At 38.0% G+C, this 50,049-nt stretch carries 36 protein-coding genes; 11 read left to right on the forward strand and 25 right to left on the reverse strand.

The genetic code is table 11. From position 1 onward, the window contains the following. Window positions 1-683 precede the first annotated feature (683 nt). Both IEV85_RS23120 and IEV85_RS23125 read right to left on the reverse strand, forming a co-directional pair. Window positions 684-896 (reverse strand): hypothetical protein, encoded by a 213-nt coding sequence (locus tag IEV85_RS23120; protein ID WP_229712705.1) that lies wholly within the window; start codon window positions 894-896, stop codon window positions 684-686. A gap of 25 nt (window positions 897-921) precedes the next feature. Next, the gene (locus IEV85_RS23125) at window positions 922-2,178 is read right to left on the reverse strand and encodes a hypothetical protein (RefSeq protein ID WP_188467649.1); all 1,257 of its coding nucleotides are present in this window, start codon (window positions 2,176-2,178) and stop codon (window positions 922-924) included. 503 nt (window positions 2,179-2,681) lie between these two features. Between IEV85_RS23125 and IEV85_RS23130 the strand changes: the two genes are divergently transcribed. The 3 genes from IEV85_RS23130 (at window position 2,682) to IEV85_RS25170 (ending at window position 12,209) form a co-directional block, all read left to right on the forward strand. Continuing rightward, window positions 2,682-4,298, forward strand: coding sequence for a carbohydrate-binding protein (locus IEV85_RS23130; protein WP_188467650.1), 1,617 nt, complete (start codon window positions 2,682-2,684; stop codon window positions 4,296-4,298). A 616-nt stretch (window positions 4,299-4,914) separates the two neighbouring features. Further along, window positions 4,915-9,141, forward strand: a complete 4,227-nt coding sequence (locus IEV85_RS25165) for a glycosyl hydrolase family 18 protein (protein ID WP_188467651.1) — start codon at window positions 4,915-4,917, stop codon at window positions 9,139-9,141. A gap of 149 nt (window positions 9,142-9,290) precedes the next feature. Continuing rightward, on the forward strand, window positions 9,291-12,209 hold the full coding sequence (locus IEV85_RS25170) for an Ig-like domain-containing protein (RefSeq protein WP_188467652.1): 2,919 nt from the start codon (window positions 9,291-9,293) through the stop codon (window positions 12,207-12,209). A gap of 841 nt (window positions 12,210-13,050) precedes the next feature. On the opposite strand, the gene IEV85_RS23145 is transcribed toward IEV85_RS25170, so the two are convergent. Both IEV85_RS23145 and IEV85_RS23150 read right to left on the reverse strand, forming a co-directional pair. Then, on the reverse strand, window positions 13,051-13,761 hold the full coding sequence (locus IEV85_RS23145) for a LytR/AlgR family response regulator transcription factor (RefSeq protein ID WP_188467653.1): 711 nt from the start codon (window positions 13,759-13,761) through the stop codon (window positions 13,051-13,053). Continuing rightward, window positions 13,751-14,860: a sensor histidine kinase gene (locus tag IEV85_RS23150; protein WP_188467654.1), complete on the reverse strand. Its 1,110-nt coding sequence runs from the start codon at window positions 14,858-14,860 to the stop codon at window positions 13,751-13,753. The genes IEV85_RS23145 and IEV85_RS23150 overlap by 11 nt, the downstream gene beginning before the upstream one ends. Before the next feature lie 216 nt (window positions 14,861-15,076). On the opposite strand from IEV85_RS23150, the gene IEV85_RS23155 reads away from it, so the two are divergent. From IEV85_RS23155 to IEV85_RS23185, 7 genes are all read left to right on the forward strand, one after another. Beyond that, complete coding sequence (locus IEV85_RS23155; RefSeq protein WP_188467655.1) at window positions 15,077-18,121, forward strand: SusC/RagA family TonB-linked outer membrane protein; 3,045 nt, start codon at window positions 15,077-15,079, stop codon at window positions 18,119-18,121. 19 nt (window positions 18,122-18,140) lie between these two features. Then, the gene (locus tag IEV85_RS23160; RefSeq protein ID WP_188467656.1) at window positions 18,141-19,715 is read left to right on the forward strand and encodes a SusD/RagB family nutrient-binding outer membrane lipoprotein; all 1,575 of its coding nucleotides are present in this window, start codon (window positions 18,141-18,143) and stop codon (window positions 19,713-19,715) included. A gap of 100 nt (window positions 19,716-19,815) precedes the next feature. Beyond that, entirely contained in the window at window positions 19,816-20,784 is a 969-nt protein-coding gene (locus IEV85_RS23165) for an ROK family protein (RefSeq protein ID WP_188467657.1), read from the forward strand. Between the two features lie 61 nt (window positions 20,785-20,845). Then, on the forward strand, window positions 20,846-22,792 hold the full coding sequence (gene nagB / locus IEV85_RS23170; RefSeq protein WP_188467658.1) for a glucosamine-6-phosphate deaminase: 1,947 nt from the start codon (window positions 20,846-20,848) through the stop codon (window positions 22,790-22,792). Window positions 22,793-22,802: 10 nt separating this feature from the next. Then, window positions 22,803-24,857, forward strand: a complete 2,055-nt coding sequence (locus IEV85_RS23175) for a beta-N-acetylhexosaminidase (RefSeq protein ID WP_188467659.1) — start codon at window positions 22,803-22,805, stop codon at window positions 24,855-24,857. 86 nt (window positions 24,858-24,943) lie between these two features. After that, window positions 24,944-26,029 (forward strand): acyltransferase family protein, encoded by a 1,086-nt coding sequence (locus IEV85_RS23180; RefSeq protein WP_188467660.1) that lies wholly within the window; start codon window positions 24,944-24,946, stop codon window positions 26,027-26,029. A gap of 11 nt (window positions 26,030-26,040) precedes the next feature. Continuing rightward, on the forward strand, window positions 26,041-27,822 hold the full coding sequence (locus IEV85_RS23185; protein ID WP_188467661.1) for a sodium:solute symporter family protein: 1,782 nt from the start codon (window positions 26,041-26,043) through the stop codon (window positions 27,820-27,822). Window positions 27,823-28,154: 332 nt separating this feature from the next. Here the strand turns inward: IEV85_RS23185 and IEV85_RS23190 are convergent, their stop codons facing one another. The 15 genes from IEV85_RS23190 to IEV85_RS23255 form a co-directional block, all read right to left on the reverse strand. Then, a complete protein-coding gene (locus IEV85_RS23190; protein WP_188467662.1) occupies window positions 28,155-28,901 on the reverse strand; it encodes a DUF4919 domain-containing protein in 747 nt (248 codons plus the stop codon). Between the two features lie 218 nt (window positions 28,902-29,119). After that, window positions 29,120-29,719, reverse strand: coding sequence for a hypothetical protein (locus IEV85_RS23195; RefSeq protein WP_188467663.1), 600 nt, complete (start codon window positions 29,717-29,719; stop codon window positions 29,120-29,122). Between the two features lie 328 nt (window positions 29,720-30,047). Continuing rightward, a complete protein-coding gene (locus IEV85_RS23200; protein ID WP_188467664.1) occupies window positions 30,048-30,473 on the reverse strand; it encodes a hypothetical protein in 426 nt (141 codons plus the stop codon). A 213-nt stretch (window positions 30,474-30,686) separates the two neighbouring features. Then, window positions 30,687-31,415 carry a hypothetical protein gene (locus IEV85_RS23205; protein WP_188467665.1) on the reverse strand — a complete coding sequence of 243 codons (729 nt, stop codon included), beginning with the start codon at window positions 31,413-31,415 and terminating at the stop codon, window positions 30,687-30,689. Between the two features lie 103 nt (window positions 31,416-31,518). Continuing rightward, window positions 31,519-32,814, reverse strand: a complete 1,296-nt coding sequence (locus IEV85_RS23210) for an APC family permease (protein WP_188467666.1) — start codon at window positions 32,812-32,814, stop codon at window positions 31,519-31,521. 157 nt (window positions 32,815-32,971) lie between these two features. Then, window positions 32,972-33,394 carry a hypothetical protein gene (locus IEV85_RS23215; protein ID WP_188467667.1) on the reverse strand — a complete coding sequence of 141 codons (423 nt, stop codon included), beginning with the start codon at window positions 33,392-33,394 and terminating at the stop codon, window positions 32,972-32,974. A gap of 197 nt (window positions 33,395-33,591) precedes the next feature. Beyond that, window positions 33,592-33,750 carry a carbohydrate-binding protein gene (locus IEV85_RS25270; protein ID WP_425562912.1) on the reverse strand — a complete coding sequence of 53 codons (159 nt, stop codon included), beginning with the start codon at window positions 33,748-33,750 and terminating at the stop codon, window positions 33,592-33,594. After that, the gene (locus IEV85_RS23220; RefSeq protein WP_229712706.1) at window positions 33,747-34,997 is read right to left on the reverse strand and encodes a glycoside hydrolase family 43 protein; all 1,251 of its coding nucleotides are present in this window, start codon (window positions 34,995-34,997) and stop codon (window positions 33,747-33,749) included. The genes IEV85_RS25270 and IEV85_RS23220 overlap by 4 nt, the downstream gene beginning before the upstream one ends. A 193-nt stretch (window positions 34,998-35,190) precedes the next feature. Next, window positions 35,191-35,580: a DUF4288 domain-containing protein gene (locus IEV85_RS23225; RefSeq protein ID WP_188467668.1), complete on the reverse strand. Its 390-nt coding sequence runs from the start codon at window positions 35,578-35,580 to the stop codon at window positions 35,191-35,193. A 243-nt stretch (window positions 35,581-35,823) separates the two neighbouring features. Beyond that, window positions 35,824-36,876, reverse strand: coding sequence for a serine hydrolase domain-containing protein (locus tag IEV85_RS23230; RefSeq protein ID WP_188467669.1), 1,053 nt, complete (start codon window positions 36,874-36,876; stop codon window positions 35,824-35,826). 154 nt (window positions 36,877-37,030) lie between these two features. Continuing rightward, window positions 37,031-37,513, reverse strand: coding sequence for a hypothetical protein (locus tag IEV85_RS23235; protein WP_188467670.1), 483 nt, complete (start codon window positions 37,511-37,513; stop codon window positions 37,031-37,033). A 113-nt stretch (window positions 37,514-37,626) separates the two neighbouring features. Then, entirely contained in the window at window positions 37,627-38,286 is a 660-nt protein-coding gene (locus IEV85_RS23240; RefSeq protein ID WP_188467671.1) for a hypothetical protein, read from the reverse strand. A gap of 235 nt (window positions 38,287-38,521) precedes the next feature. Next, window positions 38,522-39,766 carry a hypothetical protein gene (locus tag IEV85_RS23245; protein ID WP_188467672.1) on the reverse strand — a complete coding sequence of 415 codons (1,245 nt, stop codon included), beginning with the start codon at window positions 39,764-39,766 and terminating at the stop codon, window positions 38,522-38,524. Between the two features lie 289 nt (window positions 39,767-40,055). Next, complete coding sequence (locus tag IEV85_RS23250; protein WP_188467673.1) at window positions 40,056-41,174, reverse strand: acyltransferase family protein; 1,119 nt, start codon at window positions 41,172-41,174, stop codon at window positions 40,056-40,058. 10 nt (window positions 41,175-41,184) lie between these two features. After that, window positions 41,185-41,772, reverse strand: a complete 588-nt coding sequence (locus IEV85_RS23255; RefSeq protein ID WP_188467674.1) for an ankyrin repeat domain-containing protein — start codon at window positions 41,770-41,772, stop codon at window positions 41,185-41,187. A gap of 212 nt (window positions 41,773-41,984) precedes the next feature. On the opposite strand from IEV85_RS23255, the gene IEV85_RS23260 reads away from it, so the two are divergent. After that, window positions 41,985-44,063 (forward strand): helix-turn-helix domain-containing protein, encoded by a 2,079-nt coding sequence (locus IEV85_RS23260; protein WP_188467675.1) that lies wholly within the window; start codon window positions 41,985-41,987, stop codon window positions 44,061-44,063. 158 nt (window positions 44,064-44,221) lie between these two features. Here IEV85_RS23260 and IEV85_RS23265 read toward each other — a convergent pair whose 3' ends face one another. From IEV85_RS23265 to IEV85_RS23290, 6 genes are all read right to left on the reverse strand, one after another. After that, window positions 44,222-44,578 (reverse strand): DUF4260 family protein, encoded by a 357-nt coding sequence (locus tag IEV85_RS23265; RefSeq protein WP_188467681.1) that lies wholly within the window; start codon window positions 44,576-44,578, stop codon window positions 44,222-44,224. 348 nt (window positions 44,579-44,926) lie between these two features. Next, the gene (locus tag IEV85_RS23270) at window positions 44,927-45,316 is read right to left on the reverse strand and encodes a hypothetical protein (RefSeq protein ID WP_188467676.1); all 390 of its coding nucleotides are present in this window, start codon (window positions 45,314-45,316) and stop codon (window positions 44,927-44,929) included. Between the two features lie 101 nt (window positions 45,317-45,417). Beyond that, on the reverse strand, window positions 45,418-46,299 hold the full coding sequence (locus IEV85_RS23275; protein ID WP_188467677.1) for an AraC family transcriptional regulator: 882 nt from the start codon (window positions 46,297-46,299) through the stop codon (window positions 45,418-45,420). 56 nt (window positions 46,300-46,355) lie between these two features. Continuing rightward, window positions 46,356-46,952 carry a hypothetical protein gene (locus IEV85_RS23280; RefSeq protein ID WP_188467678.1) on the reverse strand — a complete coding sequence of 199 codons (597 nt, stop codon included), beginning with the start codon at window positions 46,950-46,952 and terminating at the stop codon, window positions 46,356-46,358. A gap of 136 nt (window positions 46,953-47,088) precedes the next feature. Next, window positions 47,089-49,227, reverse strand: a complete 2,139-nt coding sequence (locus tag IEV85_RS23285; protein WP_188467679.1) for a M48 family metalloprotease — start codon at window positions 49,225-49,227, stop codon at window positions 47,089-47,091. 232 nt (window positions 49,228-49,459) lie between these two features. Beyond that, on the reverse strand, window positions 49,460-49,885 hold the full coding sequence (locus IEV85_RS23290) for a hypothetical protein (RefSeq protein WP_188467680.1): 426 nt from the start codon (window positions 49,883-49,885) through the stop codon (window positions 49,460-49,462). Window positions 49,886-50,049: the final 164 nt, after the last annotated feature.

The raw sequence follows: 50,049 nt of genomic DNA on the forward strand, positions 1-50,049 counted from the left end.
CATGATGCCCTGGGGAAAATGGCACCGATAGAATTTTCAGAATTTACCTCTGTTGGCGGTACCGCCAACAGAGGTAAAACTGTAACTTCTGACAAATAAACAGTTCTAATTAGGGGAAGCCTACACTTATAGCCAATGTGTGTGCCCAGTATGGGCATCTGGTATCGAAGATATCATATTATTCCAGAGGGTGCAATGCCAGTGCCGAAAAATCGGCATCCCTTACAGGCAAGTTGGTGAAGCCTGTTAGTAAGCCGCAAAGCCCGTCACCAACAATTTCTACTAGGTAGATGCCTCAGGAATCGGTGGAAGGAATATGTTCTTATCCCGCTAGGGCGGGACAGGCTCTGGGGAGGTCTTGGAATAGATTCGGTTTCTATGAGCCAAGAAGTAACGCTAAAGACGTCATTTTCAATCAGCAGAAGTCATAGTAGTCCCGCTCCAGCGGGATGAAGGACGGAACGTCAGGTGATTCGAAAATCCGATAGGGAGGCTTTGCTAGCCCTATCCCAAAAGTAGAATTGAGGTATAGCTGGTGTAAAGAGTGGCTATATTATGCTTGACGAACCGCTGTATACGAGATCCGTATCCGCTAGTCAGTGGATGAGAGGTGCACCCCCGAAAAAAAATCGGGGCAGGCTGTGAGCTTAGGGCTCACGGCCGTCTACTCGATAGTGCGTTCGTTATTTCCTCACCTTTTTGGGGCATTCATTTGAAGTTATAGCTCTAAGGTCTTCCTTAACAGAGGAAATCATTTCTGCCACTATAAGATTACTTAAATCCTCAATTGTAGCTGTATTAATATTCAGATTATTGTGTGGCCCAGTCTTACCTGTATCTAGTAAAATGGAGTTTGAATCGTCCTCAAATGAGGTACTTGGATAAGTGTATTTCATTAGTTGATTCATAGTTCAAAGTTAATTAAAAATATTTCTGAAAAAAAGTTTGATTTAATTCTGGGTCAAAATAATGTTTTCTCTTTATCCAAATAAAACCATCTCCTTTTGTTATGACAGCTATATCGACTGGTCCACCAACACTTTCCTCCGCCATTGTGAATCTACGTTTTAAATAAGTTAGATAAACTAAGCTTTCTGCCATTTCAGAAAGGTCCTCTTTTGAAAGCTGAGAAACCGCTCCCATTAATGGTTGAACGTATTTCTGATTAACTATATTACTAAACTGTTGTTGATATTTTTGGATATAATTGTTGACATTCATTTTATTTAATGATGCACTCACTTCTTTTGGCATGCCATTAATGGATTTTATTTCCGAAAGGAAGTTATTTAAAAAACTACCAAAAACCTTTGAAGAAAGGTGATTTAATTCAGGACTAATACCTTGGAGAATAGTATCAATAACATCTGTTTGGGCAAAAGGACGAATACAAGCGTTATTATTATTGTCAATTATGCCAACTTTGCTTTTGTCTACCTCGAACCTAAGACAGTTTTCGATGACAATAGAAACATTGACAGGTATTAAACTAGGGAAAAGTTCGGTTTCGCCATATCCTGTAAAGATTAAGCCTGTATACTGTATAAATTGATCATGTTTAATATATTCAATATATGCATTTAACAAAGAGTTAGAAATATTCTTTTCTTTGAAATCAAAGGCTGTACTATCCTTTAAAATCTTCACGATTTGCGGGAGAAAGGATTTTAATTTTTCTTTGGCTTTTGAAACATCCAATTCGCTCAAACTCGATATTTTTGAGTGTTTAGGAATTTCTTTTTTTATGTATTCGGATAGAAAAGAAACTAATTTTTCCTCTAATTTATCCTTTGATCCCTTGTTGTTTCTTATTGTATCGTTCAGAGTTACCTGAACAAATGAGAGAAAGTCCGAAAATAGATAATCATCATTTGTGTCATTAGCAAAATAATTGTTTGTTTTCAACCAGTCAAAAAATTCATTCTTGTAATCTTCAAGCTTTGGAAAACTTTTTTTATCTATGTGTTTTCTGAACTCTTTTATCAGTATTTCCCAGGGAATACCCATGAATTGAGCACTATTATAAATAGCTATCCCAACTGGGAAATATTTAGATAATGTAAATATTTTATTTGCAGAATTGTAGACTTTTCTATTCTGTACTCCACTTACAGTAACGGCACTATCTGCTGCAATTGCTACACCTTGTTTATTTAAAATTCCCGCAACGGCTGTCATATTGTTTCTATTTTGATTGAAATAAATTTTGGTATATATATATAATTTTTTAAACTACTGATTTATGTCTGTCCCTTCAATATATATAATAATTTCTTTATGATGATTAAAGACTTTAAATAATTTCAACACTTGCTCTGAAAATGAAGCACAACAATTCGCTAAATACACCTTGGGGTGTATTTAGCCACATTATACTCTTAGCAATCTAATAGATTTTTTATTTTATTAAAAGTATGAGGGGCCATATGAGTGTAAATTTCTTGAATGAGTTTAAGTTTGAATTTAAGAGTACATTGCATGGTAAATGCATGGCTCACTCCCCTCGATTCAATCGAAGGGGAGAAGTCGTTTCAACTGCTAATCCGTCACGGTGAAATGCAGAAGCTATGTTTTCAGTTATTGCCTTAGCAGGATATGCAATCTTTAGTAACATGCGCCAGTGAATTGGAATGCTAAATCATTTTAGCTATCTTTGGTTTCAACCAAATTTTAAAATTGATATGAAAATTTTCAATTCCCCCCAACTGCTTAATGCTAAGCTAGCATTAATTGCACTCCTTTTTTTTAGCTTTTCTTCAATGGCACAAACGGTGATGTTCGATGATTTTAATTATTCGGGCATCAATGATAATCAGTTTTCTACATTTAATAAGTGGAACATTGTGTCTGGAGTAAGTGGTCCTCCGGAAGGTGGGTTGTACAGTAGAAATAATGTGGGATTTACCAATGATCCTGCTAATCCATCCAACAGGCTGATGACATTAAGCACTACTGTTAACGGTACAACAAAGGCAACTACACACGCCAGAGTGGAAGCTGCAGGTTATGAGTATTTCGAAGGCACCTATGCAGCACGTGTTTATTTTTCTGATATTCCCTTCACCTATAAAGATGCTAATATTCAGACTTTCTATACTATAGTGAGCTCTTCTCTCGCACAGGATGGTTCAAAATATAGCGAGCTGGATATTGCAGAATATATGGCGGCTGATAAATGGGGTATTTCACCTGATAATCCGGTATTGTATACAACCTCCTACCATAAATACATTGCCGTTCCCTGGACGCCCTGGAAAACGTATAATGCTATCACCGGATCACAAGCAGGCTGGCACACATTTGTGGCAAGTTGCACTGATGGCGTAAACATCAGGTATTTTATGGATGGCAACCTAATTGCTACACATTCGGTAACCGACAATGAAACGCAGGCCGGACTGCCGGTATATCCAAGAAGCAATATGCACGTAGCCTTTGCCAACTGGATTTGGAATAACGTAACCGGCTCCAGCACAGCCAACAGAACCACCACCATGCAGGTGGACTGGACAGCGTACTTCAAAGATCAGGATTTAACACCTGCTCAGGTAGAGTCACAGGTGGCTGCATTTAGAGCAGAAGGCTTGCAAAGACGAAATCTTGTGGGGCAAACTCATTATGGAGCAGTTAATCCTCCGCCACCACCTTCGTTTAGTAAATTGATACAGGCAGAAAGCTATAATTCCATGCAAGGCGTGCAATTGGAAGGTACCACTGATGTAGGCGGTGGACAGAATGTAGGTTGGATAGATAATACCGATTGGATGTCTTATTACGATATTGAAATACCTGCTACAGGCCAATACCTGGTAGAATACAGAGTAGCAAGCCCTCAAAGTTCAGGTATTGTGGCGCTTGATCTTAATGGTGGTGCTATTTCATTGGGTGCTGTTGCAGTACCTAATACAGGAGGATGGCAAAACTGGACAACCATTTCCCACACAGTCAATATGAATGCCGGCACTTATAATGTCGGAATCTATGCATCTTCAGGTGGTTTCAATCTCAACTGGTTTAAAATATCCAGCGTCAGTAATACTGCAAATGCTCAGGTAGTAACAAATGAACTGGCAAAAGAGGTAACAATTTATCCTAATCCTGCTTTTTCTAAAATCAATTTCTCATCACAGGACTATTTTGGAGCAACGGTGCAGATTTTAAATGCTGAAGGCATTTCACAAATTAAATCTACCGTTTCAGCAGATGGTATAGATATTTCCACGCTAAAACCTGGTTTGTATACTTTAGTGATTACTAAGGACGGTGAGCAAATCCTGGAAAGGTTTATCAAGAAGTAAGTATATAGCCTGAGTTCGACTATCAAAGGTGGCGTCCTCGCTAACGCGGGCAGGCTATGCCGCAAAATTAAGATTAACTTTTTTAAAAAGTCTTAATTTATGCTTCCTGTGCCGTCCAATCGGTATATCTCATTCTATAATACTCTATGAGGTTAAGGGTACCTATTCTAACGAGACTTCAAAGCGTGTTTTAAAATCGAACTCAGGTTATAAAGCGTAAGATTATAAAGTACAGGCTCTCGGGTCTGTGCTTTTATTCTTATGAAGTTATTAGGCATATTATCCAACACCTGAGAAAAGTATACCATTCTCAATATCAAACCAGACACCTATAAATATAATTATTCCGTGTCATCAATAAGTACCATAAGCACTTTTTTAGTTTTAAGACGTCCTGAATTTATTGCTCCATACAGCTACAAAACAATGCCATTTAGCTAAATAAAGTGTTATGCTTAGGTTTTTCTTCTCATTAATAGGAAATTGATAAAATACCCGGACGTCTTTTTTCAGAACAGTAATAAAAGGAAAAATATATGAATATACTTTTAACTGATTAGGTCTTATCCTTTTCCCTTTTCAATGTTTAATTATTACCATTTTAACCAAAATAAAAATGAAACATTTTTCGATCAAAAATTATTTAAGCAGGCTAAGCAAAGTTTCGAGCTTTAGCAGAACTGCATATTTACTCTTTTTCTTGCTGTGTTGCTTCCCCTTTTTAAGCAATGCACAGGTAACCCCACAGGTACCTGCCACTACTGCCGACCATAATAAACAGGTAATTGGATACCTCACCCAATGGGGCCCCTGGAAGGATGTGGCAGGTCTCATTCCGAAAGGAAGCCAAAATCAATTGAATATAGACTATTCTCAGTACACGATCCTCAATTTTTCTTTCTTTGGTGTTGCTGTGGACGGGTCTGTCCACAGTGGGGATTACCGTAATCCCAACATTGCTCAGGAGGGTGTTGATCAGCAACCGGCTCCCCTCATCAATGATGATATCTATAGCAGCTGGGACAAATTCCTGCTGTATGGAGAACTGGAGGTGCTGTACCATGTGGCTGATGGAAGTTCTGCTTATAACCAGGGCTACCGTAATTCCGGTGGGGGATGGACCAACATTGAAACAGGTGAGTCCGGAGCCTTTCCGCTGTCAGTTCATAAAGAGGGTGGACCAGAGGGAATGCTGGCTTTATGTAAAGAATATGGTGTAAAAGCCATGGCTTCAATAGGCGGATGGAGCATGGGAAAACATTTCCCGGAGATGGCCGCAAATCCTACCAAAAGAGCAAGATTTATTGAAGACTGTAAAAAGCTTATTGCCCTTGGCTTTGATGGCATTGACCTGGACTGGGAATATCCCGGCCACGAGGGAATGAATTTTACAGGTTCACCGGCCGATTTTACGAACTTCGCTATATTGTTAGAAGACATTAGGGCGGCCATAGGTCCTGATAAACTTATTACTTCTTGCTTTGCAGCAAATCCAGCGAAGTTACAAGGTTTTAACTGGTCCAGAATAGATCAGTCGATGGATTATTATAATATCATGACTTATGATTACAATGGAGGATGGTCGAACAAAGCAGGCCATAACTCTCCGCTATACGATTATTCGGGTGCTGAATATGAGGGGTTTACAGTTGACGCAGCAGCTCAGGCGATGAAAGCAACAGGTATTCCTTTACATAAAATCAACCTTGGAGTAGCTTTTTATGGTAGAGGAGTAGTTACCGATGGCCCTGCTGCGCTTAATGCACCTACCGTAAAGGTACAGACTAACATAGAGCCGGATGGTTCTGTCCTGACAGCTGCCGATTTTAGCAACTGGCCTAAAAATGTATGGGATGGCACACCCAATTACAATGCAGTGGTAGCCAATACCGGTGATTGGGTGGACCACTGGGACGATGAAGCAAAGGTGCCTTACAAAACAAAAGGTAACTATTTCTTAAGTTATGACAACGAAAGGTCTATTGAGGAAAAGGCAAAGTATATTAATCAGGAGCAATTGGGAGGTGTAATTGTCTGGCATGTAACTGGCGACTGGTTGGATCTTACCTCCAATACCACCACATATGGTGGAAAGTTGGTTTACAGCCCCAATACAAAAGCACCTTTAGTGAATACGGTAAACAAAGTATTTGCAGAAGGAAGTACAGGAAACCGAAACCCAACAGTGGCTTTATCATCTCCGGAAGCGAATACAACTTATCCTTCCGGTAGTGCTGTTACTATTGAGGCAAATGCCAGCGATAGCGATGGAAGTGTGACCAAAGTTGAATTTCTGGTAAATGGAACAGTAGCAGGTACTGATACTAGTGCTCCTTATAGCTTTACAGTAACAGACTTAGCAGATGGTAGCTATAGCATTAGCGCCAGAGCTACTGATAATGAAGCGGCCACCGCTACTTCAACGAGCGTAAATGTAATAATTGGTGAGTCTGATAATGAAGCACCAGTGGTAAGTATTACCACTCCGGTCAATAATGCTAAGATAACAGAAGGAAGTGCCATCAATATTACAGCTTCGGCCAGCGATAGTGACGGATCCATCATTAGCGTACAGTTTTTAGTCGATGGATCATTGGTAGGCGAAGCGACAAGTGCACCCTATACTTTTATTTGGAATAATACCGCAGTGGGCAACTACACTCTTACGGCAGTAGCCACAGATGACGAAGGAGCTTCTACCACTTCAGCAGCGGTATTGGTAGAAGTAGAAGAAAATACCGGCAGCGACTGTGACGTACCAGCCTGGGATCCGGCAAAAGCCTATAATGGAGGAGCGCTTGTATCTTATGAGGGCAACACCTATGAAGCAAAATGGTGGACGCAGGGAGATAACCCCGCACAGCCAGTTGATGTGGGAGTATGGAAGCTGATTGGTCCTTGTGGCGATGGAGAAGAGCCTGAAAATCAGTCGCCAACAGTGAGCCTGAGCTCGCCAGCAAACAACGCTGCCTTTGAAGCAGGTGTTTCACTGAGCATAACAGCCACAGCCACTGATTCGGATGGTACGGTATCTAAAGTAGAGTTCTTTAACGGAACCAGCAAGTTGGGAGAAGATACAACAGCACCTTATTCCTACAGTTGGAGTAATGTAGCGGAAGGTACTTACACTCTGACAGCCAAAGCTACAGATAACGATGGATCCGTTAGCACCTCGGCAGCAGTAAACATTGTGGTGGAGAGTGGAGATGTGGTAGTAGATCCGGAGCCATGTACTGGAAGCGGCAAGCGTATAGTGGGGTATATGCCGAGCTGGTCTGGTACAGCCCAAGCTATTCAATATAGCAAACTTACGCATATCATGTACTCCTTTATTCGTCCTACCACTACGGGGGGATTAACAGCAGTGGAAAACCCGCAGAAGTTAAGCGATATTGTTAGCCTTGCCCACCAGAACGGAGTAAAAGTAGCCATAGCTGTAGGGGGATGGAGCGATCTGAACAATACGGATTTTGAAACGATGGCAGCCAATGCTACTTACCGTCAGAATTTCATTAACAACTTAGTATCACTAATAAACAATTACAATCTTGATGGAGTGGATATGGACTGGGAGTATCCGGCAGGCGGGCAAAACCCAGCGAACTTTGCGACACTAATGCACGAGTTAGCTGTTACACTACATGCCAGTGGTAAAGAGCTTTCAGCAGCCGTAGCAGCTTATGGGTATAATGCAGATGCAGTATTGAACAGTGTGTTCAACGATGTGGACTTTTTAAATCTGATGGCCTATGATGGAGGCGATGGTGCAAGCCATTCCCCTTATAGCTATGCAGAAACCACGCTGAACTACTGGCTAAACAGAGGATTGCCAGCCAGCAAAGCCATACTGGGAGTGCCATTCTATGGGCGTCCAACCTGGAAGAGCTACCAGACCTTATTGGCAGAAGGGGCTGATCCATATGCAGATATTTTTAATGGAGTGTACTACAATGGTATCAACACCATAAAAGCGAAGTCAGAACTGGGAGCGCAACAAGGAGGCGGCATCATGATCTGGGAAATTACGCAGGATGCTGTAGGACAGTATTCTTTACTAAGCGCGATCAATGAAGTAATTCAGCCATGTGATGGCGGGGGTACGGGTACAGCACCAACCGTAAGCCTTACTTCACCTTCATCAGGCGCTAATTTTGCATCCGGAAGTAATGTAAATATTACAGCAACTGCCAGTGATTCAGATGGTAGTGTAACCAAAGTGGCTTTTTATGCCGGTAGCACCCTCTTAGGAGAGGATACCACAGCGCCTTATAGTTTTAGCTGGACAGCAGGTGCGGACGGAACGTATGAGCTGAAGGCAATTGCGACTGATAATGATGGAAAATCTTCTTCCGCATCGGTGAATGTCACAGTAGGTGATATCAGCTGTTCAGTGCCAGCATGGAGTGCAACGGCTGTTTATACAAAAGGGATGCAGGTGTCATATAATGGAAATACTTATGAAGCCAAGTGGTGGACGCAAGGTGAGAATCCAGCTCAGGCCGGAGAGTGGGGAGCATGGAAGCTATTAGGCTCGTGCGGTGCCAATTCTTTAATGGTGGGGCCAGAAACCAATGCAATGAAGATGCAGAGTTTAGAGTCAGGATTACGAATTTACCCTAATCCATCAAAGGCCGGAAGTGTAGTTCAGCTAAAATTTAGCAGCGATATCAAAGAAGCTAAAGTGTATATCCAGAACATGGTAGGCGAAAGAAGCTATTCTGAAACCCTAAGAAGCAATAATGGTATTTTAGAAGTCAAAATACCTGAGTTGCCAAGTGGCCTCTACATCTTTAAAGTGGTGGCTGGTGACAAAATGTGGACTGAAAATCATATAATCAAATAATCATCATAATAACGAGAGGGTATCTATTCAACGGATAGCTCTCTTGTTTTATTCACATCTTGAATTACTTACCATAGGGATCATCAATGATAAATTATATTTCCCTGCTTTAGGTATTTTTTATTTTCGACAAACAAACCAAATTAATTATGGAAAAAAGATTTTTAACTCTTTTACTATGTCTTTGCATGTCCATAGGTGTGCAGGCACAGTATCAATTCCCGGCCTGTTGGGCTTCCTGGAATTCAGGAACTACCTATACTGGCGGAGATCAGGTTTCTTACAATAATGGTAATTATGAGGCAAAATGGTCCACCGATACGCAGCCGGGCTCAGATGGCTCATGGACGCTTGTAAGTAAGTGTGGTGACGGAGGTCTTGGTGAAGATTATACCGGTCCTCAGAGAATTATCGGATACCTTCCTACCTGGATTCCTGATTATGATATCAGTACTTTTGATCCTTCAGTTGTAACGCATGTTAACATTGCTTTTATGATGTTTCAACAAAACAATAACAACTATGGCAGTGCCGATTTTGCTTCAATAGCTTTTAATGCTACAGAAGCCCGAAAGGTAGATTCTGTGCTTCATGATCTTGGCGTACTCCAAAGAGCCCATCAGAAAGGTGTAACAGTCTCTGCTGCCCTTGGTGGAGCAACGGATTATGCTTTCTTATGGCTGATGGAAAAATACTATAACAATGATGCTAAGCTGGAAGAAATTGCTAATCTTATTGTGAATTATGTGAATACAAATAATCTCGATGGAATTGACCTTGATCTGGAATGCTGGTGGGCAGATGCTGCTATTACAGGAACTGTAGAGATAGGAGGCCGTGTTCGGGGCGATAAATGGGGTGGTACAGATGAGGGGCCTCATGAAGCAGCCCTTGGCTTAACAAGGCTTACACAAAAGTTAAGGTTAAAAATGCCTGATAAGCTTATTTCAGGAGCTGTTTTTGGCACTTCCTGGTATGGCAATAACTACGATGATGCCATGGCTGAGTACATGGATTGGGTGGGTTTAATGACTTATGACTTCACCGGCAGCTGGAATGAATCTCCAAAAGGACCCCATTCCGCTCTCCACACAGTTCAGCCAGGTACCTACACAGGGCAAAGTGCCAACAACCCCATTTATTCAGCGGAAGATGCGCTGGAGTATTGGATGGGACTTGCCCCTGCAGCCTGGAATCACGATGGCGGCTTTAACATACCCAAGTCGAAACTGGTAATTGGAGTGCCCATGTATGGCTATGATCTGTCTACCAGAAAACCCAATAATGGGAATGGATTTTTGTTCATTCCTTATAATAAAATTGTGGCCCAGTACCCTAATGCGCCTACGAATTACGATCCAAAAGACCCTTATAATATGGGTGGTTTCATAGGGGCAGACGGAAAGCAAATTTATTATGAAACTCCAAAACGAGCAGCTGCAAAAATTGAATATACTAAAAGTCATGGCCATCAGGGGGTGATAGTATGGGAATTGACACAGGATCTGCCGTTTAATAATAACGGCAGCCTTTTAAAGGCAATGAATGAAGCTGCCGGAACTGGTGTGGAGTTGAATGCTAAACCTACTGTGTCCTTATCATCTCCGGAAGCGAATACAACTTATCCTTCCGGTAGTGCTGTCACCATTGAGGCAAATGCCAGTGATAGCGATGGAAGTGTGACCAAAGTTGAATTTCTGGTAAATGGAACAGTAGCAGGTACTGATACTAGTGCTCCTTATAGCTTTACAGTAACAGACTTAGCAGATGGTAGCTATAGCATTAGCGCCAGAGCGACTGATAATGAAGGCGCCACCGCTACTTCAACGAGCGTAAATGTAATAATTGGTGAGTCTGATAATGCAGCACCAGTGGTAAGCATTACCACTCCGGTCAATAATGCTAAGATAACAGAAGGAAGTGCCATCAATATTACAGCTTCGGCCAGCGATAGTGACGGATCCATCATTAGCGTACAATTTTTAGTCGATGGATCATTGGTAGGCGAGGCAACAAGTGCACCCTATACTTTTATTTGGAATAATGCCGCAGTAGGCAACTACACTCTTACGGCAGTAGCCACAGATGACGAAGGAGCTTCTACCACTTCATCAGCAGTACTGGTAGAAGTAGAAGAAAATACCGGCAGCGACTGTGAGGTACCAGCCTGGGATCCGGCAAAAGCCTATAATGGAGGAGCGCTTGTATCTTATGAGGGCAACACTTATGAAGCGCAGTGGTGGACGCAGGGAGATAACCCCGCACAACCTGTTGATGTCGGAGTATGGGAGCTGATCGGTCCTTGTGGTGATGGGGATGAGCCTATAAATCAGGCGCCAACGGTAAGTCTTACTTCACCCTCACCAGGAGCCAATTTCACATCGGGCAGCAGTGTTAATATTACAGCAACTGCCAGTGATTCAGATGGTAGTGTAACAAAAGTGGCTTTTTATGCCGGTAGCACCCTCTTAGGAGAGGATACTACAGCACCTTATAGTTTTAGCTGGACAGCAGGGGCAGGCGGAGCTTATGAGTTGAAGGCAACTGCGACTGATAATGAAGGGAAATCTTCTTCAGCATCAGTAAATGTCACGGTAGACGATATAGGCTGTACTGTGCCAGCATGGAGTGCAACGGGTGTTTATACTAAAGGAATGCAAGTGTCATATAATGGAAATACCTATGAAGCCAAGTGGTGGACGCAAGGCGAGAATCCGGCACAAGCCGGAGATTGGGGAGCATGGAAGCTATTAGGTTCCTGCGGTGCCAGTTCTTTAATGGTAGAATCAGAGTCCAGTGCCATGAAAATGCAAAATTCAGAAACAGGATTACGAATTTATCCGAATCCATCAGCAGTCGGAAGTGTAGTTCAGCTAAAATTTAGCAGCGATATCAAAGAAGCCAAAGTGTATATCCAAAGCATGATAGGCGAAAGAAGCTATTCTGAAACCCTAAGTAGCCAGAATGGTATTGCAGAACTCAAAATACCTGAGTTGCCACGTGGTCTCTACATCATTAAAGTGATATCTGGCGACAAAATGTGGACGAAGAATCATGTGATTAAGTAATAACTAATAATATTAATACTAACGAGAGGGCATCTATTCAAAGGATAGCCCTCTTTTTCTTGTTTTCTTCTTTGGGAAACCGAAGTTTTTCAAAGCTTTGATAATTTTGGTTGAATGATATAAAAGTAGTTGAAGCGAGATATAAGAGGTTTCACTAAGAAAGACAAAAATTGGAATTATTTCAAAAGTTCATTCAAGAATAACTCCGCCAATTTCGCTTGAAGCGAAAAAGCGGGGAGGAGGGTAAAATGGCGGGTCAGCGTAGGGTTTAGAGGGCAGTAGCATCATTTTACCTAGATTTTTTGTATACTTTTTCATCAATGGAAAAAGTATAAAGCATTCATTAAGCATAAATCATCAATTTTACAGCTATATACAACTGTAAAAAAGTTACTTTAACCTATCAAAATGCATTTATAGTTTTACCGAAGAAGATAGTAGCAAATTTAAAATCCAACTCAGGCTAATAATACTAACGAGAGGGTAGCAATCTAACAGATAGCCTTCTTTTTTTATTTATTGATAATCAATTAGTTATAAAAGGGTGGGTAGGAATTGGATAATAAATTTTCCGAGCTTATGGATATTTTTTTGATTCTAAATTTACTCTCTCGATCGGGACCATATTTTTCAGAAAAAAGAAAATTAACCTGTGCTATCACAGCGGTATACGTAATCTCATTTTATTTAAATTGGGAGATATGCCGATTGATCGGCACAGGCAGCATAAATTAAGACTTTTGGGAAAAGTAAGTCTTAATTTTGCCCCGCATTAGCGGGGATGCCATCTTTGGTAATCGAGTTCTGATTTTCAAGGCTCGGATTAATTATAAAGAGACCGCTATATTTTATCCATCCCAATGAGATCTTTAATCATCTTTTGGTAATTTCTGCCTATAGGCAATACCTTGTTTTCTACGCGTATATCGTTTCCTTCTAATGAGTTAATTTCATCAATGGCCACTACAAAAGACCTGTGTATCCTGATAAATCTGTCAGAAGGCAATATTTCTGTGATGCTCCTAAGGTTATGGTGGGTAATGTAGTTGCCAAGTCTTGTAACTACCCTTACATAGTCTTTCAGACTCTCTATGTACAATATATCACCGAAATTTACTTTAATCATTTTCTTATCTACCTTTATGAACATGTGGTTGTTCTCCTCTCTTTGAGGCTCATTTCGGGAAGAAAGTAGTTTGAAGTGTCCTGTTACCTTATCTATAGCTTTTATGAATCGTTGTAGCGAGATGGGTTTCACTAAATAATCAAAAACATCCAGCTCATAGCTTTCTACGGCATACTCCCTGTAGGCTGTAGTAATAATAACCAGTGGTTTTTTTTTCAGACTTTTAATAAAGTCTATTCCGGTAATTTCCGGCATATTAATATCCAGAAACATGAAATCAATTTGCTCATTCTTTAAAATGTTAAATGCTTCCATGGCATCATTGCAATTGGCAACTACTATTAGGTCAGAAAAAGACCTAAGGTGGTTGTTAATCACATTTCTACCTAGTGGCTCATCATCCACTATTATGCATTTAAGCTTCATTTAACAGAATTTTTAAAGAAATCATATATCGCTCGCTGGTATCATCTATTTCCAGTGAGAAATCTTTGTCATAAAGAAGTTCCAATCTTCGTAGCGTATTTTGAATTCCTATGCCACTACTACCTTTCTGCTGCTGCAATAAGGGCTTTTTAGTAGTGCTTTTTGAATTTATAACACTGAAATATAATGTATTTCCTTCAACTTTCAATTGTATTCTGATGGGTTTCTCGCCACTTATATAACCCGTTCCATGCTTAAAAGCATTTTCAATGAAGGGCATTAATATGAGTGGAGGTATCTGCTTATTACTTATATCCCCGGAGATTTCCAGTATAGCAACCTGAGGATTCCCATACCGGATAGTTTCCAGATCTATATAGGTCTGAATATGTGCTATCTCTTCAGTGAGGCTTACTTTTTTGTCTTTTCCTTTATAGATCACATGGCTCATTAGTTCGGAAAGTTTAAGAACTGTCTCCGGTGCCTTTTCAGATTTATCGAGCGTAAGTGAATAAAGGTTATTTAAGGTATTGAAAAAGAAATGAGGCTGAACCTGCGACCTTAAAAATGAAAGTTCAGTTTCATGATTTCTTCTTTCCAGCTCTCTTGCCCGGCGTTGAGAGCCCACCCAGTCTATAGTAAGTTTAATGGCAGTAGTAAGCCCTATTACATAAAGTTCCCCAATAGCTACTGCCAAAATATAATTGAGTCCAAATAAGGACTGGTCTTTTACCACGGATTCGCGCCATATTTCAGTAGTCACTAAATAATATGTCAATACTATTCTTATTAAAGACATAACTATTAATGCCAGGCCTAAAAATGTGAGGTAACTTCCTAGTTTGTTGGGAATAAATTTTGGAAGCAAATAATAGAGGTTGAAATAAACCAGTACCAGGTGGATAGGAAACTCTACCAGATTGGATCTTAAAGAATAGGCATAATCATTAAAGTAATTTCCCCAGCGCAAAGTATTGAAGAGAAAATAACCCACCCAGAAAAGGGTATGGTAAACGATAGGTTTCTTAAGGTAAGTGATCAGGTTCTTCAAGCTATCCTTACTAAAATGGTCTTCAAAAAAGAGAGAAAATGCCTGCATTAAATACTGTTTTTAAGCTTTCTTTAAGCCAAAAATAGTAAAATATGATGGAGCTAAACCGCCTGAAACTGATGATAACCGCCTGATTGTGATGGTTTAGCTACAGACATTATCCAAACATCTACAAGATATATCCATTTAGCTAATAAGTAAGCCCACACTTCATTTTTATTTTTTTCATGCTCAAATTGGAAGTCTAAACCAACCTTTTTATCTATGAAAAATGTTTTACTAACATGTCTTTTCGTTACACTGCTTGTATCAGGCGTAAAGGCTCAAATTAAGGTGTCCGGTACAGTTACAGATGCGGTTGAGAATACTCCCATTCCGGGAGTAAATATACTGGTAAATGGAACTGATTCCGGTACTACCACTGGTTTAAATGGTGAATACACCATTGAGGCGCCATCAGAAGATGCTGTATTAGTATTTTCATTTATTGGTTACAAAACGCAGCAGGTAAAAGTAGCCAATCAATCCACTCTTAATGTAGCGCTGCAGCAAGATGTAATGCAGTTAGGTGAAGTAGTAGTAACCGCCCTCGGCATTGAAAAAGAAGAGAGAGGCCTTACTTACTCTACGCAACAGCTTTCAGGAGATGAGTTGACTACTGTAAAGGAGCAGAACATGATCAATAGCCTCGCTGGTAAAACGGCTGGCCTTAACATCACAAGAACTTCAGGCGGTGTCGGTGCCTCATCAAGGGTTTTACTTCGGGGCAATAAGTCAATAAGCGGAGCTAATCAGCCATTGTATGTAATTGATGGTATTCCGATGAATAGCAACAATTTAGGAAGTGCTGGTGGCTTGTATGGAGCAGTTGATAATGGCGATGCTATTGCCAACCTTAACCCTGAGGATATTGAAAGTGTTAATGTGCTAAAAGGAGCTTCGGCTGCTGCGCTGTATGGCAGTCAGGCTGCTAACGGAGTGATTCTTATCACCACAAAAAACGGAAAAAAAGGAGTGAGTCAGGTGAATTTTTCATCCTCCGTAACCTTTGAAAGTCCTTTATTAACCCCGGATTTGCAAAGTGAATATGGCCAAACTGCTCCGGGCGAATCTTTAGATACCTGGGGTCCCAAAAATGGCACAGCTAGCAAGGATCATGTAGACGATTTTTTTACTACGGGTTCTTTATTTATAAACAGCGTGTCTGCGAGCAGTGGAAATGATGCCGGCCAATATTATGTTTCATTTGCCCGTACGGATGCAAAAGGTATAGTTCCGGAGAACTCTATGGATAAGAATAACTTCATGGCCAGATTAAAAGGGACGGTATTTAATAACGTAACTGTTGATGCCAGTGCGAACTTTTTAAATCAAAAAATCAAAAATACACCTCAGCCGGGATTCTATAATAACCCTGTATTAACCACCTACACATTTCCGGAGTCAACGGAGCGTTTTAATTATTACAAAAATAATTATGAGGTATATGATGCCAGTCGGAACTTATATGTTCAGAACTATCCTTATGCCATGATAAACCAGCGATACATTTCTGACAGCCCTTATTGGATTGTTAACAGGCAACCTAATGATAGCTGGAGAAATAGAGGTATCTATAAACTGGCCGTTACTGTGCCCATAATAGATGGACTTAAGGTGATGGGACGTGTTAACCTTGACAGAGTGGATGATAAATATGAGCAAAGATTATATGCAGGGTCGTCCACCATTGCTGTAGGCGCAACAGGTGATTATCTGACCCGCAGCCAGACTTCCAGCCAATTGTACAGTGATGTTTTATTAACCTTCGATAAAGAACTATCCGATAAGTTTGATCTCAACAGCACCATCGGCTTTAGCAATACCTATAACCACCTGGATAGTTTAAAGATATCATCCATAGGAAATAATTCTGAATTATATGTTCCTAACCTGTTTTCAATACAAAATTTAACGGATGGTTATGTGGCTAATGAAGGAGCAGGAGAAACGCTGCTTCAAGCGGCATTTGTGACAGCCACTTTAGGATATAACCGAATGCTATATGCAGATTTTACCTTAAGAAATGAATGGTCCTCTACTTTAGAGGTTGATAATAATGATTTCTTATATCCTTCTGCCGGGCTTACCTTTGTTCTGACAGAACTCATAGGACAAAGTAGTTTTCTGAGTTTTGCCAAGTTGCGGGGATCGTACAGCGAAGTCGGTAATGCGCTCCCTTTTGGTGTTGCTTTTACCGCGCCAAGGCCTATCAATGCAGGAACATTTGGAGCCCCTTTAAGCTCCCCCATCCCGGGTTCCTATCTTATTCCTGAAAGAAATAAATCTACCGAGTTAGGTGCCAAGATAAGCTTTTTTGAAACCAAACTAAATTTAGACCTCACCTGGTATAATAATAGAATTGAAGATCAGTTTTTCAGCGTTGCTGCTCCTTCAGGTAGTAATGTACAATCCCTATATATCAATGGCGGAGTGGTGAGAAACAGGGGTATTGAAGCGGTTTTGGGGTATGATGTACTTAATACTGGTGGATTGAGATATACCACTTCGGTAAATTTTGCTACCAATAACAATGAAGTACTGGAGATTTCCTCATTGTTGGAAGATAATAAGTTTATTGTAACAAGATATATTGATACTAAACTGATTGAAATCAGGGTGTCTCAGGGTGGATCTTACGGAGATTTCTATGGAAAGGATTATGTGCGTGATGAGAATGGTAACCCTATAGTAACCAGAACAACAGATGCTGAAGGAAATGAGGAAATAACGGTAGAAAAAACAGCAGATCTTGTGTATATGGGCAACCCTAATCCTGATTGGCAAATGGGCTGGCAGAATGCATTCTCCTATAAAAACTGGAATTTCAAATTTTTAATAGATGGTAAATTTGGCGGGGAAGTAGTATCCCAAACAGAGGCTTATTTAGATCAAATTGGTAGAACGCAAAAAACGGCAGATGCCAGAAATGCCGGAGGAGTGAAAATTGGTAATGAAACAGTGGATGCAGCAACTTATTACAAAATTGTAGGGGGTGATGATGCACCAGTTTCGGAATATCTGTATGATGCTACTAATATTAGATTGAGGGAAATTGCATTAGGATATACATTGCCGTCCAACCTGCTGGGAGGAGCCATTAAGAAATTAACACTCTCTGCCATTGGAAGAAATCTGTTTTTCTTTAAAAATGATGCCCCGTTTGATCCTGAGATTTCTGCAGGATCAGGAAATCAACTTCAGGGATTGAATACATTTTTGATACCTTCTACCAGGTCTTATGGTTTTAGTCTTAACGCTACTTTCTAATATTAAACAGTCGAAAATCATGAATAGAATTAAATTTTATACAATAATAGCTGTCATATGCACTGTATTGTTCGGGTGTGATGATATGATGGAAGATATGCAACAGAACGATAAAGCCTTTAATGAAGAATTGGCTAACGGGGATGCCGTTGCGATACGCGGATTAATCAATACTGCACAATTTAACATTAATGAGCTTACCACTAGCTGGACTTATCAGGTAGAGCAGAATTTAAATGCTGATCATTTCTCCGGATACATGATGTCGGCTAATCCATTTGGAGGGGGAGGCCACAACGCACATTATTTAATGAATGATGGATGGAATAATTTTGTGTATTCCGTGGCAGATAAAACACTGCAGCAGGTCAATCAACTCAAAAGAGATGCGCTACCTACATACCCTGACTATTATGCTTATGGATTAGAGCTAAAAGTGCTGGCAGCCCTGCCTATGGTGGATGCTTTCGGGACATTTCCTTATACTGATTACGGATCCGGTATCAATGTAAAGTGGGACAACCTGGATGAAATTTATACTGCAATGGTGAATGAAATGACTTCCGTGGTGGACACTTTATCACTTTATATGGAAGGAAATGCAAGAGAGGATTTAGCTAACCGGATATCCAGTGATGTGTCATCATATAACAGTAATTACCTCGCTTTCATCAAACTGGCAAATTCTATCAAGCTACGCCTGGCTATAAGGATGTCCAACGCGGCTCCGGAAAAAGCAAAAGCCATTGCAGAAGAAGCAGTAAATAATGAATATGGAGTGATTGATGAAAGCGTTGGAAATTTCTCTATAAGCACAGCTAACTATGTTCACCCGTTAAATACTATCGCTGGCTGGGGAGATATTCAAATGGGAGCTGATATGGAGTCATTTTTAGCAGGATATGAAGATCCAAGACTTCCTAAATATTTCACTAAGACGGAAGACCCTGCAGTAATAGCTGAAGGCTATGATTACAAAGGTATCCGCCAGGGGGCTTTATTTGATGCAGGTGTGTATACTGCTTATTCGAAGCCGAACTTTGAGAAAAATGCACCGATGGTTCTTTTTACAGTTGCTGAAAGTTATTTCCTTAAAGCAGAAGGGGCCTTGAAAGGATGGAATATGGGTGGTGACCCCAAAAGCTTGTACGAGGCGGGCGTAACAGCATCTTTTCAGCAGCATGGAGTAAGTGGGGTAGAAGACTACCTTCAAAGCTCTTCTACCCCAATGGACTATATTGATCCTAAAAACGAAAAATTTAGCTTCCAGGCTACAACAGATGTTACCCCTCAGTGGGAGGATGCAGTAGGACAAGAAGAGCAATTGGAGAAAATAATCACGCAGAAATGGCTGGCCCTCTATCCTGATGGAGCTGAAGCATGGGCGGAATTTAGAAGAACAGGTTATCCTAAATTAAAAACTATTCCATCCAATTTGAATACAGCAATTTCATCGGGGCAATTTATTAAAAGACTACCTATTCCTACAAGTTTTAAAAACCCTTCCCCTACACAATATGATGCAGCCATCTCCTCCTACTTCGGAGGGAATGACAATGCAGCTCAACCAGTATGGTGGGATGTAGCAGAATAAGGAATAGTAGGAACAATTTCTTGTAGTCATTAAGTCAGGCTGAATAATTAGTTTAGGTTATTGTTCAGTCGGCTTTCTGAAGTATTGATAAAACAAACATATGCAGGTTGCCATAGGCATCGATATTGGCGGAACGGGTACAAAATTAGGCTTAGTGACAAGAGAGGGCAGGCTGTTAAGCAAAAGCAGGTTCTCTACCAGGCACTACCCTTCGTCTATACTTTTTTTGGATCAGTTGAAAAAGGAAATTTCACAGTTGTTGGAAGTGGGAGACTATACTGAACTTGTCGGTATAGGATTGGGAGCCCCGAAAGCCAATTACTTTACAGGTATTATCAATGGAGCAGCTAACTTAAGCTGGGATAAACCTGTAGAGATCCAAACTTTTCTGCAGGAGCGTTTTCAGGTGAATGTGAGGATCACCAATGATGCCAATCTGGCCGCTCTGGGAGAGAAGGAATTTGGCCATGCAAGTAGGCTTAAAAACTTCCTGTCAGTAACATTGGGCACCGGGCTTGGCTGTGGCATTTTTGTGAATGGCTGCTTGCAGCATGGTGAGTCTGATCTGGCAGGAGAGCTGGGTCACACTACTGTGAAGAGAAAAGGAAGAGAATGCAATTGCGGCAAACGCGGCTGTCTGGAAGCCTACGTTTCTGCCAATGGGATGGTAAGAACAGCCCATAAAGTGATGTCCAAATATAAAAATGACAGCCTGATGAGAAATATGATGCAGGAAGAGCTGACACCTGCTGCTATAGATCGACTGGCAGAGCAGGGAGATGCTTTAGCCTTAAAAGTGATAGAGAAAACAGCAGACATTCTGGGGTATAAGCTATCGGATATGGTAGCTATGTACAACCCTGAGGCAATCATACTGGCGGGAGGAATAGCCAATTGTCAATTGTTATACGCCCCTACCTTATCCAGTATTAAAAAGTACATCTATAAAACGTATGATCATCCCATAAAATTAATGAAGTCTGCTTTTAAAGATGATGAATTAGCCGTGCTAGGCGCAGGTGCCTTAATATGGAGGCATCTGGAAGAAGAATTGAAAATAGTTAATTAGATATAAAAATAATAAGCATATAAAAGGGCACGGGTATGCTCTTGATTAAAGACCAAAGATTATGAAAACTTTAGAAACCTATAGAAGTATTGCGCATCAGCCGGTAGGCGCAAACGAGAAAACTAAATTTGAAAAGATTCACTCAGAAGTGTTTGACAGTTCATCAGAGGCTTCTAATTCTGTAGCAATGGAGATAGCTAATCTCATACAAGAAAAGGAAGAGAAAGGAGAAATGTGTGTGTTAGGACTTGCTACAGGGTCTTCCCCAACTTCTGTCTACAACGAGCTGGTGCGAATGCATAAAGAAGAAGGGCTAAGCTTTAAAAATGTAGTTACTTTTAATTTGGATGAGTACTTTCCTATGGAGCCGGATTCCTTACAAAGTTATGTGAGGTTTATGAACGAATATCTTTTTGACCATGTGGATATTAAGAAAGAGAATATCCATATTCCGGATGGTACTTTGCCTTATGAGTTGGTAGAATCATTTTGCCAGGAATACGAGAAAAAGATTAAGGCATTAGGAGGTATTGATTTACAGGTATTAGGTATAGGCAGAACCGGACATATTGGTTTTAATGAGCCGGGTTCCCATATTAATTCCAAAACGCGTATGATCAGCCTGGATCATATTACCCGGCTTGATGCTGCCAGTGATTTCTTTGGAGAAGAGAATGTACCTCGCAGAGCTATCACTATGGGAGTAGGCACCATTATGCAGGCAAAACGCCTTATATTGATGGCCTGGGGCGAAGGGAAGGCTCAAATCATTCACAGAACAGTGGAAGGAGAGGTGTCGGATTCTGTACCGGCTACCTACCTTCAAAAGCATACAAACGCCACCATAGTGCTGGACGAAGCTGCTGCTGCTGAGCTGACAAGAGTAAAAACACCCTGGCTGGTGCAAACATGCAAGTGGGAGAATTACCTGGCCAAAAAAGCAGTGATCTGGCTTAGTATGAAATTAGAAAAGCCTATTTTAAAGCTTACAGACAGGGATTATAATGATCATGGAATGAGTGACCTGGTAGCTGAGCATGGACCTGCTTACAATATTAATATTCAGATTTTCAATGAGCTGCAGCATACTATTACAGGCTGGCCGGGAGGAAAACCTCATGCTGATGATACCTACAGGCCTGAAAGGGCAACGCCTGAAAAAAAACGTGTCGTTATATTCAGTCCCCATCCGGATGATGATGTGATATCTATGGGAGGAACCTTCATCCGCTTAGTGGATCAGGGGCATGATGTGAATGTAGCCTACCAGACCTCGGGTAATATTGCCGTTTTTGACGAAGATGTGGTGCGTTTTGCTGACTTTTTTCAGGATTTTAATTCTGTGTATAACAATAGCGAAAAAGGAGAAAGCATCTATAAAAAGATTGTGGACAGTATTAAAAATAAAAAGCCGGGCGATGTGGATAGTCCTTTAGTACAATCTATCAAAGGATTGATTAGAAGAGGAGAAGCAAAAGCAGGATGCAGGTACGTAGGCTTACCAGATGACAAAGCACATTTTCTGGACATGCCATTTTATGAAACAGGACTTGTGAAGAAGAAGCCATTAGGTGAGGAGGATATTCAAATCATCATGGATTTGCTGAGAGAAGTTAAGCCACATCAAATTTATGCTGCCGGAGACCTTTCTGATCCGCACGGAACGCATCGGGTATGTCTCAATGCTATATTCCAGGCCATTGATCGACTGAAAGAGGAGGAATGGATGAAAGATTGTTGGGTATGGCTTTACAGAGGCGCCTGGCAGGAATGGGATGTGAATGACATTGAAATGGCAGTTCCTGTAAGTCCTGAAGAACTCATCAGGAAAAGGAAAGCTGTTTTTAAACATCAGTCCCAAAAAGATACAGCGCTTTTCCCCGGAGCAGACCCCAGGGAGTTTTGGATGAGAGCGGAAGACAGAAACCATGCAACAGCCAAAATATATGATATGTTAGGTTTACCTGAGTATGAAGCTATTGAGGGTTTTAAGAGGTATAAATTTTAATCTTCGTCTAATGAGTATAAAAGGTTTTTTATTGAGTGTCGCTTTATTATTTGGTAGTAGTGTTTTGTTATGGGCACAGAAAACTGATAAAGAGAACCAGGCACTTATGCCTTATCCTCAGGAGATCACTGAAGGGACAGGGAAATTCAGGCTTAACAAAGATTTTTCCATTTATGTAAATGCTGAGGCGCATCCTCGTTTGTTTCAGGCTGCCACCAGATTTATGCGCAGGCTGGACAGTAGAACAGGCTTATTTTTTACGCAGCATATGGTAACACCTCAGTCGAAAGGACAGGCGAATTTTTCGATTCAGGCAGCAGAAAATGCAGCAGTAAAGCTGGGCATGGATGAATCTTATGAGCTGACCGTATCCAAGGATGCTATACAACTTAAAGCGCCAACCGATATAGGTGCACTTAGGGGTTTGGAGACCTTGCTTCAGCTAGTGCAAAGTGATGGAGAAGGTTATTACTTTCCGGAAATGGAGATAACGGATAGTCCCCGTTTTCCCTGGAGAGGACTGATGATAGATGTTTCCCGTCATTTTCAGCCTATGGATGTCATCAAAAGAAACATTGATGGTATGGCGATGGTGAAATTGAATGTACTGCATTTACATTTGGTAGATGATCATGGTTTCCGAGTGGAAAGTAAGGTGTTTCCTGAGTTGACTGCTAAAGCTTCAGACGGTGAATTTTTTACGCAGGATGAGATTCGGGAGATCATACAATATGCTAATGATCGGGGTATTCGTGTAATGCCGGAGTTTGATGTGCCGGGACATGCCTCTAGCTTTTTAGTGGCTTTCCCTGCTTTAGGCAGCGCACCGGGGCCATACTCGTTGCAGCGCCATGCAGGAATATTTGATCCTACGCTGGATCCTACCAATGAAGATACATATACTATGTTGGATAAGCTGTTTACCGAGATGGCTGCACTTTTTCCGGATGAGTATTTTCATATTGGAGGAGATGAAAATGAAGGACATCACTGGGATGCCAATGAGGAGATTCAACAGTTTATGAAGGAGAAGGGATTGAAATCCAATCATGAGTTGCAATCATATTTTAATAGAAAGCTATTGACTGTTTTGCAGCGTGAAGGTAAAAAAATGATGGGGTGGGATGAGATTTTGCAGCCTTCTCTGCCTACTTCTGCCCTTATTCATTCTTGGAGGGGCCAGGAAGGATTAGCGGAAGCTGCCAAAGCAGGCCACAAGGCTATTCTTTCAAACGGGTATTATATTGACTTGATGTATCCGGCAGCGCAACATTATTTAAATGATCCTATACCTGCTTCCTCCACACTTTCGGACAAGGAGAAGAAAAACATATTGGGTGGTGAAGCCACTATGTGGACAGAGCTGGTTACACCTTTAACCATTGATTCTCGCATATGGCCAAGAACGGCTGTTGTAGCAGAACGCTTATGGTCTTCTGCTGAAGTACAGGACGTGGAAGATATGTATGTCCGATTAAATGGTATCAGTCTGAAACTGGAAAGAGAAGGGTTAACACATATCAGAAACAGGGATGTTATTCTGAGAAACCTGGTAAATGGGCGGGATATTTCCTCTTTAAAGGTATTAGCGGATGTTTGCGAGCCAATGAAAGGGTACACCAGAAACCCTGAAGGTACTTTATATGCTACTTACTCTCCCTATACGCTGTTTGCTGATGCATGTATCGCTGACGCACCAGATGCACTTGTATTTAATCAAATGGTAGAAAAATACCTTACCACAAAAGGCGAATCTTCAGAACAGATAGAGGCTTATTTGCATCAATGGCATCAGAACCATGAACGGCTACTGCCTGTCATAAAAGCAAATCCGGTATTGCTGGAGGTGAAAGACCTTTCTTTGAATCTGTCAAGAATCTCAATGGCAGCTTTGGATGCACTGAGTGGTAAAGTGGACAAAATGAGTGAACGGGAAAAAGTTAAATGGTATAATAATGCGGTAGCGATTTTAAAAGAAAGCAGACAGCAGGGTGGAAGAACAGAGCTACAGGTGGTAAATAGTATAGAAAAAATTATAAAAAATAAGCGGCAATATTTAGAGTAGTTGGTACAAAGGAAAAGTCATATTAATAGGGAGCTACAGCAGGATGAAAACTGCAATATTATTAATTTCAGTAAACACACAATCTGTTGAGTAAAAGTGATCGATTATTATCTCTTGATGTATTTAGAGGTATTACAATAGTAGGCATGATCATAGTGAATGATCCGGGATCGTGGGAGGCTATTTATATGCCTTTTAAACATGCAGAGTGGAACGGTTGTACACCAACAGATCTTGTTTTTCCATTTTTCCTTTTTATTGTAGGGGTAGCCATAAGTTTAGCACTTAAAAACGCGAAGGAAGATGTTTCCAGACACAATACAACACTTTGGCATCTACTTAAAAGAAGCGGCACCTTATTTCTAATAGGCTTGTTTTTAAATGCTTTTCCTGAGTTCCATTTAGAGTCGCTGCGGATTCCCGGGGTATTGCAGCGTATCGCTATAGTATTCTTTATAGGTTCTGTTTTTTATCTTAAAACTAACTGGAAAACACAAGTTGTAGTAGCAAGCATGCTCTTATTAGTTTACTGGGCTTTAATGATGCTGGTGTCTGTTCCCGGAGTGGGCATCGGGATGTTAGAGCCGGGCAGAAATCTTGCGGCTTTTGTAGATGAATTACTGCTAAAGGGACATATGTGGGCTTCTACCGAAACATGGGATCCGGAAGGTATATTAAGTACTTTGCCAGCTATTGCTTCAGGCCTTTTCGGTATATTGGCAGGCCAATGGATCAGGTATAAGCAGGACAAAAAAGAAATGTTATTGTGGCTATTTTTCGCAGGTAATATCTATATAGTGCTAGGGCTTTTATGGGACTTATCTTTTCCCATCAATAAAAGTTTATGGACCAGTTCTTACGTGGTATTTACCACCGGTATAGCGCTTAATTTATTTGCCATGCTGTACTGGTTGCTGGATATACGGAAAAATCGGTCTATCTTTTGGAAGCCTTTCGAGGCTTTCGGAACCAATGCTATTTTTGCTTACATTTTATCTGTATTATTACAATGGGTATTAGGTGTAACATTACAAAATCGGGTCTATCATGCATTAGTGGCTATTACAGGTAATGATTACCTTAGCTCCCTGATATGGGCTTTATTATTTACCGCAATCATGCTTATTCCTGTTTGGGTTTTATATAGAAAAAGAATTATCATAAAGGTTTAAAATTATATTGAATGGTATTAGAAACTATTGACTGGCTATCGATTATAGCCTTTTTCGTTATATCGCTGGTAATAGGAATATGGGTTTCCAGGCAGGCAAGTTCAAGTGTGTCTGAATTTTTTCTCTCAGGCAGAGATATGCCCTGGTGGCTCCTGGGTGTTTCAATGGTGGCTACCACATTTTCTGCAGATACACCCAATCTGGTTACAGATATAGTAAGGCAAAATGGTGTTTCCGGTAACTGGGAATGGTGGGCCTTTTTGCTTACAGGAATGCTCACTGTATTCGTTTACTCGAAACTATGGAGGCGCTCTGAAGTGCTTACGGACTTAGAGTTTTATGAATTGCGCTACAGTGGCAAAACAGCAGCATTTTTAAGAGGATTTCGCTCCATCTACCTGGGCGTATTTTTTAATATTATGATTATGGCTACCGTGTGTCTGGCAGCTATAAAAATAGGGGGAGTACTATTAGACTTAAGTCCTGTACAAACGCTTTTAATCGCTTCAGTAGTAACCGTTATTTACAGTTCATTAGGAGGCTTAAAAGGGGTGTTAATTACTGATTTTGTGCAGTTTGTAATAGCCATGATAGGTTCTGTGTATGCTTCTTATGTGATCATTAACTTACCGGAAGTTGGTGGTTTGGAGGCTATGCTTAGCAACAAGGACGTGATCCCGAAATTGGACATGCTTCCTGATTTCACTAAAACAGAAACCCTTGTGCCTTTATTCATTATTCCATTAGCTGTGCAGTGGTGGAGCGTTTGGTATCCTGGTGCTGAGCCCGGTGGAGGCGGTTATATCGCTCAGCGTATGCTTTCTGCGAAAGATGAAAAAAACGCAATAGGTGCAACTCTGTTTTTTAACGTGGCTCACTATGCCTTAAGACCATGGCCATGGATCTTAATCGCGCTAGCTTCTATTATTGTATTCCCTACGCTAGAGTCTATACAAATGGCGTTTCCCAATGTAGCACCGGAGATTATTAAGCATGACCTGGCTTATCCTGCCATGCTTACTTATTTGCCTCATGGTTTGCTGGGCGTAGTCATCGCTTCTTTGATTGCTGCATTTATGAGCACGATTTCTACTCATCTCAACTGGGGGTCATCGTACGTTGTAAATGACTTTTATAAAAGGTTTGTCAATCCCAATAGCTCAGATAAGACTTTAGTGAATGTGGGCCGTATTTCTACGGTAGTATTAATGGTGTTTTCCGCTATTTTAGCTTTGTACCTGGAAAATGCTATTCAGGCATTTAGGATATTAATGACCATTGGGGCTGGTACAGGACTCATTTTTATATTGAGATGGTTCTGGTGGCGTATTAATGCGTGGACTGAGATTTCCGGGATGATCGTTTCTTTCCTGGTCGCCATTTACTTTGAATTTATTCATGAAGCAGTGGGCCTTAGCCCTTTAGAAGGTTACCAGAAGTTACTTTTTGGAGTAATACTCACTACCATAGTTTGGGTGATTGTCACTTTTATGACCCGCGAAACGGATGAAGACCAGTTGATTGAATTTTATAAGAAAGTGAGGCCGGGAGGACCGGGCTGGAAAAAGGTGTTAACATCAGCTAAAGCTAAAAATATAGTATTGGAGCCGGTAAAGGAAAAGCTGAGTTTAGAAATTCTGAGCGTATTTATTGGTACTGTTGCTGTATTCGCAGCCTTATTTGCTACTGGCTACTTTATTTACGGTCGCCTGGCATTAGGAGCAGGCATTTCACTCGTTTCTGCTGCTGGTTTTGCCTGGTTAATGTACATGTGGAAAAGGTTGTCTTCTTAATGGGTGAGAGGGTTAAATACTGGTTTATTTCTCAAGGGTAGGTTTTTTTGGTTGAACTTGAATTGAAGATGTTGTGCATTGTAAATGCACGGCTCGTTCCTCCTCGATACAATCGAGTAGGAGAGGAACCTTAATGTGTTTTATTCAGCTTTTATTTTATTTACTGAACATACTCCCTTCTTTCCTCAAATCCTAATTTTTCAGTCTTTAGGGTTTTTAATTTATAGAGCGAGTTTGCGCTTGAAAAGATTTTATGTAATGTAAATGGACGGTGCAAATCTTCTCGACCAATATGGGAGGTGAGGGAGCTTGTTACTCGATTATTCACCGTTTTATTTCTTCTTCTTTTTCTTCTTACTTTCTTTCTTATCAGTGTCTTTTAATGCTTCTTCAATATTTCTCATATCCTCTTCACTAAACATCTTTTCTATTGCATGATTAATATTGAAATATAATTTCACAGGTTCTTTACCCTCTTTTTTCATTTCTAAAATATCAACAAAGTATCCATTAGGGTCATCACCTGAACCCATCATACCAATCGAACCTCCAAAAATATGAGTAATCAATGTCTGACCATCCCTTGGACTAAGAACAAAGAAGGGGTTGTCAATAGTCCCATTTCCACTTGCCATCACTGAATTTAGAATCATCATGAATTTATCCTTATAAAAAAGTGCGCTATCATTTTGTAATAGCATATATGCAAATCCTTTTTCCATTAATGCTGTAAAATTGACTGGATTTGTTTTAAGAAATTCATTACTCATTAAAATGGCAGCATCGTATTTTTTTTGATTTATCAGATTCATAATTTCTTCCTCCGTATCAATAGTCTGATATGGTTCGTAATGCTTATTCGTAGTGAATCCTATTTGCAAAGCTATTAAGTCTAAATCAGTTAGAGTGCTGTCATTTTTATTAAATCTGTCAAGTAGCATTGGATAATAGAAAGTGCTTAAACTGTCTTGACTTAGCTCTAAAATTTTATTAAAATCTTTATGATAATCGAAACTTTCCTGTCCATATAATGGATTGAAAATAATCACGAAAATAAATGTCAAAAGCATTTGTTTCATATATTGTATTTGTGTTTAAATGTTTGATAAGGTCTAGCTAAGGGAATTAGAATCTGTCTTAAGGCAAGCAGTAGCACTAACTTTGCTCTGTCTAAATCGCCAATCATTAATTTAATTTACACATTGTGGCTGACTTTCCAAATACCTCCGAAATATCCTGCATGATAACCCCCTTTCATTAAAAGGTGGTGTGATAGTGCACCTATTTTCTTTGTTTGCTAATCAGCTCCATCTTTCTTAACTTTTAATAAGCTTTGATTTATTTCGACTTCATCAAAAGCTTCAATAATAGGGATATTCTTAGGCATTGGAGGGGGGAGCGGATTTAGAATTGTATCTTGTCGAAAAAAAGTTAAAAGTTCACGTGTTAATCGGAAAGTGGTGTCTGATTCTTCTAGCCTATACGATAAATAATACTTTTTTCCTGAATGCGATGGAAAAAAGCCCACAACACCATTTTTTCCGTTAAAGATGAATCTGTGGTTTGTATGCCATTCAGGATGATAGAGATTGCACATTATAAAATCTTGATTTTTATAATATGCTTTTTTTGAAACTCCAATTTCATAGTTTGAAATTTCGAATAATGTGTCTGAAAGCTTCTCTTCTTCTGTAGTAGCTTTTAAAAGTGAGTCTGCCAATAAAATAAATTCTAGTCTTTCGAAATTATACTGGCTATTTCCAATAGTATCGACAGATAACAAAGTGTCATAAGGTGTTGAAAATGTCTTCCAACTTACAACAGTTAAAGACTCTTTTTGAGAGCATCCCAAAAGATAGAGAGCTAAAAGTGGAAATATAGTTTTTAGTTTTTTCATTAAACACATCTAACAAATACATAGTATTGTAAAAGTTTTTATTATATCTGCAATATCTTATTTATCAAGAAACAAACCACTTTACACGCTTATTGAGCCGTATTTATTTTATTCTCTGAACATACGCTCTTCCTTCCTCAAACCCTAATTTTTTACTGTAGAGGATTGTCAATTTCTAGAGTGAGTTTAAATTGAAGATATTGTGCATTATAGATGTACTGCTTTTTCTTTCTTCTTACTATTGAGGAATGGGGTAACCATTTGAACAGTGGTGTGGGAACGAATCGTTAGCTTACGGCTCATGGCCGTCTACTCAATTATCGCTAATCTATTTATCCAGCCATGGTTCTCTTCGCTTCTCACTGTCATTCTCGCTTAAATACTCAATAGCTAAAATGAGTTGAATGTTTGGATCTTCTAAGTTAATTCTACCAGTACGATGATAGATTTCATTTTCTATTCTTACTATTCCTGTAAAGTCACCTGCATTAATTAAATCCTGGTGATATGCTTTAATTATAGGATTAGATTGACCTACTTTATTTAGATATTGATTGTATAGTCCTTTGTGGTTAAAGCAAATAGACTTGTATGTTTTATCATTTTGAGGGTAAATTGTTTTACAATAAGACCAAATCTCACCAAAAATGTTAGACTCTAGTTGTCTATAAAGTAATTGCTGATTGTCAAAATTGATATTTTTTAATATTGGTTGAATGCCATATTCGCCTAAGTCTCTAATTGAGGACTCCATGCACTCCGAGAAACTTGTTCTTGAGTTACACATTTCGCTTCTGAAAAAATCTACAATTTTAATTAGGTCGCTAATTTGGTTTTTACTGAATGTGTTTTCTATCTCATTGTTTGTAGCCCGTTGTCTATCAAACGAGAAAAAGATTATTGATAAAATGATTAGATAGTTAAAGGTTCGCATACTGGATTATTCTAATGGATATGGTGCGCATTATTACTTAAACACTTCTAAAGGATAATATTCATTGTTTGAATAGCCATCTTTTCTAAATGCAAGGAAATAGTAATGGAATTGATCATTTGAAGTTAATTTCCCGTCTTTATCTACATCTTCTAAAGTTCTATAATATAGTTTGTTTTCACCTTTGATTAACCGGTAATCATACAATTCATGCAGCTCTTTGGTAATCTTCGTAAAATCAGATCCGTTAAGCATACTAATGTAAAGCGATTCGATATCATCACTATCTAATTTATTGTCACCATTAGTATCCCTATCATAGACAGAATAGAGAATATAACCTGACTTAGTTTTTTCAAATATTTCCCTTAGAAATATGCCTTTCTTAATAGTTATTTTATTTTTTGATAATAGTCTTTTTCCTGATTCATCTTCAAAAATGATGTTTATGAATTCTCCGCTAAAATTATCTGAATTAAAATAACTGTTTCCAATACCGGAATTGCTATATGAAGCTGAAGAGTACTTACTATAATCACCTCTCTTATTTAGTTCCACTAACCCAATCGTATGTAGCAGAACATTAGTGCTATCAAATTTAATTGGTAGTTCTGAAACAAGAACTTTAGTTGAGTCTTCCATTCTATCATCCTCAGTAGCTACTGTGTCAATCTTAATTTCATGATTGATCTTTTTTGGGTTAGGATTATTACAATTAGAAAGAATGGTAATAGCGGCTATTATAATAATTAGTTTTCTCATGGTTTAAATAATGCACAACATTTAGTTTAAGAATAGAAGCCCACTTGTCAGGTTACAAAAAAATTGAAGTCGGCTAAAATCCCTTAATTTACTATTGGTTCAGCTATTGCTTTTTCACATCGTTAAGCACAGTTTTTTTATACACAAATTCAAGTAAAAAGCAAAGCAGGATAATTCCAATAGAAATCAACACCCCAACCGGGTTATTACCAAATTGTTGAATCAGCAGCGTTATAAAAGCTAATAAACATAAAACAGCTGCTAAGATGTGGGCCCATTTTTTTGAGTTTAATTCTTTGTACTTTTTATACCCAATGTAATTGACTATGGCAAAGATCAATAAGAACCCGGCACTTCCTGCGGTAGATATACTCTGTAAATTAAAAAAGTTGACTAACGCGATAGACAGTATCGCTGTTACAAGAAAACCAATTGGTTTCCCCCAAAATATGAGGCAGAAGTATTTTGGTAATTCATTGTCTTCGGCAATATCATAATTCACACGGCCACTACCCAGTACAGTGGCATTAATTGCTGAAAAGGTAGAAATTAAAGCGGTAATGGTAATTATTGTAAAGCCAATTTGTCCTAGGGTAGGTTCTGCCGCTTTGGCCAAAACATAATCTTGAGCATTGGCTATTTGTTTGAAAGGTAAGGCACCAACGGTAACAATAGCAATTAAAATATAAAGGACAATGACAAAACCAACAGCACCAAAATATGCCTTTTCGGTATTCTTTTCTTTATCTTTTAAATCAGAAATAGAGTTTGCAATTAGTTCAAAGCCTTCGTAAGCCACAAAAATCACCATTCCCCCAGAAAGTATGAGTAAAGGGTTTTCCCAATTTTCAGGAGATAGTTGGCTCAAGTTTTCAGGGTTGTTCCAAAGTCCATAAAAGCCCACGCCAATGAATGCTACTAAAATTAATAATTTAATGGTTACCGAAACAGACTCGATACCACTTACTAATTTTACGCTCAAATAATTAATTAACAAGGCGAGAATAAGAATACTCGTTTGGTAAATATGGATATCGATATTTTTCGAACCAGTTATGGAAAATAATTCAGCTCCATAGGAACCGAATGCTGAAGCATAAAGTGCCAGCATAACGATGTAGCTTAGCCAGAGAAGATTGTTAATTGCTCCAGAGAATATTCCTTCACCAAATTGGCTGTTCACAAATTCAACAGTACCACCATCCTTCGGATATTTTTTAGAAAGTTTGGCATAAGAGTACGCGGTTAACAGGGCTATTAAACCAGCGAATGAAAATGCGGCTGGTGTTCCACCTTTTGCCAATGAAACGGCCAGCCCGAGTACAGCAAAAATTCCACCTCCTACCATTCCTCCAATTCCAATAGAAATAGCATCTTTTAGTCCGATTTTTTTATTCATCAATAATGTTCTTTAATTGTGCTCAATAGCCCTGGCTAAGGCAAGTGCGGTTTTTAAAACCGAATATTTGCCCGCCAGACCGAATGTTATTTAGTTGCAATATCTTCATTTTTATACAGCCAACCTACATTAGCTATAGCGGAGGTGACACCAGCTTTTAATTTTTTCTCCATATTTCTTTTGTCCGCATCATAAATAATATTGTCATTCCGAGAACTAAAATAGTTATCCCATAGCTAGATAAACTTTGTCCAAATGCTGGTGACATTGCAAACGTTCCAATGATAAGCGCCAAAAGTCCAAATAAACTAAGTCCTATCAGTGCAATTATTATAATTGAGGTGGTTTTTAATATCCGATTAAGTAGTGCCAGTCTTTTCAACCCTAATGTAAGTAAGTAGGCTATTGACAAGGTTATAATCAAGATTACCAGTAAATATAAACTCTCGATGACATAATAGGTATCGTGTAATTGAATGTTAAAAGTGTCACCAAAAGCAAAACCAGTCAACAGTCCAAATGCTGCAATAAGTATCGTGAAAAGAAATATTACCCACCTTACTTCAATCTGTCTTTTCATTTTTTAAGTAATGCCCAACTTTTGATATATGCAAAGTAGGTGATTGCAGGCAGCAAAATAATAAAACCTTTACAAAGTTGAAGCAGGCTACAGTCACTAAATTCAGTACTATCATACCTGATTTTACATACATTGTTGACTGTTGCGTTTTATTTTCTAACTGCATTCATGTTTTTGTACTCCTAAAAATGGTTTAATTACTTAAATTTCCACCAGTCAAAATAAAATAAATCTTTTTCTCCTCTGAAGATAAAGTACAGACTATGAACTCCTTTAATCTTTCCGGTTACCGGTGATTTAAACGTACTCCATATACCTTCTTCAGTTGTGGTATTTATCTCCACTGTGGCAATCACCGGCCCGTCAATTTTATCGGTTCGTATTTCAATCTTGCCGCCATAAAAGGGGAAACACTCACTTCCACCATTTCTGCACCATCTGCAAAATCAACTCCCTCCACTTTAATGTAATCACCATGATTGATGGCAGTAACAAATAAACGATCCGCGATTTTTTTACCCCTGTCCCAATCGAAATCACCTTCCCACTCTGTTTCAGACCGGGTTTTTACCCCTTCGCTCCAGGCCATGGTTTCGGCTTGAACTCGCATGAACGGATTCAAGGTTCCTACTTGTTCGGGCCCTTTCACCGACCAGTATTCCCGGTTCCGGATGGTACCGTCTGGATTGTATTGCATTTCATCCATATCAACCGACCTACGCTCGTAGAATTTGGGCGTTGTTTTTTTTAGCAGGTCGGAACTATGCCCGAATACATACGATTTTCCCTTGTATTCAATAATGCCCGGGTGATTGCCCCTGGTCTTTTCTGAGGCGTCCACAATCATGCCTTTGTATTCCCAGGGTCCAGTAGGGGAGTTGCTCATAGCATACCCAATGCCTTCGGGGCAACATGTGGAGGCATAGGCCATATAATAATGATTTTTACGTTTCCACACCCATGGTCCTTCCTGGTAATTATCGGGGGTGGTAGGTTCCTGCATAATCTCGCCTGAATACGAGACCATATCCTCGTTCAGCTTTACGTAATATACTTTTGGGTTGCCCCAGTACATATAAGCCTGTCCGTCATCATCAATCAAGATGGTAGGGTCAATGTCGTGGTTACTGTTTTTAACAAGAGGTTTGCCAATAGGGTCTTTGAAAGGTCCGTAGGGACTATCGGCCACCAATACCCCAATACCAACTCCTCCGGGCATCGGGCAATAAAGGTAAAATTTTCCATTACGCTCAATGCATTGCACTGCCCATGCCCCATTGTCATACGGTACCCAATCGAAATTATCTAATGATGCCACTATGCCGTGTTCAGTCCAGTTGACCATGTCTGTTGAAGAATAAAGTAACCAGTCCTTCATTTTGAAGCCCATTGCGTCATCTTCATCGTGGCTGGTGTAAAGGAATACGGTGTCATTATGTACCATAGGAGCTGGGTCAGCGGTGTATTTCGTCTGGATGATGGGAAGTTGCTGTGGCACTGTGTTTTGTGCATCGGCATAATAATCTATTGTCAGCGCCATCACGAAAATGATGGTTGCATAAATTTTTTTGTTCATCATATTGTATTTTTTTATACTGTCCATTTGTGCTCATTTAATTCTTAAGACTTAATATGACTTCTCCGAATTCCAAGTCCTCCAGGTAATAACACCCTTTTTTCGGGTGAGTCAACGTTGCTACAGCGATAAGTGTAATTACTGTAAAGAAGCAGTCTTGAATTATGGCTAGTTAAACCGAGTTGTAGCTCATTTTATTCTGTTTTTCTTGTAACATTAATCATCGATAAAGTAACATGTGTTTCTTTGAATTGTCAATTCTGAAATTATCCTCAATATATTTTTTAGGACTAGTCAATGTATCTGTTTCTATGATATTTGAATAAACCTCCATCCCATTTTCTAACTCACTTTCACTTATTGAATAACAGTCAACTGAATCAATAAATTTAATTAAAACAGTCTGCCCGTAAATATTCACATAAGTATCCTCCGCCTCTCTTGCCTTCTTTTTAGCTACTTCATAAGCATCATCAAACGAATCAGCTGTCACAAGCATTATACTTTCTTCAAATGCTTGATAATTCTTCTTATAATTTGAATCAACAAGTGAATTATCAGGTGCACCTTCAATACTAAACTGAAAGACATTTTTTATTCCGTAAAGCATAATTGATTTTTAATGGGCTACATCCGAATAAAATAACCATAGTATGTTTTATTCCACTTATATTTTATTCTCTGAACATACTCCCTTCTTTCATAAAATCCTAATTTTTTACTATTGAGGATTTTCAATGTATTGAGAGAGTTTGCGCTTGAATTGAAGATATTTTGCATTATAAATGCACAGCTCAATCTTTCTTAATCAATCGAGGAGGGGAGGAATTGCTTTTATGATTGGTGAGTGTTCTTATAACTTTTCCCGGAAGCCACCATTAGGTGTTTGCTTTTTTATTAAATTCATCAACTCTGTATGAGTTTTAAATGTCATCTTAAAATCATCTAAATTTGCGCCCACATTTTCCAGTATAATTAAATTCAGATCAGTTTGCGGGTAGTAATAATTTGCGGTTGGAAAACCCGGCACATAACCAAAAGCTCCTATTTGAATTTGTTGTTCACCATCTTTAAATAGTAGTCCATATCCATATTCAATTTTATCGAATATAGGGTGTATTCTGGTTTCATATCGAGTTTCCATTAGTTTTAAAGTGCGTGGCTTAACTAATTTTCCGGAATATAATAGATTGTTCCATTTTAATAAGTCCTCTGCATTTGAGATAAAACCACCAGCTGCAACATATTTAACAGGATTACCAGCTGCAATTATTAGCTCTCCTGTTTCATCTTCTTCATATCCATTTACTAAATGTAAATACTTTTTATTATCAGGGTGGTAAGTATTTTTTAATTGATATTGTGTGAACAAATCAGTAGATATATTTTTAAAGGATTCGTTTTTTATTTTTTCAAGTATTTGTGCTAGTATTCCAAATCCTATTTGAGAGTAGTGAAATTTTGTCCCGACTTCAAATTCCAATGGTTCATCTATTTCAACAATTCCATGAGTATGGCTTAATAAATGATGTATTGTGACTTCTTTAGCCCAATCTTGTTTTATTTCAGGAAGATATTTATGTATTTGGTCAGACAAGTTAATATTTCCTTTTTCATATTCTCTCAAAACCAATACGGTAGTTATTTGTTTACTTATTGAGCCAATGTAAAATTGATCAGATACATTTAGTTTTGTTAAGTTTTTTATGTCGGAATAGCCGAGTGCTTTTTTGTATTTAACAACTGAATCTTTGGCAATAAGAATTACTCCGTTGAAATCAGTATATTTTGCAATTGAGTCAACCTGATTTGATATGCTATTGGTAATTTGCTCATCTGTTTTTTTTGAAGTTTTACAAGATCCTATTAGTATAAGTAATATAAGTCCGAAAATAGTTAATTTCATGCATTTAATTTGGTTTCGATAAATGATGCTAACTTTCAAATATAAACGTAGTGCGAGGTTGTGGAGCAACCCATTGTCAGTCGGCCGCAAAGCATCTTAGTAGAGAGAATGCTCAATTTTAGCTTGCTCGCATTACGCTTGTACGAAAAGTATTCTATTTTTTTTCCCTAAGATATAAAATCTCATAATTATCCTTGGTGTTAGTTGAATATCCATATAGGATTAATGTGTCTTCAGAAATAGATAATTTTTCACATCTTTTATTTTCAGGTAAGATTAAAATAATATCATTTGCTTCTAAATCCTTGATGTTACTATTATCAAATTGACAATTTTTTGAAAGTTCAAATGGCTCAAATTCTGGTGCATTAGGAATACCTTCTTCTATAAACTTAACAGTTGAATTTACAAATTCAGCTGTTCGATAGGGATATGCACTTTCTTTCCATTCTCCTTGTAATTGTTCAATTATTTCAACCTTATTTAAGGTAGGAGCTTCTTCCTTAGTTTCATTTTTTTGCTCTTCAATGATTTCATTCTCATTGGAATTTGACAAATCATTTTCTTTATTCTGATTCTTACATGAAAAAATAAAAAATGTAATGAGTAGGAAAAAGTAGTTTGTTTTATTGTTCATAATGATAAGTTAAAGCAAAATATTCATTTCAATATATGGATTTTATTGTTGTACAAAGTTGATGTTTAGCATGTAGGCAGTTATGATTTCATATACAGTAGTAGGTACTTTTTTTATTTTCCAAATAATTTGTTCCAGAAACTTTTCTTTATTGGTTGATGAGTTTCGATTTTTTCTTTCTTAGATAAAGAAGAATCTTTTTTTTGTTCTTCTTTTATAACAATATCATTGTTAGTAGAAGAATTACTGACCATTTCTAAGAAGAAAACACCTTCTTGGTTCATTCCTAATGGAAATGAGGTCCTTTCAATCCAATTATTAGATTGTAATTCCGATACAGGAGCAGAGGAAATACTTTCTTTGAAAATTTCTTTTGCTCTTTCAATTACCTGGTCTTCAATATTGATTTTGGATTTAGAAAAAATAGGAACACCTTCTTCTGGTATATTTAAAAGTAAAATTTGAGTTTTTCCATTTTCTTTTTGAATATCTAAAATCTTGAAGAACGAATTAGACTGTAACATTATGTGTCCAAATTCAGGATTAGGGCTTAACATTGAGACATCTTTTCCATTGGATGAAGCTACTAAATACCTACAGTTTTTAGCCATTCCACCAATTCTATGACTAACATCTGTAAAACCTCTTTCCATTATAATTTGGTCTTTTTCATATTTGGATATTAGATTCTCATCTAATGCTAAATCTCGACAAAAAATTGCCAAGCCACTAAAAGTGGAATTCATTATTGATTGTATTTCTTCGTTTGTCATCTTATAAGCTACCCTTAAAACCGAACTGTTTAAAAGTATAAAAATAATTGCTAATTTTTTACTGTAGAGGCTTGTAAACTTATTGAGTGAGTTTGCGCTTGCAATTTAAAGTTATTGAGCATTATAAATGCATTGCTCATTCTTTCTTGATCAATCGAGGACAGGATTTGATAGTATAAGTTTTATGTTATAAATATCCTCTGAAAAGCTTAGCTACCCGTAAGAATCACTTTAATCAATTTCCAACTTTGTTAGCAGTTTTATAGAAATGTACCAGTCTCTTTCGAAAAAGGAGTAACCATATCAGTAGGCAAAATAAAAGTGAATATAAATGGAATGAAAAGTACCAAGAACCTTTGTTATGTTTAACGTTTTGATAGTAGTTGAGCATTGTTGCTCTTCCCCATGCAATGAAGGCATCAGCCATTGGTAATATGCCAAATAGATATTTTTTCTGGTCATTTCTAACCTTATCAAAACCGAAGGCATGTATAGTTTTGTATTGTTGCTCGGCTAAATTAGCCTCTCCGTACATGGCTAAAGTACCAATCATAACAATAGTGCCTGAAAAGCCCACTCCAAAAATTACCGGCCCGGAATCGATGTCTCCTAGCCCGAATTCTCCAACAGGATACTCTCTCATAGATGGAAGCCCAAAAGTTGTTTCAATAAAAAGAGAATCTGCTATTTTAAACTGATCCTCAGCAAAACCATAATCTATCTCTCCTAACATTCTAAGAATTAACCCAATAGAACAACCTCTGGCGCCTTCAATAGTATGTGCAGATTGAAAATCAACTTTGTGAGGTATCAAACCGGTTTTTGTATCCAGATTATTTTTGACTTCCGTAAGCCATCTCTTTATAAGAGGTGCGTATGTTTCATCAAACACTTTTTGATAATGACTTAAAGAAGCCATAGCTACAAACATATCAGCTGGCCAGGAATGGCCAGCATATGACTGAAGATAAGGTGTTTTTGATTCTTCCAGTGCAGTTGCAATTAAATTTGATTGTGTTTTATATTGAGCCAGATATTTTTCTTTATTCTCAAATGATGTTTTGAGGAGGAGTATTTTTGACAACAAGTAGTTTCGCCATCCATCATAAAAGATTCCATTTTCAGGGTTTAGGTAATTAGGAAAAGTTAATCTGGTTTTATCTGAATCTATGCTATTGTACGCAAATAAAGCTTCATTTAGAGCCTTATTAGTTAACTTGGTATTACCAGGTGAGGCTAAAGCTAATTCGCACCATGAAAGTCCATACAATGCATTGATAAAAACATTTCCTTCCGGAAAGATTTGTTGCATTCTACCTGCAAGATCATGGCTTTTTAACTCGTCTTCCAGGAAGTTTAGCTGCAGCACTATGTCGTTTTCAACTTCTTGCTTTGAATAGTTTTCTGAATGTAATTTCAGATTAATCCTAAGAATTATTAGCGTAATAAATGCAATTAAAATGAACTTGAAGTATTTCATTTTTAAAGGTTAAGTTCCTGTAATTTGATTCAAATCGTTTATAACACACTTGCAATTTAACAGCCTTAATGATATTTTAATGAGGAGTTTAGGTTTTATCATACTTTATAATCTTTCGCTCATTAGCATAAAAGGTATCATAAAACCCTTATATGGAGAGGTTCAATATTTAAGAGGTATTACATGAACACTGATTACAGCACATTGTGAATTATAAATGTACCACTTTTTCCTCCCCGATGCCCATTGGGATGCCTTTGGTACAAGCGAGGAGGAGAGAGATTGATTTTCATAAAAGCTTTTCTGGTAATGGGGTTTCTAATTCTTCATTTGTAGCGATTGCTATCTTAACTTTTGCTGTTTTTGCTTTCAGCCCAAACAATGGCCGAACCCATACAATTCTCCTTATCAGGAACTCATAACTGAGGAAGCAGCCTGCAAAAGTGAATACAATCACTGCTATTAATTTTACTACAGGGTGAATTCCCAAAGGAAAGAAAAGCCAGGAAGCCAGATACAAAAAGAACATGTGGATGATGTAAATGGGATAAGCAGCACTGCTTAAATACGCTAATGCCTTGCTGGGCCGATTGAGGTATTTGTACCCAAAGCCAAAAATGGCATAGATCCACAAATTAGATTCTACCGGGATTAAGTAAGCAGACAAATCAACTGTAACCTGCTGCATGCGCAAGATATATAAAGCAAAAGCAACCACTAAAAACGACCATCTGCATCGGCTTACATTGTGCCAAAAGGAGGTACCGAAATAAACGCAGAAGAAACCAGTCAGAAAGGCAACCATTCCTATCCAAAATCCATGAGGCGTCATCGCGTAAAGCTCAAAATTTTCAGGTTGCACTATTTTAGCCTCTGCTATAAAAGGAATCATCAGTACCAGCAGAGCAATCGGGTTGCCCATTAACCTGTGGAACGCTGCATAAATTTCACCCTGCTGTCTACTTTTTAGGTAGAAAAACAAAGGAGTGAAAATGGGTACATAAATAAAGATGTTAGCCAAAAACCACAGATGGGCAGGATTTACCATATACGATAAATCCTGATTGTAATATGATTGCCATAAGTAGATGTGCAAAGGAACTATCACCAATATCCCAAAAATGAAGGGAAGGAGAATCCGCTTTGTCCGTTCCAGCAGAAGTGCTTTCCAACTTCGCCTCTGAATAGCGAAATAAACACCCATTCCGGAAACAAAAAATAAAAGAGGAATTCTCCATACATTCAGCATGGACATAGGAGCCCAGATGCCTTCCAGTGCCTCATTATTCTGGATGAACCCAATGAACACACCCCATGGTTGAAAGCCAATTGCTATATGGTAAATTAACAATAAACCTATAGCAATCACTCTTAACCAATCAATATCGTACCTTCTATCAATTAGCATAGCGCAGTAATTATTGTTGATTTTTAATTAATTCAGCGATCACCTTCCTGTTTGCCTGCAATTGCTCATAGTCTAATTTCAAGCCTAAAGGGCCAAGACTTTTGCTGATCTGGTCATACATGGGCTTTAGTGCTTCAAAAGGAGCGGATACGGATTCAAGAGCCGTGGCATCGTAAGAGTTCTTTATTGCAAGCTTTGCATTTTTCGCCAGCAGAGCCTTTACAATTTCTACTCTGCCAAAGAAGGCTGCTGTGTGTAAAGGAGTAGAGCCATCCGCACTGGTGGCATTAATGTCGGCTCCACCTTCTATTAATAATATGGCTGCATCTGTCTTCCCGAAAGTGGCTGCAATATGCAAAGGCGTTGAGCCATAATCATCTTTTTCATTCAGGTCGGATTTTGCCGCAATATGTTGTTTGATGGCATCTGTATTGCCGAAAAATGCGGCTTCCTGAATAGAGACTTTTGGCTTTTCTGCCACCACTTTAGATTCAGTTCCCTCTTGCTTTGCTTGCTGACAAGCCACTGTTGAAGCCAGCGCTAATATTAGTATTAAAGAGCTAAAAAATTTCCCTGTTTTTAAATAAGTTGTTTGCATGATTTTGTTTTTTATTGTTAGATTTTTTTGATTTTTACAAAGGTCTGCACAATACCGCAGGCGCACTTAACAGGCATGCTGAATTGAATATAAACCATGCATTTTGTGTAACAATTATGCATTTGTGCTATAAACTATGATGCAAAAGCCTCAAAATAAGCTTTGTAAATGGGGTTTTAATTACCGATTATTGTATTTCCTCAATTGATGAAATGCAAGACTATCTGAATCATAAAAGTCCTTTTTTACAGAAAGTAGTATCGGTTATTCAAAGCAACCTGAGCGATGAGCATTTTGGAGTAACGGAACTATCTGTGGCTTTGAACATGAGCAGGTCCAACCTGCTGCGTAAAATAAAGCAGGAAACAGGCGAGTCTGTCAGTGTGTTTATCAGAAATGTTCGCCTGCAAAATGCTCTGCTCTTATTAAAAAATGGGGAACTCACTGTTTCGGAGATTTCCTACCGGGTAGGTTTTAGCAGTACTTCTTATTTCACCAAGTGTTTTCGGGAATTATATGGCAAAACGCCCGGGGACTTCAGCAAAAATAGTGTTGAGGAGGAAAGTCCTGAAATTATAGAGGAAGAAGCTCAAAAAGCCCATACTTCCAAAAAATACCTGCTTATTGGTGTGGCCGTTTTCGTGCTTGCCATAGTTACAGGCTTATATTTTTTTCTGTACCGGATAGAAAAGAAAGAGAACAAGCTCAGCAAAACAATAGCTGTTTTACCTTTTAAAAATGACAGTGCTGACAGTACAAATGTGTACTTTATGAATGGCTTGATGGAAGCCATATTGGACAACTTTCAGAAAATAGAAGACATGAAAGTGACCAGCCGGACGACTTCTGAAAAATACAGGAATAATTCCAAATCTATTCCTGAGTTAGCGGAGGAGTTAAATGTAAACTATTTTGTTGAGGGAAGCGGGCAGAAAATTGGAGATGAGATTGTGCTTACTATCCAGTTAATTGAGGCTCCGACCGATAAGCACCTTTGGTCAAAAAGATACAAACGAAAACTCAAAGACGTTTTCACTTTGCAAGCAGATGTGGCAAAAAGTATAGCCGCTGAAGTGAATGCCATTATTACGCCAAAAGAACAGGAGCGCATAGAAAAAATACCAACCAATAACCTGGTAGCCTATGATTATTACCTCAAAGGAATTGTTTTACTCAATGATGAAACAGGTAAAGGACTTGAAGAAGGGATCGTTCAATTTAAGAAAGCCATTCAGGAAGACAGTAAGTTTGCCAATGCTTATGCCTATGTGGCCATTTCTTACTATTATCTGGACCTTTTCAGACAGGAAAAGCAGTATACTGAAGAGGTGAAAAATTATGCGGACAAAGCCATCCATTTAGATGCGGATTTGGGTGAGAGTTTAATAGCTAAAGCTTTGTACCTGATGCAAATAGAGGATTATGAGCAAGCGGTGATAGCTTTGGAAGAAGTGCTGGATTTTTACCCGAATTTAGCATGGATCCATAACTTCCTATCCGATATTTATGCTTATATGCTACCGAATACTGAGAAATATTTAATCCATGCGCTGCAAGGAATTCAGGTAGCCGTGTCCGATAAAGACTCCGTTTCTAAAAGCATTACCTTTTTGCATTTAAGCAATGCGCTGGCTCAAACCGGCTTTATGGAGGAGGCTGAGAAATACGTGATGCAATCCAAGGCGTACAATCCCCAAAACCATTATGCCAAATACCTGCATGAATATATTAAGTTTAGTAAGCATAGAGATTTGAAGCAAACTAAAACTGCCATGATTGAGATCTACAAGGAAGATACTACCCGGATAGATGTAATCCAGGAGATTGGTAAAATATGCTATACTTTGAAAGATTATCAGGAGGCATGGGTTTACTATGATAAGCTAATCTCCCTCAGGACTGCCTTACAGTTGGATCTTTACCATAATGAAGACGTCAATATTGCTTTTGTGTTGGAGCAATTGGGTCGTAAAAAAGAAGCAGAAGCCTTTTATGAAAGCTATTTAGCGTTTGCTAATAAGGATCAATCAATCTATCACGATTTAATTTTTGCTTCCTACTTTGCTGCAAAGGGCGATATTGAAAAGGGGATGGAGTACATGAAAGCTTTTACTAAACAGCGCCATTACCAGTATTGGTTTGTGCTATTTCTGGAAAGAGACCCTATACTTTCAAAAATGAGAAATCATCCGGATTACCAGCCAACCATTCAGAAAATACTGGCCAACTTTTGGGAAGACCATGAGGATTTGAAAGCAGTGTTGGTAGAAAGAGAGATTATTGAATTGTAAAGTTTGAGTCAGCTCAGTTTTTTGTAGCTGGTCAGCTATATCTCAGGTATTTCACTTTGGATTTTTTATCTACCTAATTGAGAGATGGTAGAATTTCAATGGTAATAGGTTCAATCCACAATGCCTGGATGAGATATCAAATATTGCTTAAGCTAAAATTAAGCTTTTTTGCCCATCCAGCCCAAATGCGTGTGTTTGAAGTCGTCCTCATACTTTAAGCCATAGCCAAAAATTCTGTCCATAGCCGAATGGCCAAAAAGAATTATGCCGGCAAAACTAAGTTCAGAATGGTTAGCCCAAACGCCCAGTGCCAAGATGATGATGGCGAGTAACTTATGATGAAATAGGTTATATAGCCGGGCACCTACTTTGGAATTCAATAAATAACCCAGCATAGATAAGTCCGGTAGTAGGAGGAAAGCAGGGAAAACCCACCAGGCATAATCCAGTTGGGCAAAAAGGATAATAGAAAGAGCAAACTGTGCTACTTCTTCTGCTTTTAAGAGGGTATTCATTTGAGGCGTCATATCTGTTGTTGTATTTAAATGGAGTCTGTTAGGTAATCATGTGATAATCAATGATATGTGTCTGAAAGTCAGTAATAAATGATTACTCATTGTGTAATCTGATTTTAGATTCCATATAATCTGTTACAAAGTACAGCAACTTGATGGTTATCTCTCTTGACAAATGTCAAGAATTTTCCATTTGGTCTTTTCGAATAGGGCCATATGTTTCGGCCGTTTATTACTAGAATATAGAGATGGTGGAATTTCAATAGTAATAGACCCAACCCACCATTAAAGGCGGGTTAGGATGCTTCTGTTTTTAAAAGAAACTTAGTTGTAAACTCTCATCGGGTATCAACATTGAGGCTGAACTACAGCCACTTCTCTGAATACTTGCCATCGGTCTTTCTCCCATCGGAAATCCAAACTAAATACAAATTTCTGTTCAGCTCCGGTAAGATTCACTTTTCGGATCACTATGGCATGTCCTAAATTTCCCTCTATTTCCATATTACTGATTTCAAACCAATCGTTTAAAGGTGCATCACCATTTTCCTTTTTGGATTGAAACATGCTTTTCACCATATTTTTGTCTAATACATTACTCTTACCTTTATGATCCACCATAAAAACTTTAAGGTTTTCGTGGTAAACCAATTCCAGTTGCTCTAAATTAAAAGTTGTTCCTGCTTCAATTAAACTTTCAATGGCCTGTTTCAATGATTTGTCTGATTGTACTATCATTTTAAGTGTTTTTTTATATCAATTTTTAAATCGATACAAAGATCAGTCACCATCATGTTTTGATGATTATCAATGTGTTTTTAAAAATAGTCAATCTCTCATCAGGGAGTTTTTTTCAATTTTCCCTGGAATTGAATCGGGGTAATGTGAGTATGTTTTTTGAAGAAGCGAATGAAGTTGGAGGGTTCTTTAAAGCCCATTTTATAGGCAATTTCCTGAGAGGTATATTTGTTTTCTGAAAGGGTTCTTTTTATTTCCAACAATAACCAGCCATCGATAAATTCTTTGGCGGTTTTATTCACTATTTCTTTGCAAATCTCATTTAAATAATTGTAAGATACCTTCATTTTGATAGCATAGTCCTTAGCATTATGTAGCTCACTAAAATGTGAACTAATCAATTGTTTAAATCGATGGAAATCCTTAAATCTATGTGTATCAAAAAACTGCTGTTGATTGCAAGCAAGCCGTTTGATTTGGAAGAGTAAAGTCATAAACACAGAATGAACAATTTCTGATTTAAGGTTAGTGTTTTTGTCTTCAAGTAAATTTTCTAGCAGCCGTAAAACAGGTGTCAAATTATCAATATTTTTTGAGCCTATATTGATAGATGCTGTATGGAAAATCTGAAGAAAGTGAAAAAGGTTTTTGTCACGTATGTTTTGCGTGATAAAACTTTCATCGAAACCAATAACATACCCCTCTACATTGAGTTTCCTGCTAAATGAATGAACCTGACCTTTAGTAATAGGAAGGATAATGCCGGGAGCTAAAGTTGCTTCCTGAAAATCTACGGAATGCTTACTTTGTCCTTTTGCAACAATTAGGAGTGCGTGAAACCCTATCCGGTGGGGTTCGGATAAATCAAAATTGCTTTCCGAAACGCGTTTGTATAGTTTGTGAAGAGGTAAAAATTCAAATGGAATTGGCTGTTTTAAAAAGCGTGAAAAAAGAATATTTTCTATTTCATTTTTTATGAGCAATTTCAGTCTTTTTAAATAATGTTAAATGTTTGTGTGAGTTGTATTTTACTATTAGATTATTTCAATTCAAACTCTTTCCAGTTCTTTTTTATAAATTCTAATCTGTGATTATCCATTTCTTGAGGGTTGTAGCCAAAGGCAATCTCTTGCAAAGAGTCATAATCATCAGTTGATTTTGCAGCTTCAATCAGTCTCAGCATTTCATTATTTTTCATTAGTTTGTAAGCAGCCATCAATCTTTCGAGTTTATTATCAAGCAGTTCTTTTTCTAACTCACCTTCAAAAGTAAATTCTTTATCTATATCTCCGATTGCAATAGCAGATTCAAATTGATAACTATGATAAATAGCTTTTAGATAATCGGAAAACCCATCCATTGCATCATTAATTTTCTTGCTAAAAAGAGTTGTATTCTTTTTGTCACTTTTGTAAGCTTTCTCTAAAATTTTATAATAGATTTTTTGAGTTAAGTCAGATCCATATAATGCATTCATTATTATGTCATAGCTAATTTCCGGTAAATCCTTTCCTAATTCAATCTGTACAAATTCACTGATCAATCTGTTATTATTTCCTGCCAGGTTCAGGAGGTGTTTCTGCCTTGATTTAGCTTTATATTGTTCTTTTAGTTCCTTTTTTTTCGCTTTATCCATTTTGATTCATATCTCTTGAAATCCTTTCCTATTTAGCCATTTTCGGGTGTTCTTCTTCCAAATTATCAGCAGCAGTTCATTATAGTCCATAATTATAGTCCATAAGTTGAGGAGGAGGAGGGAGAAACTATTTTTTCTATAGCTGCTGAGGAATAGAGTCACCTTTAAGATTACCCTCTCTATGAGTATATAAATTCAGTTGAAAATCAGTTAGTTTTTTCAGTGAACTGCCATACCATGCTCCGATAGCTTGTGAAGTAATATTTATTAAATTGGAAATGCTTAAGAAGGCTTGTTCATCAAAAAAGCTTATTTTAGAATGGTAGTTAACGGAGCTGTTGTAAGATTTTAGTAACTCTCTGTTTTCTTCAGAGTTAATGTTTAAAAGGAGCTTTTCAATATCCTGTACTTTTAAAAAATCCTTGAACTGCTTTTCAAAAGACGATAACTCTGCAGCTAGTTGCTTAATGCCATCATCAGTCCATCTGGTTTGAGAGTAAAGTTTTTTAGTGAAATTTTCAAAATTACTGTTTAGTTTATCGATGGATTTTATAATTCCAGTTACATTAAAATAATTGTAATATAACTGTTCCAGTTCCTTTTGTTTGTTAGCGTGCAAAGCTCTCTGATAATTATAAATAAATGCATTTTTATCAGCATTGATCACAAATACTTCCTCCTCTTCAATTTCTTTTTTAAGGCTGATAATTAGACTATTAGCTTCTTTTCTTTTGTACTTTTTATTATCAAACTCGAAGTATTTAGTAGGAATTTGCTTTAGTACAATCTGCTTTAAAATTTCTAAATCAATTTTGTTAGACTCTAACCTCTTAATGCTTTCTACGGTTTCCATTGAATACACTTCGTCAAAACTTTGAGTAGTTGTAAGTGCTATTAGCGCTTCTATATTCAATTGAGAGAGGTATCTGCCTTCATAAAAACCATTATAATCTTCTGAAATCTTATATTTGTTAATTTCATGTTGTACAAAATTCTGATATTCTTCTTGATTAAGATCAGTAAATTCAATATCGGGAAATCCTACTCTGTAGAGGTTTTGTGTAACATCTTTTTTTATACTATCAGCGTCTGTAAAAATCTCCCAGGCAGATCTTTCATTAACTTCAGCTTCAATATTTACTTGCGAAATATTATTTTCTCTTTCTTTTAAAGTGGGGTGAGATGCCCATTGGTCTTTGATGTTAACCCTTGACTTGACTATACTATTTTCAAGATTTTTGTCTGTAATTATTGGAAATCCATCTTTAACTGTCATTTTGTTCTGTATTGCCAGAAAAGAGGTGGTGTAGGAATGATTTGAATAGATGTCACTACTTGCTTTTGATTCTGATGCCAGTGAATTAAGGTAGGTAGTAGTATAGTTGTAAGAAAAAGCTGAGAACTCTAACTTTCGTAAAGCATCCCTAAACGATTTATTACCGCTCACACTTACTGCCATCAAATCAGCATGGTACTCCATTTCTCTTGATAACTTCATGTAGTTGATGTTGATCAAATTATATGCAATCTTTAACAATCCTCTTACTCTTTCTACAAGCCAAAATGTTATTCCTGCAAAAAAACCAAAAACACCACCAGTTTGAGCCCATCCGTGCAAAGCATTATCCCAGTTATCATAATCGTACACCAGGTTATAAATTACTCTGTTTACGGTATATATGTAACTGCCTATTTTCATACTTCGCTGAGAAAAATGCCCGAATTCATGGGCAAGAGCGGCTTTAAGTTCACTTATAGATAGTGTATTTACCAAGCCTAATCCAATTTCAAGGTTCTTTTTGACTGGAAAAAATAGACTCCAAAAGCTTGAGTTATAAAATACCATGGCATTTACTTCAGGAGAAAGAAAAATCTTTTTTGGAAATTTAGTTTTAGTATCGTTGTTTAAGTTTCTAATAAATGCAAATAACTCTGGATGTTCACTCTCCTTTACCTCTATTCTTAATGGATTGTCATTTCTATTCTTTGAAAAGATAAATTTGAAAAGGAATATGAATAGCATCAAGCCAAAAACAATTATTCCAGCACCTGCGGCTAATGTAATGAAGCTTGGTTTGGCCGTAATAAGTGAAATGCCCGCCCATACTGATAAAAACATGATGCCTCCAGCTAAAACAACTAAAATTATATAAAACATTAAGAATAATAATACAGAGAAAATTACTGCACTTACAGATTTCCGAAATTGTGGAGAGGGGCTAATAAAGTTATAATTTTCTAATAATGGAGATTTTGGATATAGGTTGGATTTCATAAAGTGAAAATGTAAGGCTTCAAAAATTTTAATTCATTATGTGTTGTAGTGCTCACTATAATTATAAACGGATGAACATAATTAATTTCTTTTTCAAATCCAATGAATTCATCAAATAGCACATAATCTATTTACCTTTTTAGCTTGGAAAGGATAGAATCAGGAGTTGATTGAAGATCCGGCAATGAGGCAGTTGGTAGTTAATGTGTCAAACTATTTTAGGACAGGACAGTTAAATTTTCAATACTTGCTGTTTTAAATTTTTGCCGTTGATCAATCCGTTTTTGATTTTAACGTTAAATTCTTTTTCCTCCATATAGGGAGGTTTAATAGTAATATTTAACTCAAAATTTTCTAAAGTATTAATATCAATATGTTTTATATATCTGGAACTAATGCTATTTAAACTCAGATCTTTAATTTCAATATCAGAGGCATAATACTTATCATACTTATGATATTCTTCTTGGTTTTCTGCAAAAATTTCTAATTCGTAGAGTTTATCAGTTGGTTGAAAACAGTATAAAGTACCAAGGTAAAATTCATCCCTTCTTGATTCCCAATTCATATTAGAATAGCCAATAAATAATTTACGACTTTTCTTATCTTCAATTTCAATGATGTTTTTATTAAAGGAAAAAATAGATGTTTTTTGCATGTAATCATAAAATCTATTGATATTGTCTTCTACAATATTTAGGGCATCACTTTTAAATAAAACCCACTAAAATAGAGGTAATTAGCTGTATTAATCTATAGAATAAAACCCCGAAATTAGCTAGATAAAGCTTTTTTCGGGGTTTTTGATTTGTTAAATTGTAG

Source organism: Marivirga lumbricoides, from assembly GCF_014636295.1.
GTDB classification, from domain to species: Bacteria; Bacteroidota; Bacteroidia; order Cytophagales; family Cyclobacteriaceae; genus Marivirga; species Marivirga lumbricoides.

Excerpts from the sequence above, each read along its gene's own strand:
- IEV85_RS23290 (WP_188467680.1), bottom strand. The coding sequence starts at position 49,885 with ATGCAAAAAACATCTATTTTTTCCTTTAATAAAAACATCATTGAAATT.
- IEV85_RS23150 (WP_188467654.1), bottom strand. The coding sequence starts at position 14,860 with ATGCAGGCATTTTCTCTCTTTTTTGAAGACCATTTTAGTAAGGATAGC.
- IEV85_RS23235 (WP_188467670.1), bottom strand. The coding sequence starts at position 37,513 with ATGAACAATAAAACAAACTACTTTTTCCTACTCATTACATTTTTTATT.
- nagB (WP_188467658.1), top strand. The coding sequence starts at position 20,846 with ATGAAAACTTTAGAAACCTATAGAAGTATTGCGCATCAGCCGGTAGGC.
- IEV85_RS23220 (WP_229712706.1), bottom strand. The coding sequence starts at position 34,997 with ATGGACAGTATAAAAAAATACAATATGATGAACAAAAAAATTTATGCA.
- IEV85_RS23240 (WP_188467671.1), bottom strand. The coding sequence starts at position 38,286 with ATGACAAACGAAGAAATACAATCAATAATGAATTCCACTTTTAGTGGC.
- IEV85_RS23205 (WP_188467665.1), bottom strand. The coding sequence starts at position 31,415 with ATGAGAAAACTAATTATTATAATAGCCGCTATTACCATTCTTTCTAAT.
- IEV85_RS23125 (WP_188467649.1), bottom strand. The coding sequence starts at position 2,178 with ATGACAGCCGTTGCGGGAATTTTAAATAAACAAGGTGTAGCAATTGCA.
- IEV85_RS23155 (WP_188467655.1), top strand. The coding sequence starts at position 15,077 with ATGAAAAATGTTTTACTAACATGTCTTTTCGTTACACTGCTTGTATCA.
- IEV85_RS23260 (WP_188467675.1), top strand. The coding sequence starts at position 41,985 with ATGCAAGACTATCTGAATCATAAAAGTCCTTTTTTACAGAAAGTAGTA.
- IEV85_RS23165 (WP_188467657.1), top strand. The coding sequence starts at position 19,816 with ATGCAGGTTGCCATAGGCATCGATATTGGCGGAACGGGTACAAAATTA.
- IEV85_RS25170 (WP_188467652.1), top strand. The coding sequence starts at position 9,291 with ATGGAAAAAAGATTTTTAACTCTTTTACTATGTCTTTGCATGTCCATA.
- IEV85_RS23190 (WP_188467662.1), bottom strand. The coding sequence starts at position 28,901 with ATGAAACAAATGCTTTTGACATTTATTTTCGTGATTATTTTCAATCCA.
- IEV85_RS23280 (WP_188467678.1), bottom strand. The coding sequence starts at position 46,952 with ATGGATAAAGCGAAAAAAAAGGAACTAAAAGAACAATATAAAGCTAAA.
- IEV85_RS23255 (WP_188467674.1), bottom strand. The coding sequence starts at position 41,772 with ATGCAAACAACTTATTTAAAAACAGGGAAATTTTTTAGCTCTTTAATA.
- IEV85_RS23120 (WP_229712705.1), bottom strand. The coding sequence starts at position 896 with ATGAAATACACTTATCCAAGTACCTCATTTGAGGACGATTCAAACTCC.
- IEV85_RS23195 (WP_188467663.1), bottom strand. The coding sequence starts at position 29,719 with ATGAAAAAACTAAAAACTATATTTCCACTTTTAGCTCTCTATCTTTTG.
- IEV85_RS23250 (WP_188467673.1), bottom strand. The coding sequence starts at position 41,174 with ATGCTAATTGATAGAAGGTACGATATTGATTGGTTAAGAGTGATTGCT.
- IEV85_RS23285 (WP_188467679.1), bottom strand. The coding sequence starts at position 49,227 with ATGAAATCCAACCTATATCCAAAATCTCCATTATTAGAAAATTATAAC.
- IEV85_RS23160 (WP_188467656.1), top strand. The coding sequence starts at position 18,141 with ATGAATAGAATTAAATTTTATACAATAATAGCTGTCATATGCACTGTA.
- IEV85_RS23130 (WP_188467650.1), top strand. The coding sequence starts at position 2,682 with ATGAAAATTTTCAATTCCCCCCAACTGCTTAATGCTAAGCTAGCATTA.
- IEV85_RS23230 (WP_188467669.1), bottom strand. The coding sequence starts at position 36,876 with ATGAAATTAACTATTTTCGGACTTATATTACTTATACTAATAGGATCT.
- IEV85_RS23145 (WP_188467653.1), bottom strand. The coding sequence starts at position 13,761 with ATGAAGCTTAAATGCATAATAGTGGATGATGAGCCACTAGGTAGAAAT.
- IEV85_RS23270 (WP_188467676.1), bottom strand. The coding sequence starts at position 45,316 with ATGATAGTACAATCAGACAAATCATTGAAACAGGCCATTGAAAGTTTA.
- IEV85_RS23225 (WP_188467668.1), bottom strand. The coding sequence starts at position 35,580 with ATGCTTTACGGAATAAAAAATGTCTTTCAGTTTAGTATTGAAGGTGCA.
- IEV85_RS23210 (WP_188467666.1), bottom strand. The coding sequence starts at position 32,814 with ATGAATAAAAAAATCGGACTAAAAGATGCTATTTCTATTGGAATTGGA.
- IEV85_RS23265 (WP_188467681.1), bottom strand. The coding sequence starts at position 44,578 with ATGAATACCCTCTTAAAAGCAGAAGAAGTAGCACAGTTTGCTCTTTCT.
- IEV85_RS23245 (WP_188467672.1), bottom strand. The coding sequence starts at position 39,766 with ATGAAATACTTCAAGTTCATTTTAATTGCATTTATTACGCTAATAATT.
- IEV85_RS25165 (WP_188467651.1), top strand. The coding sequence starts at position 4,915 with ATGAAACATTTTTCGATCAAAAATTATTTAAGCAGGCTAAGCAAAGTT.
- IEV85_RS23175 (WP_188467659.1), top strand. The coding sequence starts at position 22,803 with ATGAGTATAAAAGGTTTTTTATTGAGTGTCGCTTTATTATTTGGTAGT.
- IEV85_RS23200 (WP_188467664.1), bottom strand. The coding sequence starts at position 30,473 with ATGGAGTCCTCAATTAGAGACTTAGGCGAATATGGCATTCAACCAATA.
- IEV85_RS23215 (WP_188467667.1), bottom strand. The coding sequence starts at position 33,394 with ATGAAAAGACAGATTGAAGTAAGGTGGGTAATATTTCTTTTCACGATA.
- IEV85_RS23185 (WP_188467661.1), top strand. The coding sequence starts at position 26,041 with ATGGTATTAGAAACTATTGACTGGCTATCGATTATAGCCTTTTTCGTT.